Raw genomic sequence first — 55,991 nt, forward strand, 5'->3', positions numbered from 1 at the left:
CGGCGGCAGCTTCCCCTTCGTGTCGAGCCTCGACCATCTCGGCCCCTTCGCCCGGAGCGTCGAGGATCTGGCGCTCGCCTACGACGTGATGCAGGGGCCAGACTCGCGAGACCCTGCCTGCACGCCCGCGGAAATCGAACCCACGCTGCCCGAACTGGCCAAGGGCACGCGGGGACTGCGCGTCGCGGTGGCGGGGGGATGGTTCGCGCGCGGCGGCATGCCCGAGGCGTTCGAGGCGGTGACGCGGGTCGCCATCGCGCTGGACGCCACCCGCATGGTCGACGTCCCGGGCGCGGACAGGGCCCGCGCCTCGGCCTTCATCATCACGGCAAGCGAGGGTGCCGCGCTGCATCGAGAGCGGCTGATCCGGCGAGCGGGCGACTTCGACCCCGCCGTGCGCGACCGGCTGATCGCGGGATCGATGATCCCCGCCGCCTGGGTGACGCAGGCGCAGAAGTTCAGGCGCGTGTTCCGCGAGACGATGCTGCGCATCTTCGAGGAGACCGACATCCTGCTCGCGCCCGCCACGCCCTGCCGTGCCCCCCGGGCCGGGCAGGCCACCATGGTGCTCGACGGCGTCGAGATGCCGGTCCGGCCGAACCTCGGCATCTACACGCAGCCCATCTCCTTCGTCGGCCTGCCCGTGGTCGCCGTGCCGGTGTGGACAAGCGGCGAGCACCTGCCGATCGGCGTCCAGGTCATTGCCCCGCCATGGCGCGAGGACCTGGCGCTGCGCGTGGCGTATCAGCTGGAGCGCGAGGGGGTCTGCCGGGCGCCGGTGGCCGGATGAAGCCGCCCCACCTCTGTCATCCCCGGCGTGCCGCGGGACGGCACGGGAGTAAGCAGTCTGCCCCTACTTCGCACCGCCCCGGTCCAGCCGCTCTCGTAGCGCCCTGAGGAACGGGATGCCCTCATACTGGTCGGGCTGGACCACGTCCCAGGCGACGCCCGTCGGGCGGGCGTGGCGGGTGCGTGTTTCGAATGCCTCGCGCTCGGTAACGACCCAGTCGAGCGGGCTGTCATGGAGGAGCATCGGGATCTCGTCGTCGGCGACGACCTGCGACGAGTGGACCGTGGTCACGACCGGCGTCGCCGGCGTCACCGTCCCGACTTCGCGGAAGATGCCGAGCTCGAGGTCGGCGAAGCCGCCGCCCTTGCCGGTGCGCCCTCCGGCCCGGGTGGCCGCCACCGTGCCGACGACCACGAGGTCGATGGCCTCCATCTCCTCGAACTCGACCGGCTCGCCATGCTCGACGGCGCCCTGGGACGTGGCGGCCAGCTCGAATGTGATCCCGTTTGCGTCCAGCCGTTCCGGCACGAGCCGGACGAAGGGGAAGCTGCGTACGAGTTCCGGCACGGGTGCCAGCACGGTCTTGCCGTCATAGAGCGCGCGCAAGCGCACCGGGATCTGCGGCGGATCCGGATTGCACTTCACGACCCTCGCACGCTGCCAGACGTCGAGCCGGGACAGCAGCCGAGCCGCCTCGTCCGCGCCGGAGAAGTTGGGAATGCGGCTGTGGGCGGGGCCGACGGCCATTCCATCCCTCACCAGCCCGTTCCAGATGCGGGTGCGCAGCGCGTCCTTGTCCCCGTTGCGACCTGCCCATCGCGCACTGTCGGACATGCGTGCCCTCCCCTTTTCCCAACGGCGCCAATGAAGCAAGAAGCGAGCCTGCGGCACGCACCTTGCTGGATGTGCCGGAGGAGGACCCATGCAGATCAACGACCCCGACACGCTGGCCGAGATGGAGGCCGCCTTCCGCCGCTATGAGACGGCGCTCGTGACGAACGACGTGGAGACGCTCGACGCCCTGTTCTGGCCCTCCGAGCACACGCTGCGCTACGGCGCCGCCGAGAACCTCTACGGCTATTCGGAGATCGCCGCCTTTCGCGCGGCCCGCTCGCCTGCGGGGCTTGCGCGCACGCTGTCGCGGACGGTCATCACGACCTTCGGGCGCGACTTCGCCACGGCCAACACGCTGTTCCACCGCGAGACCATGCCCGGCAAGGTCGGACGTCAGAGCCAGAGCTGGGCCCGCATGCCCGAGGGCTGGCGGATCGTTGCCGCGCATGTGAGCGTCATCCAGGAGACGTGACGGACCGCGGGTCTTCAGACCCGCATTGGTGCGACCGAAAGCGCGTCTGAAGACGCGCGGTCCTGGTCATCCCCTGACCACGATGGACGGAGTGCCTGGATCCCGGTTCTTCGCTTCACTACGGCCGGGATGACACTGGAAGTTGCTTCTGTGGGGAAGAGCAACCTCAAGTCACATCTCACGCAAATCCCTGCCCGCATCACCTTGCGGCAGAATCGCTTTTGCCCATCCCGGCTTTCTTCAACTCGGCCCTTGCCACCACCCTCATGTGCACCTCGTCCGGGCCGTCGATGAAGCGCAGCGCGCGGCCCCACGTCCAGAGGTAGGCGAGCGGGGTGTCGTTGGTGAGGCCCATGGCGCCGAAGACCTGCATGGCGCGGTCCGTGACCCGCGTCTGCAGCTGGGCGGCGACGACCTTGATGGCCGAGACCTGGACGCGCGCGGCCTTGTTGCCCTCGCGGTCCATCAGCCAGGCGGCGTGAAGGCACAGCAGGCGGGCCTGGTCGATCTCCATGCGGCTGCGGGCGATGTCGTCCTGGATGTTGGCATAGTCGGCGAGCGGCCGGCCGAAGGCGACCCGCTCCTGCACGCGCTTCAGCATGAGCTCCAGCGCCAGCTCGCACTGGCCGATGGTGCGCATGCAGTGGTGGATGCGTCCTGGCCCCAGCCGTGCCTGGGCGATAGCAAAGCCGGCGCCCTCCTCTCCCAGCAGGTTGGAGACGGGCACGCGGACATCCTCGAACACGACCTCGCAATGCCCCTCGGGCGCGAGGTGGTTCATGATCGGCGTATTGCGGACGACGCGGAAGCCCGGCGTGTCCATCGGCACCAGGATGAAGCTCTGCCGGCGGTGCTTCGGCGCCTCAGGTGAATCGTCGGTCACGCCCAGGACGATCAGCACCTGCGCTCGCGGGTGCAGCGCGCCGGTGTTGAACCATTTCCGGCCGTTGATGACGTAGTGATCCCCCTCGCGGCGGATGGAGGTGCGCAGGTTCGTTGGATCCGACGACGCGACTTCCGGCTCGGTGATCGAGACGACCGAGCGGATGCGCCCCTCCATCAGGGGCGTCAGCCAGAGTTGCTTCTGCTCCGGCGTGCCGAAGAGGTGCAGCACCTCCATGTTGCCGGTATCTGGCGCGCTGCAGTTGAAGACCTCGGACGCCCAGGGGATCCGGCCCATGATTTCGGCGAGCGGCGCATACTCGACATTGCTCAGCCGGGTGCCCGGCTCGTCGTCGCGAAGGCCGGGCAGGAACAGATTCCACAGCCCGAGGGCGCGGGCTTTCTCCTTCAGGCCGTCGAGAAGGTCGAGCGGATAGCGGCCGGCCTCGACCTCGGCCTGGAACGCGGCATCTGCGGGCAGGACATGCTCGTCCATGAAGGCGAGGAGCGTCTGGCGCAGCTCCTGCACCTTCGGCGAATACGCGAAATCCATTCCGTCATCTCCCGTCAGCCCGCCGCATCCACCAGTTCCGCCGCCCGCCGGGCCAGCACCGCCGCAAGGCGGCCCACCTCGCCGGCGTTGTCCGACGCCGCGTTCCCCGCCCGCGCCCGGCCCGCGATGCCGGCGAAGATCGCGGCATTCCGGAAGAGGGCAAAGACAGCATGGAACGCTTCCGGCCGCTGCCCCTCCCCCACCGCGGCGAGATAGGCGTCGCGGAATGTCGCCTCGTCCGGCAGTCCGAGCGCCGCGAGGTCGAGCCCCAGCGTCCCGCCATATTCGTCCGGCCGCATGCGATAGGAGTAGGTGCAGAAATGGGCGAGGTCCGCCAGTGGCGCGCCCAGCGTCGAAAGCTCCCAGTCGAGCACCGCCACGACGCGCGGCTCGGCCGGGTGGAGCATGAGGTTGCCCATGCGGTAATCGCCATGGACGATGCGGGCCGGCCCCGTCTCCTGCGGGATGTTGGCCTCGAGCCAGGTCCAGACGCGGGCGATGTCGTCGTTGGGTGCGGCGTCGGCCAGTTCCCACTGCTTGCGCCAGCGCGCGACCTGGCGGGCGAAGTACCCCTCCGGACGGCCGAAATCCGCAAGGCCGATCGCGGCGGGGTCGATCCGGTGCAGTGCCGCGAGCGTGCGCGCCGCGTCGAGGGTGACGTCCTGCCGCTCGCGGGGCGTCAGTCCCGGCAGCGCGGCGTCGTGGAACACCCGGCCGTGCACGCGCTCCATCACGTAGAACGCCGTGCCTGCAAGCTCCTCTCCCTCATGCATGAGGAGCGGCTCCGGCACCGGGAAGCCGGCCCCGTGCAGCGCCTTCATCACCCGGTACTCACGGTCCACCGCATGGGCGGAGGGAAGCAGCGGACCCGGTGGCCGCTTGCGCAGCACGACCTCCTCCGCCCCGAAGGCGACGACGTAGGTGGGGTTGGACTGTCCCCCCGTGATCGGGTGCAGCTGCATCGTTGCCGCGGACAGGCCGAGTTCGCTCCGCAACGCCTCCTCGAGAGGACGGAGATCGAAGCCCGCGGGAAAGCCGGGAACGGAGCCGGGTGGGACGCTCATGGGTCATCTGAGCCCCGGCGCGCGCCGGGAACAAGAGGAAGCATCGCGGGCTCCTTGGCGCACCGGAGAGAGGAACCGCATGGCCAACCGACGCCGCGTCAGTTTTCAGCTGGCCGGCGTTGCAGCCGAATCGCTTTTCTTCACCCATCCGCGTCATCGCGAGGACGACTGCGACGAAGCAACAGGCCTGATGGATTGCTCCGCTTCGCTCGCTAAGACGGTGAGTGGAGCTCAGTCGTGATGGAAAACCTCTTCCATCTGGGCCCACCACTCGCCGGGCTTGCGCGTCTCCAGCGGGTTCTGCATGGGCCCGCAGATCTTCCACCAGTCCTGCGTCTTGGGATCGGCGGCGATAAGGGCGGAATCCGCCTCGAAATCGGTGCCGTGATATTCCCAGTAGGCGAACATCACGTTCTCCGGCTCCTTCAGGAAGATCGAGTAGTTGCGGATGTTGGCGCGCGAGATGGTCGCCAGCACCTCGGGCCACACGGCCGCGTGCAGGCGCTTGTATTCGGGGATGGCCTCCTTCTTCAGGCCGATGACGTGACCCATTCTCTGCATTGCTCGTCCTCCCGTTGCCGGCAGGGCCGGCACGATCTCGTTGTCCCGTCAGGCTAGCAGTGCCCGCAGCGATTTCGAACCGCCGTTCCGGAATACAGGCAAAAAAGCGGCGGGCCCGCTATCGCGCCCCAAACTGCCATCGTAGGTTGTGCCCGAGACCGTCAACATTCCCCGAGGTGCTTGATGCGCGTCAGGCTGGTCGCCGTCGTCGTCCTTGTCCTGCTGGCCCTTGGCGGGCTCTATTTGTTCCAGCAAAGGCGCGAACAGGCCATCAAGACGGCCCTGGCGAACCAGGCGCGCCCGCCGATTCCCGTCGAGGCCGTCGCCGCCGAGAAGACGGACGTGCCGCGCCGGCTGGACGGCATCGGCAGCCTCTACGCCATCGACCAGGTGACGATCGCCCCGCAGGTCCCCGGCCAGGTCGCCCAGATCTATTTCGAGAGCGGCGACACCGTCGAGAAGGGAGCCCGCCTCGTCCAGCTCAACGACGCCATCGAAAGGGCCGACCTCGCCAGCTTCAACGCGCAGGCGAAGCTCGCCGCCTCCACCCTGTCGCGGACGGCCTCGCTGGCGGCCCGTGACTTCGCGGCGCAGCAGACGGTCGACCAGAACCAGTCCGCGCTCGACCAGGCCAATGCCGGCATCGCCCGCGCCCAGGCGGTCATCGACCAGAAGATCATCAGCGCGCCCTTCGGCGGCGTGCTCGGCATCCGCCAGATCGATCCCGGCCAGTATGTCAGCGCGGGAACCACCATCGTCTCGCTCACCGACCTCGACCGGTTGCAGGTCGATTTCACACTGCCGGAGCAGCAGCGCTGGCAGATCCTCGTGGGCCAGGACCTGGAAATCCGGAGCGACGCCTACCCCGACAGGGTCTTCAAGGCGACGCTCAACGCCATCGAGCCTCAGATCAACCAGGATACCCGAACCGTGGACGTGCAGGGCCGCCTCGACAACAAGGACAGGCAGCTGACGCCCGGCATGTTCGTACGGGTCTCCGTCATCCTCCCTCCCGTGAAGGACACGGTGGTCGTGCCCCAGACCGCCATCGACGCCAGCCTCTACGGCGACAGCGTCTACCTGCTGAAGCCCGGCAAGGAGGGCCGGTACACGGTCGAGCAGGCAGCGGTCAAAACCGGCGTGCGCTTCGGCGACAAGGTCGAGGTTCGCTCGGGGCTGAAGGAGGGCGACCTGGTCGTCTCCTCCGGGCAGGTGCGGATCGATCCGGGAGCCGAGGTGACGATCCTCAAGGACCGCCTGCTGAAGACGCCCGCCACGCCTCCCCTGAACTGAGGCCGCCGCGATGCGCTTCACCGACATCTTCGTCAAGCGGCCGATCCTCGCCCTCGTCATCAACGCGCTGGTGCTCCTGATCGGGCTGCGTGCGCTCTACGGGCTGCCGGTGCGCCAGTACCCTGCCCTGTCCACCACGGTCATCACGGTGTCGACGAGCTATCCCGGCGCCACCGCCGAGCTGATGCAAGGCTTCATCACGCAGCCGCTGCAGCAGGCGGTCGCGACGGCGGAGGGCGTCGACTACATCACTTCGAGCTCGACGCTCGGACAGAGCACCATCACCGCCAACATCCGTCTGAACTACGACCCCAACGCCGCGATGACCGACGTCATGGCGAAGGTGCAGCAGGTCCGCTACCTGATGCCGGAAGGCGCCAACGACCCGGTGATCACGAAGTCGACGGGCTCGGAGACGGCGGTCCTCTACATCGGCTTCTCCAGCCCGGACCTCTCGCTTTCCGCCATCTCGGACTACCTCACCCGCGTCGTCCAGCCGCTGCTGGTCACCGTCGAAGGCGTATCGGCAGCCGACGTCGTGGGTGCGCAGAGCTTCGCCATGCGCGTCTGGCTGGATCCCGCCCGCATGGCGGGACTCGACGTCACGGCGGCCGAGGTCGCAGCGGCGCTCAAGGCGAACAATTACCAGACCGCGCCCGGACAGCAGAAAGGCTACTTCACCGCGACGAACCTCAGCGCCAACACCGACCTCTCGGACGTCGAGGGTTTCGAGAACCTCGTCGTTCGCGCCAAGGACGGCGCCCTGGTGCGGCTCAGGGATGTCGCCGACGTGCAGCTTGGGCCGCAGAGCTCGGACCAGATCGTCGCCATCAACGGCCTCAACGCCGTCTTCGTCGCCATCCAGGTGACGCCGACAGCCAACCCGCTCACGACCGTCCAGGGCGTGAAGGACCGCCTGCCCGCGCTGTCGCGCACGCTACCCCCGGGCGTGAAGATGGACGTGGTCTACGACGCCACGCTGTTCATCTCGGCCTCGATCGAGGACGTGGTGAAAACCCTGGCCGAGGCGGCCCTCGTCGTGGTCGTGGTGATCTTCCTCTTCCTGGGCTCGCTCAGGGCGGTGCTGATCCCGCTCGTCACCATTCCGCTGTCGCTGATCGGCGTCGGCGTCTTCATGGTGATGTTCGGCTTCAGCATCAACCTGCTCACCCTGCTAGCGATGGTGCTCGCCATCGGGTTGGTGGTCGACGACGCCATCGTCGTGGTCGAGAACGTCGTTCGCCACATCGAGGAGGGCAAGACGCCGTTGCAGGCGGCCCTCATCGGCGCCCGCGAGATTGCCGGGCCGGTGATCGTGATGACCATCACGCTCGCCGCCGTCTACGCGCCGATCGGCTTCATGGGCGGGCTCACCGGCTCGCTTTTCCGCGAGTTTGCGCTGACGCTTGCCGGGTCGGTCGTCATCTCGGGCTTCGTCGCGCTGACCCTCTCGCCGATGATGTGCGCGGGCATTCTCTCCCGGTCCATGCTGGAGGGCCGCTTCGCGCAGGCGGTGAACCGGACCCTGACGCGCGTCGAGACCGGGTATGAGCGCTGGCTGGGCGGCTCGCTGAATGAGCGGCCGGTGACGCTCGTCTTCGCCATGGGCGTGCTACTGGCGCTGGGCTTCATGTACGTCAACACGACCTCCGAGCTCGCTCCCCAGGAAGACCAGGGGATCGTCTTCGGCGTGGTGAAAGGCCCTCCCTACGCCAACATCGACTATATGGACGCCTACCGGAAGGCCATCGACGAGGCCCTGGTGCTGGACGAGACACACACGCGGTTCATCATCATCGGCCAGCCGACCGTCAACCAGGGCTTCGTCGGCGACGTGCTCAAGCCGTGGGACGAGCGCAAGCGGACGGCGGACGTGATCCAGCCCGAGCTCCAGGGCAGGCTGGGCGGGATCCCGGGCCTGCAGATCTTCATGTTCTCTCCTCCGGCGCTGCCGGGCTCCACCGGCGGCCTCCCGGTGCAAATGGCGGTCTATTCGACGTCGGGATATCCGGTCGTCTACCAGGTCATGGAGAAGGTGAAGAAGGCCGCGCGCGACAGCGGCATGTTCGTCGTCGTCGACAGCGACCTCGCCTTCGACACCGCCGTCCTCTCCATCGACATCGACCGGTCGAAAGCCAACGAGCTCGGCGTCACCATGCAGAGCGTCGGCGACACGCTGGCCCTGCTGCTCGGGGGGAACTACGTCAACCGCTTCAACCTGGAGGGGCGCTCCTACCAGGTGATCCCGCAGACCCCACGCGGCGCGAGGCTGAACCCAGAGGACATCCTGCAGTTCTACGTGCGGACGGCGAGCGGCAAGCAGATCCCGCTCTCCACGATCGCCAAGGTGCACCGCACCACCGACCCCAACGCGCTGAGCCAGTACAACCAGCTGAACTCCGCCACCTTCCAGGCCGTACCCGCGCCGGGCGTCAGCATGGGCGATGCCGTGGCGTTCCTGAACGGCGTCGCGGACAAGGAGCTTCCGGCGGGATTCAGCAGCACCTACCTCGGCGATTCCCGGCAGTATGTGCAGGAGGGCAACCGCCTTGCTTACACGTTCGGCTTCGCCCTGATCGTCATCTTTCTCGTTCTCGCCGCCCAGTTCGAGAGCCTGCGCGATCCGTTCGTCATCCTGATCAGCGTGCCCATGGCCATTTCGGGCGCGATGGTGCCCCTGTTCCTCGGCGTGGCGACGCTGAACATCTACTCGCAGGTCGGGCTGGTGACGCTCATCGGCCTCATCTCGAAGCACGGGATCCTGATGGTCTCCTTCGCCAACGAGCTTCAGGCCGCCGAGGGGCTGGATCGGGTGGCTGCGATCCGCAAGGCCGCGCGGATCAGGCTGAGGCCCATCCTGATGACGACGGCCGCCATGGTCGTGGGCCTCATTCCGATGGTCCTTGCGACAGGAGCCGGGGCGGGCAGCCGCTTCGCGATCGGCATCGTCATCGTCTTCGGCCTGCTGGTCGGCACGCTTTTCACGCTGTTCGTCTTGCCGGCCGTGTACACGCTTCTCGCCGCCGACCACCGGACCGCCGCATCGGCCGAGCGTGACAAGGAGATCGCAGCCGTATCCTGAGCGGCGGCTGCGCCTTTCCGCCGCGGTCGGGATCGATCGCAGCTCGCGCGTTCCACGGAACCTCGCGCCCCATCCGCCGTTGCCGTTCCACCTCGGGCGTAGCGGGTGGTTCATGCAGAACGCGGTCGACGATGGCGCGGACTGGCGCACTGAGCTGGAGCGCGGCGCGGACGAAGCGCCATGCCGCGTCGATGTCCTCAGAGCCAGGCAGCCCGGGCGCGGGCGCGACGCCACGACACCCGTCGATATTCCCGCCGAGGGCTGGAAGGATGTCGCCTGGCGCATGGTGCTAGCCTTCTCCTCCAACCGCATCATCGCCATGTCCGGCGGCGTGGCATTCTTCGCGCTGCTGGCGATTTTTCCCGCCATCGCGACCGTCGTGTCGCTCTACGGCCTGTTCGCAAACGCCCAGATCGTGCTCGAGCACCTCGACCTGCTGTCCGGCATTCTGCCGGCGGGTATTCTCCAGATGGTGCGCGATCAGGTCCTTCTGGTCGCGGGCAAGAGCAACAACTCGCTCGGCCTCGCCTTCCTCACCGGTTTCGGCATCGCGCTGTGGAGCGCGAACTCGGGCGTGAGCGCGCTCTTCGACGCGCTGAACGTCATCTACGGGGAGAAGGAAAAGCGCAGCTTCGTGAAGTTCTACGCGACGACGCTGGTCGTCACGTTCGGGGCCGTCGTGTTCGTTGTGCTGGCCCTGGCGGCCGTCGTCTTACTTCCCATCGTGTTGAGCTTCATGGGCCTCAACACGCCGGCGGAGAAGATCTTGATGGTGGCACGCTGGCCGGTGCTTCTCGTCTTCGTCGCTGCGGCCCTGTCCACCATTTACCGGCTCGGCCCGAGCCGCCGGGAGGCCAAGTGGCACTGGGTGACACTGGGCAGCGCCGCCGCGGCCCTGCTCTGGGTGGGAGCCTCGATGCTCTTCTCCTGGTATGTCACCGCCTTCGACAGCTACAACCGCATTTACGGCTCGCTCGGCGCGGCGGTTGGCTTCATGACGTGGACCTGGATCTCGGCCATGATCGTGCTGCTCGGCGCGCTGCTGAACGCCGAACTGGAGCACCAGACGGCGCACGACACCACCGACGGCCCGCCCAAGCCGCTGGGCCATCGCGGCGCGACCATGGCCGACCATGTCGGGGCGGCCGCCGACGAACTGTAGGATCCTGAGCCTTTCCGCCGGGCCGGCTTGCGGGGTAGCCGCCTGGACCGCGGCCAGATTCGCGCTCATTCCGGTCGTGAGGGGCACGCCGGCGGGAAGATGATCGCCGCTTGCCTTTGCTTCGGCTTTCCCGTCACCTGAGCCGACGCCGACCGAGGCCCCCGTGAGCGACGCCGCCGTCCGTTCTCCTCATCCTGCGCCGCCCTGGACGCCGCCTCTCGCGGAGCCGGTTCCGCGCGACCTCTGCACGGATTGCGGGATCTCCCGCACGCCGGAGGCAAGGCGTTGCGGCAAGGCGTGCCAGTTTATCCGGCCGGACTACCCGGCCATGGAGAGCAGGGTGCACGGCCGCACCCGCGATCCCGGGCGGCCGGACGAGATGCATTTCGGCCCGTTCCGCCGGATGGTCAGGGCCTCGCTCGCCCCCGCCCTGCCGGACGCGCAGTGGACCGGCATCGCGACCCGCATCGGCGAGCGGCTGCTCGAAACAGGCGCGGTCGACGCGGTGCTGACCATGGCTCCCGACCCGGAGGACCGCTGGCGTCCCGTGCCGGTCCTCGTCACCCGGCCTCAGGACATGGCGGGGTGCCGGGGCATGCGGATGGGCTATGCGCCCCTGCTTGCGCTGCTGGAACCCGCCAAGGCCGCAGGCTACCGCCGCCTCGCGGTCATCGGCATCCCCTGCCAGGTCTATGCGCTGCGCGCGCTGGAGGAGGAGCTGGGCTTCGACCGGCTCTACGTCGTCGGCACGCCCTGCTCCGACAACACCACGACGGAGCGCTTCCACGAATTCCTGGCGCTGCTCGCCGAGGACCCCGACAGCATCACCTATCTCGAGTTCCGCGCCGACTTCCACGTCGAGCTGCGCTTTGCCGATGGCCGGCACAAGGACATTTCGTTCCTGCAACTGCCCATCTCGAAGCTGCCGCCGGACTTCTTTCCCCTCACCTGCCGCACCTGCGTCGACTACACCAACGTTCTCGCCGACATCACCGTCGGCTACATGGGCGGCGAGGGCCAGCAATGGCTTCTGGTGCGCAACGAACGCGGCGAGGAGCTCCTGAACCTGCTCGGGGACGAGGTGCGCCTCAGCGAGCCGGGCTCTGGCGGCAAGCGTCAGGGCCCGGTGAAGGGGTTCCTCGCCAATGTCGAGCGGGCCGCCGGCGGCCTGCCCCTGCGCCGCATGCCGGAGTTCCTGCGGCCGATCGTCGGCTGGCTCATGCCGCGGATCGGTCCGCGCGGACTGGAATTCGCCCGCGCCCGGGTCGAGATGAAGGCGGTCGAGACCATCGTGCACCTGCGCCGCGAGCGGAAGCGGCGCATGAAGAGCATGATCCCGGCCCATGTCTGGGCGCTGGCTAAGCCCTACGGCCTTGCGCCGTCGGCAGAAGAGCACGCCTCGCCCGGCAGTGGACAGGACACGGCGCCGCTTTGACCTGCGCAGCCCCGGCGGGCTAGACACCCGGCCCGGCTGTCGGCCGGAATCGGGGGCACGGAGGCGTTATGAAGGTCTCGATCGAGCAGCGCATCGCCGGCGAGCTGAACTGCGCCGAGCGGCAGGTCAAGGCGGCCGTGGATCTTCTCGACGGGGGCGCCACCGTCCCCTTCGTCGCCCGCTACCGCAAGGAGGCGACGGGCGGGCTGGATGATGCCCAGCTGCGCCTCCTGGAGGAGCGGCTGCGCTACCTCCGCGAGCTGGAGGACCGGCGCAAGGCGATCCTCGACTCCGTGCGGGAGCAGGGAAAGCTGACCCCGGCGCTGGAGGCGCAGATCACCGAGGCCGACAACAAGGCCCGGCTGGAAGACATCTACCTTCCCTTCAAGCCCAAGCGCCGCACGAAGGCGCAGATCGCGCGGGAAGCCGGGCTTGAGCCGCTCGCGGAAAGGCTGCTGTCCGACCCGCGCCTCGACCCCTCCGCCGAAGCCGCCGGCTTCGTGAACGCGGAAAAGGGCGTGGCCACCGCGGCCGAAGCTCTAGACGGCGCCAAGGCCATCCTCGTCGAGCGCTTGTCCGAGGATGCCACGCTGATCGGCCGCCTGCGCGAGGATGTCTGGAAGGCGGGAAAGATCGTCTCCGCCGTTCGCGACGGCAAGCAGGCCGAGGGCGCCAAGTTCTCGGACTATTTCGACTTCTCCGAGCCGCTGGCGAAGCTGCCGTCGCACCGCATCCTCGCGCTCTTCCGGGGTGAGAAGGAGGAGGTTCTCGACGTCCGCATCGACACCGGGGAGCCAGGGGCTTCCGCCGGGACGCGGGTGCCGGGGCCCTACGAGCTCGCGATCGCCCACCGCTTCCAGATCGCCGACCGGGGCAGGCCCGCCGATTCCTGGCTTCTGGAGGTGGTGCGCTGGGCATGGCGCACGCGCATCCAGACCCATATCGGCCTCGATCTGCGCATGCGGCTCTGGCAGCACGCCGAAGACGAAGCGGTCCGCATTTTCGCCGGCAACCTCCGCGACCTGCTGCTGGCTGCCCCCGCCGGGACACGGCCCACCATGGGGCTCGACCCCGGCTTCCGGACGGGCGTGAAGGTCGCCGTCGTGGATGCGACGGGGAAGGTGGTCGACACCGGGGTGATCTATCCGCACGAACCGCAGCGGCGTTGGGACGAGGCGGTCGCCGCGCTGGCGGCGATGGCGGCCCGCCACAAGGTCGAGCTGATCGCCATCGGCAACGGCACGGCGTCGCGCGAGACGGACAAACTCGCGGCGGAGCTGATGACCCGGCACCCTGCTCTGAAGCTGACGCGCATTGTCGTGTCCGAGGCGGGAGCCTCGGTCTACTCCGCCTCGGCCTATGCCTCGCAGGAACTGCCCGGCCTCGACGTGTCCCTGCGCGGGGCGGTGTCCATCGCGCGGCGGCTTCAGGATCCGTTGGCCGAGCTCGTGAAGATCGACCCGCGCTCGATCGGCGTCGGCCAGTACCAGCACGATATCAGCGAGACCAAGCTGTCGCGCTCGCTCGACGCCGTGGTGGAGGACTGCGTGAACGGGGTGGGAGTCGACCTCAATACCGCGTCGGCGCCGCTGCTGGCCCGCGTCTCGGGCGTCGGCGAGACGCTGGCGCAGAACATCGTCGTCCACCGCGACGAGAATGGCCCGTTTCGCACGCGCGCAGCTCTGAAGAAGGTGCCGCGGCTCGGTCCGAAGGCTTTCGAGCAATGCGCGGGCTTTCTTCGAATCCCCGACGGAGACGACCCGCTCGACCGCTCCGGCGTCCACCCGGAAGCCTACCCCGTCGTGCGCCGCATCGTAGCCGCCGCCCGGACGGATCTGCGCCGCCTGATGGGCAACACGGACGTGCTGCGCGGCCTTTCGCCGAAGGACTTCGTCGACCAGAGCTTCGGCCTGCCGACGGTCACCGACATACTGAAGGAGCTGGAGAAGCCCGGCCGCGACCCCCGGCCGGCCTTCAAGACGGCGACCTTCATGGACGGCGTGGAGAAGATCTCGGATCTCCGTCCCGGCATGGTGCTGGAAGGGGTCGTCACCAACGTCGCGGCCTTTGGGGCCTTCGTCGATGTCGGCGTTCACCAGGACGGGCTGGTGCACATCTCGGCCATGTCGCGGACCTTCGTGAAGGATCCACGCGACGTTGCGAAGCCCGGCGACATCGTGAAGGTGAAGGTGCTGGAGGTGGACGTGCCGCGAAAGCGCATCGCCCTCACCATGCGCCTGGACGACGAGGCTGGCCAGGCGCGGCCCGTTGGACGCCCTCCGGAAGCCCGGCCCCAGTCCGCGAAGCCTGCACAGCCCGCCCGGCCGCAGCCGAGGGATGCAAAGCCTGCGGGAAACAATCCGTTCGCGGACGCTTTCCGAAAGGCCGGGATGACCGACAAGCGGAACCGCTAAGTGCCATCCCGGGCGCGACACAGCGCGTAGCAGTGCAGCGCAGACCCGGGATCCAGGATCACAACGGTCGGAGAGCCTGGATCCAGGCTCTCCGCTTCGCTAGGGCCGGGACGACAGCGAAACCGAATTGCGTCCGCCTAGGCCATCCCGAGCGCCTGCATGTAGAGCTCGAGGATCGCCTCTTCCTCTTGGCGCTCCGCGTGGTCCTTCTTGCGGATCTTCAGGATTGTGCGCACGGCCTTCACGTCGAAGCCGCGGCCCTTGAGTTCAGCCATCACGTCCTTGATGTCGCCGGCGATCGCCGCCTTCTCTTCCTCGAGACGCTCGATGCGCTCGATGAACTGTTTCAGCTCCTCGGCGGCGACGCCGCTGGACGCTGCGTCGGCGGTGGAAGGCAGGGCTTGGGCGCTCATGGGCTGATCCTCGTCTGGAGACCGCACGACCGGCCGGCCGCCGGACGAATCCGGGCAGCGGTGTGACCCGTTCGCGGGCCGGGGTCAAGCCACGCGAGCCAGCTCCGGCGCGAGCTGTGGAAGACCTGTGATCACCGTCAGGCGCCGCCCTGCGACGGCGCCTTGTCGTCGAAGGCAAGGCGGTGCCGGCTCGTCGTCCGGGTAGGATGCCGCTGGGCTACGTGCTGGGCCGGGTCGGCCAGCAAAGGCCGCAGGATGCGGGCCAGCCTCTCGCCCCAGGCCTGCGCATCGCCGTCGGCCGCGATCAGGTCCTGGCGCACCTCGATGAGTGCGTTGGAGAGGCCGAGCACCGTGGCGTGCCGGTACACCGTGTCACCCGCGAGCGCGCCGTCATAAGGCTCGTTGTCGCCGACCACGAGATCTCCCTCCGCCTCCAGAGCGCGGATTAGCGGCCGGGGCAGGCGGGGATCACTGTCCCACAGCACGGCGACGTGCCAGGGCCTGGGCACACCCTTCCAGAACGGCGTGAAGGAGTGGATGGAGACGAGAACCGGCGGAACGCCGCTCGCGAGCCCTGCGGCGACCGCTTCCCCCACCGCTCGGTCATATGGCCGGTAGAAGCGGGCCAGGCGGCGTTCCACCTCCGCGTAGTCGGCCCGGGCATTGCCGGGCACGACCGCGCCGTCGGAGAGCTTCATCACCAGCGTGGGATCGTCCTGGCCCCGGTTGGGGTCGACGACGAGGCGGGAGAAGGTGCTGAGGACGGCGGGCGCGCCGAGCGCGCGGGCGAGGGTCCGCGTCACCCCGGCGGCTCCGATGTCATAGGCGATGTGCCGCTCCAGCTGCGCGGCGGGCAGGCCCAGGGAGGCCAGATCGTCCGGAATGGCGTTGGAGGCGTGGTCGCAGATGACGATGACCCCGCATGCGGGGTCGCCCTCCACCCGTTCGACCGGCGCCTCGGGCCAGGCGATCGACGCGGGGGAAGGATTTTGCGGCATGGGAGGAATGCAGTCCGGGGAGCCGGGAGAGGATGACGGCGCGCGCGCCATGTCCTAGAGCATGCCACGCGAAGGGTGACTTGCCACAGCTTCGCGCGCAGGTCGACTGCGCTCCTCCGTTCCGGTCCAGCCCGCCGCATGAGCGTCGACGCCACCTCCCCCGCCAAAGGCGTGCGCCGCGCCGATACGTTGGCTCTCGTCGCGCTTCTTGCGGGCGCCTTCGCGATGGGCATATCGCCCATTCTCGTGAAGATCGCGTCGCATGACGGCGTCGGCCCGTTCGCCTCGGCCTTCTGGCGCTGCATCCTCGGCCTGCCCGTGCTCTTCGTCTGGGCGCGGCTGGAGGATCGCGGCCGGGCCGGCGGGCCCCGGCCCACCTTCACCAAGGCGGCCCTCATCTCGGGCCTGCTCTTCGGCGGCGACCTGCTCTTCTGGCACATCTCCATCGTGAACACGACGGTGGCCAACGCCACCTTCTTCGCGACGACAGCGCCGATCTGGGTCGTGCTCGTCTCCTGGCTTCAGTATCGCAAGAAGATCCGTGCTGCCGTCATCGCTGGGCTCGGCCTGTGCGTGCTGGGCGGCTTCGCGCTGGTCGGCAATTCGATGCAGGTCGACCCGTCCCGCATTCGGGGCGACCTCTACGGGCTGGTCACGGCTGTCTTCTTCGGTTTGTTCTTCTTTGCGGTCGGGAATGCGCGCAAGTTCGCGGGAGCCGGCCGGGTGACGCTCGGCATGTCGGTCGTCGCAGCCGTCATCGTGCTGACCGCGGCGCTGATCGCGGGCGACCGTTTCCTTCCCGCGACGTCGTCCGGCCTCGCCGCCCTGGTCGGCATCGGCGTCATCTCACATGCGGGCGGCCAGGGCCTGCTCGCGGTCGCGCTGGGACGGCTCCCGACCATCTTCTCGTCGCTTGTGATCTTCCTCGAATCGATCGCGGCCGCGGTCATCGCCTGGCTGGTTCTGGGTGAGGCACTGACGCTGGTGCAGGCCTTGGGCGGCGCTCTGATCCTCGCCGGTGTGTGGGTGGCGAGGCCGCGGCAGCAGGACGACTGAAGGCGCGCTCAGGGAAAACACCTGTGCCGCGTCCGCCACGCGCGCCCGGGATCCGGTTCGCGTCGCCGCCTCCGGTTGACAGTGCCGCCGCGTTCTCGCCATATCGCGCCGTTTTGCGGCGGCGGAAGCGTGTCCGGGCCGCTCATTGCTTGCGGAACCATGCGAAAGCCCCTGCCCCCGCTGCTAGCTCTCGCCGGTGCCGCCCTGCTCTCCCTTCCGGGGGTGGCCCGGGCGGATTTGCGCCTGTGCAACCTCACGTCGAGCCGGGTCAGCGTTGCGCTCGGCTACCGTGACGCTCAGGGCTGGATGTCCGAGGGCTGGTGGAATTTGCGCCCCAGCGAGTGCGAGACCATGCTGAAGGGCGCCCTGGCGGCGCGCTTCTATTACGTCTACGCCGTCGACGGCCAGGGTGGCGGCGAGTGGGGCGGAAAAACCTTCATGTGCACGAGGGACAAGGAGTTCACGATCCGCGGGATCGAGGATTGCTTCGCCCGCGGATTCGACCGCTCCGGCTTCTTCGAGGTCGACACCGGAGAGCAGAAGAGCTGGACAGTCCAATTGACCGACAATGCCCGCCCGGCCCCGCGCACCCCGTGATGGCCAGCCGTTTTCCCCGTTTGTCCGAGAGGTCACCATGAGACGCCACCGCCGTGTGAAGATCCTGGCGACCCTCGGGCCGGCTTCGTCCGACCGCGAAACGATCGCGAAGCTGTTTCAGGCCGGCGCGGATGTCTTCCGCATCAATATGTCTCATTCGACCCACGATTCGATGCGCGAGCGGATCGCCACGATCCGCGACGTCGAGCGGGAGTTCGGTCGCCCCATCGGCATTCTGTGCGACCTGCAGGGGCCGAAGCTCCGCGTCGGCGAATTCAAGGACGGGCCGGTGCTGCTCGAGAAGGGCGCGACCTTCGTCCTTGATTCGAACAAGGCACCGGGCGACGGGACCCGCGTGCAGCTCCCCCATCCCGAAATTCTGCAGAACCTGGAGCCCGGTCACGACATTCTGATCGACGACGGCAAGGTGCGCCTGACCGTGCTCGAAGCGAGCCCCAAGCGGGCCGTCACGAAGGTCGTGGTCGCCGGCAAGATCTCGAACCGCAAGGGCGTGAGCCTGCCCCACACCACGATCCCGGTCTCGGCGATGACGCCGAAGGATCGTTCGGACCTCGAGGCCGCGCTGGAAGCTGGAATCGACTGGGTCGCGCTGTCCTTCGTTCAGCGCCCCGAGGATGTGGCCGAGGTGCGCAAGACCGCCCGCGGGCGCGCCCTCGTCATGTCCAAGATCGAGAAGCCGCAGGCGATCGCCCGGCTCGACGAGATTCTGGAGATTTCCGATGCGCTGATGGTGGCGCGTGGCGACCTCGGCGTGGAGATGCCGCTGGAGAAGGTGCCCGGCCTGCAGAAGCGCATCACGCGCGCGGCCCGCCGCCTCGGCAAACCGGTCGTGGTCGCCACGCAGATGCTGGAATCGATGATCACCTCGCCGGTGCCGACGCGTGCCGAGGTGTCGGACGTTGCGACGGCGGTGTTCGAGGGCGCGGACGCCGTCATGCTGTCGGCCGAGTCGGCGTCAGGGCAGTACCCCCTGGAAGCGGTGACGACGATGAACCGCATCGCCGAGGAGGTGGAGGGCGACCCGCTCTTCCGCACGATCATCAATGCCCAGCGCGCGACGCCGGAGGCTACTGGAGCGGACGCCATCGCCGTCGCCGCCCGCGACGTCGCCGAGACGCTGGACCTGAAGGCCATCGTGGCGTGGACGGCATCGGGCGCCACCGGCCTGCGCATCGCCCGTGAGCGGCCGCAGCCGCCGATCCTCGCGCTCACCCCCAATGTCCTGACCGCCCGCCGCCTCGCCCTCGCCTGGGGCGTGCACGCCGTCGTGACGGACGATGCCCGCGACGTGGACGACATGGCCGACCGCGCCTGCCGCACCACTGCGCTCGAAGGTTTCGCGCGCCCCGGCCAGCGGGTCATCATCGTCGCCGGCGTTCCCTTCGGCACGCCGGGCGCCACCAACATGGTCCGTATCGCCTTCGTGGGACCGGAGGGGCAGCAGCCCTAAGGGGCATGGCCGCGTCAGTGACGTCTTTGCGAGGAGCGCGGCGACGAGCCGGCTCTCGCTTCACCCGGCCTTGCTGACCGCCGAGATTGCGTCTTTGTCTCCGGCGGCTCGCGCTGCGGCGATGACGGCCTCGATCTCGTCGAGCACCACGTCCCGCGCCGCGTGATGGGGCATGTGCCCTCCCCCCGGCAGCAGCACGAGCCTGGCGCCCGGGACCTGCCGTGCAAAGGCGCGCGCGTGCAGGTCCGGGGAGACGGTCGTGTCCGACAGGCCGTGGATCACCGACACGGGAGCGGTGATCTCGCCATACCGGTGCTGCTGGTCGCGTACACCGTGGATCAACTCGACCACGTCCTGGGCATTGGCGAGGAATTCGGCCGGCCGGAGCACGAGCCGGGCGCCGGAGCGTTCGGCGTAGTCGTCCGGCGCGGGATCGGGCGCGAACACCGAGCGGACGGCGCCGTCCAGCATCACTGACCCCACCGGCACGGCGACGGCCCGGTTGAAGAGCCAGCCAGCCCAGGATGACGCGGCCGGCGTGTAGTACCACGTCACGCCGCCAGGCCATTCATGGGTCACTGCCCCGAGCAGGACGAGGCCGCGCACGAGCGCGGGATCGTCGAGCGCCATGCGGGTGGCAACGGCACCGGCAAGTGAATGCGCGACGACGACGGCCCGCTCAACCCCCAGCTGTCGCAGCCCCTCCCGGATCAGCTGCGACTGGCGGGCCGCCGAGGCGGACTCCCGTCCCCCGGGCCGGTCGCTCCAGCCATGCCCCGGCCGGTCGAAGGAGAGCACGCGCCACGTTTCGGCGAGGGTCGAGCCGAGCGTGTTCGCCAGTTCCCGCGCATTCGCCGACGCGCCATGCAGCAGGACGATCGCGGGCGCGCCCGGCTCCGGCCCGTTTGGCGGCGCCAAATCGATGACGTGGAGCCGCCCACCCGCGACTGAAACGAACCGGCCCTGTGGCGGAAACTGCCGCGCTGCCTTGCGGGCCATGATGGCCGTGAGCCCGTATCCCGCCGCGAGAAGGATGGCGAGGATGGCGGCGATCAGGATGAGGGTCGACATGGCCGAAGGGGACCGCGGGGCTTCAGATGTCCCGGCCCTCGTATTCGGGGGCCATTTTCTCGACGGCCTCCTTGACCTCGGACAGCCAGGGATTGATGCCGAGGGCCTTCTTGTAAGCTTCGTAGGCGTGCTTGTCGTCGCCGGTGGCGGAGAAGATCGCGCCCATTCCCGCCAGGGCGGAGAAGTGGCGAGGCTCCAGCGAAAGCACCTCGCGCAGATCAGCCATCGACCGCGTGTAGTCGCCCATCATGAAGAACACCGTGGCCCGCTTGTTCCAGGCCTCGGCCCAGCCGGGCTGCAGCGCGATCACCCGGTCGAGGAGTTCGATGGCGAGCGGCTGGTCGTCGGACTGGAGGGCCTCGAGAGCCCGGGTGAGCAGAAGGTCGGCGGTGTCGCTGCCCGAACGCATCCAGCGCCGCTCGATGATACCGGCCACGCCCTTTGCCTCGTCCTCGTCCTTCGCGGCCGACAGGCGGGCGAAGAGATCGTCCAGGGTCGGCGGGCCCTTGCGGGGCGCCTCGGCCTGTTCGTCCTGCTGGGACTGGGCCGGCGGCGCAGGCGGGTCGTCCGGCGCGGAGAAGGCCGGCACCGTGCCGGCGTGCGCAGCGAGGAGCCCGAGGGCGGCGAGGACCGGTGTTGAGAGCCTCATCCAATGGATAGTAGGGCGGCGCCACCGGCTTGCCAAACCCGGTACGCTACACGACGCGGTGACCACGTGACGCAGCCGGTGACCCCGCCAACGAAAAGGGCGCCTTGCGGCGCCCTCCAAAGGCTTCGCCCTTGCGAGCGAATGTCAGCCCTGCCGCGCCTTGTAGCGCTTCTGGGTCTTGTTGATGATATAGACGCGGCCCTTGCGCCGGACGATCTGGTTGTCCCGGTGGCGGTCGCGCAGCGACTTGAGCGAGTTGCGGATCTTCATCGGACGGTCCCGTCTGTTCAAACGTCGCCGGAAGTCCGGCTGCGCAAAAAAGGTTCGTGGCGGCACGTCAAAAACGGCCGCCGCCCGGCCAGCCTTCTAGGTGTGTCCCGGCGAAAAGGCAAGCCGAAAGAGCGAGCGGAAGACGTTCATCACGGCTCGCGCATCCCGCGGCGGAAGGCGTCTCCGAGCGGCTGGGTCAGATACTCGGCCACGGTGCGTTCACCGGTGGCGACAATGACCTCGGCCGGCATGCCGGGCACGAGGCGGTCGCGGATCTCGGCCGGGAAGGACGAGGCGCGGGCCGACACCGTCACTGTATAATAGGACTGCCGCGAGACGGGGTCCTGGATCACGTCCGCGGAGACGCTTCGCACCTCGCCGAGAGCGAGCGGCGTCGTGCGCGCCTTGAAAGCGGGCAGGCGCACCTCTGCGGCGAGGCCGGGATGGACGTGCGTGACGTCGATGGGCTGCAGGTGCGCCTCGACCACGAGCGTGTCGTCCTCCGGCACGATTTCCATCAGCACGTCGCCCGGCCGGACGACGGCTCCGATGGTGTGGACCTTCAGCCCGACGATACGCCCGGCGCGCGGGGCGCGGATTTCCCCGCGCCTGACGATGTCCGTCGCGACGGCGATGCGGTCACGGAGCTCGGCGATCGTGCCCCTCACAGTGGCGAGCCGGGCCGACGCCTCTTCCGCCGTCTTGCGGGAAATGCCTTCGATCTGCAGCCGGGATTCGGCGATTACCCGCTCCTGGCGCTCGCGGTCGGCCAGCAGCGAGCCGATGCGCCCGTCCTGGTCGAGCTTGGCGCGCTCCAGCTGCCTGATGCGGCTGCCGACGATGAGCCCGCGCTCTGCCAGCGGCGACAGCCGGGTCATCTCGTCCTCGTAGCTGCGGCTCTGCCCCTGCCCGGCAACGATCTGCGCGGCGAACCCCGCCATGCTGCGCTGGGCCTGCTCGATGCGCTCCTCCAGCACCGCACGCTCGTTGGCGCGGGCGGCGCGGCGCTCGCGGAACTGGCGTTCCTGGTCCTCGCGGGCCCGGGCCGCGTCGGGGGACACGCTTTCAAGCGACGGCGGGAAGACGATCCGTTCGGCTCCCGCGAGTTCGGCGGTGAGCCGGGCCTCCTCGGCGAGGGCTGCTGCCAGCTGGCTGCCGGCCACGGCCGCATTGGCGCGGGCGGAGGTGGCGTCGAGACGGACCAGAACGTCGCCGAGCTTCACGCTGGAATCGCCGGAGACCAGGATCTCGGAGACAATGCCGCCTTCGAGATGCTGGACCTGCTTGCGCTCGCTTTCGACGACGACCTGACCGGTCGCCACGATCGCACTGTCGAGTCGGGCAAACGCCGCCCAGCCGCCGAAAACCCCGAAGGTGACGATGATGACCGCGATACCGGCCGTCATCGGCCGCCGCCAGTCGCCGCGATTGGCCATGCCGTGCTTGCTCATGCTGCACCCATCCGGCCCTGTACCTGCGCGGACATCTGGCCGGGGACCTGTACCCGCGGAAGCGACTGCCCCGTGGTGGCCTGCGCCTGGGCCAGCGTGCGGGCGGCGGTCTGCACGTTCGGGCCGAGGATCAGGGGCAGCAGAAGGTCGCGCGGACCGATGCGGGCGACCATGCCGTCCTGCATCACCATGATCTTGTCGGCCACGGCGAGGAGGCCGGGCCGGTGCGTCACGAGAACCGCCGTCCGGCCCTTCTCCTTCAGCCGGCGCAGCGACTCGACGAGGGCCGCATCGCCTTCCCCGTCCAGATTGGCATTCGGTTCGTCGAGCACCACGACGGCCGGTTCTCCGTAGAGGGCCCGGGCGAGGCCGATGCGCTGGCGCTGCCCGCCTGACAGGCTCGACCCGTCCTCGCCGACCTGAGTCTGATATCCGTCCGGAAGATGCTGGATCATGCCGTGGGCGGATGCCGCCTCGGCGGCCGCGAGGATGCCGGTGTCGTCTACCGGCCCGAAGCGGGCGATGTTTTCCGCGACAGTGCCGGCGAACAGCTCGACGTCCTGGGGCAGGTAGCCGATGCCGGCGCCAACGTCGTCGGGGTCGTAGTGGCGCAGATCGTTGCCGTCGTAGCGGACGCAGCCCGTCACCGCCGGCCAGGCGCCGACCAGCGCACGCAAGAGCGAAGACTTGCCCGAGCCCGTGGGACCGACGACGGCCAGCACCTCGCCGGGCGAAAGCGAGAGCGTCACGCGCTTCAGGACCGGACGACGGGATCCGGGGGCGAGGACCGTGACGTCCTCCATCTCGACCGCGCCCGCGGGCTTCGGCAGCTTGAGCAGCGGCTTGTCCTCGGCCGCGTCGAGCGCGGAGGAGAGGCGGCTCCAGGCGCTGCGGGCCGAGGTGAGGGACCGCCACTGCGCAAGCGCCTGTTCCACGGGCGCAAGGGCGCGGCCCATGATCAGCGAGGCGGCGAACATGGCGCCGCCGCTGAGTTCCTGGCGGATGACGAGCCAGGCTCCGACGGCGAGGATGCCGACCTGCAGCGCGCTGCGCAGGAACTTCGACAGGGCCAGGATCAGCCCGCCCCGGCCGTTGACCGAGACCGATCGGGCCACGATCTCCGCGTGATCGCGCTCCCAGGCCCCGCGGATGGCGCCTGCCATGCCGAGGCCCCGGATGGCGTCGGCGTTGCGAAGGGCGGCCGCCATGCGCTCGTAGGCGGCGATCGTGCCGGTCGACTCCTGCAGCAGGGCGCGGCGGGTGAGGCGCTCGTTCCAAAAGGCAAGGGAGAAGAGGAGCACCGCTCCGCCGAGCGCGACCCATCCGATCAGCGGGTGGAGAAGGAAGCAGACCGCCAGGAACACCGGCGCCCATGGCGCATCCAGAAGGGTCGGGAGCGCCGGGCCGGACACGAACTCACGGAGAGTGTCGACATCACGCAGGAGCTGGGCGTGCCGCCCTCCCCTCTCCCGCGCGGAGCCCGCCAGGGCCGCGTCGAAGGCCGGGCCGCCCAGCACCGAATCGAAGCGCAGCCCCATCTGCACCAGCACCATGGAGCGCAGCTTCTCCAGCAGGGCATAGGAGAAGAGCAGCCCGGCCGCGATGGCCGCCAGCATCAGCAGTGTCGTGCCGTTTCGCGAGGTCAGCACACGGTCATAGACCTGCAGCATGAAGGCCGGCGAAACGAAGACCAGCAGATTGATGAAGAAGGAGAAGACCCCGACGCCCCAGAGTGCTGGTGAAATGGCGGAAACGGCGCTCTTCAGCGGATGGCGGGGCTGCATGTCTTCGGAACTCTCACTTGCCCCGAAACACTGCCCTTCCGACATGAAGAAGCCGTTATCCCGAATCGTTGAGGTCGACGGCGCTCTGTGATTCCGTTGGTGATTCCGGTGGATCAGGTCCGACCGAATACCTGTCCGCAGAGCAAGGCTCGACCTGAACAATCAACTGGTGGACGGCAGCCCCTGGCGAGGAGCGTTACGCGGCTTTGTGACAGCATATGCGGGGTCCAAACCCATCGCGTTGCTCTCGCCCGATCCCGATGTTCAATGTAATACGCTCTCATTAACAATGCTGGGCAAACTGACCTGCCCACTACGTAGGCATCTCGGCGGAGATGCGCCGATTCGGTGCGCAAGGGCCTGATCATCGATGCCGCCGATGCGAGCATGTGCGCTGGCACACACGGGCGCCTGACACGGAACAGCCGGAAAATTGCCGCAAGCCGCCTTGTTCTGGGACAGGTCAGCGCGTAATCGCAGAGCTCACGATCGTTGGTACGCTTTGAAAATATCCTTCTTAGGCAGGGCCTTACGACAATCGATCGGCAGCCGGCGACCTTCTTGGGAGCTGCTCGTCGCCGGTCTGTTGCAATTTAGCCATATTGGCGCAAATGCGGGCGACATCACGCCCTAGGTTTGATCAACTTTATCCAAGTTAACCATTCCAAATTTGAAGCGACTACCGTCATCCTACGTTAACTCGTGGCGACCCGCCGTCGAACGTTAACGGGCAGAGCTGCTCCCCCTTGTTGCGTAGCGGCAGTTCAGTCTCAGCACACAACGCACGCCGTTCTCGGACGGGGTGCACCGCACTTCCAGAGGGCCACGCTAGGCGAGGTCGTCAACTTCGGTTGACTCCGCCTGCGCAGCTCGACGGCGGCATAGAGGAGTGGATACGGATATGTCTAAGAAGCTCAATCTTCTCGCAGCTGCGGCTGTTCTTTCCCTGTCATTCGGCATCAGCGCTGCGAAGGCCGACGAAATGGGCGGCGAGTCGCTCGGATGGGGCTGGTATTACGGCCACTACGACAAGAGCAAGGCCAAGGTGAGCGTCGATACCCACGCCAACGGAAACGTGTGGTCGGGCAAGAAGGGCGCCGCGACGGGCGTCAGCGACAGCAACGTCAGCGGTAATGCCAACGCCGGGACGAACAACGTCTCGACCCGTCTCAGCACCGACGCAATGTCGGGCGTCATGTTCGACTCGTCGTCGGGCTATGGCGACTACGCGGGTGGCGACACCGACTCCAGCTCGTGGGGCGAGTCCAAGGCGTCGAACTACAACAACGCCACCGGCTACGACTCCAACAAGGCCAAGTCCTACGGCAACAGCAACACCAACTCGTGGGGCAATTCCACCGGCAATGGCTCTGGCATGGCCGGTTCTCAAACCTCCACGACCGGTACGGCCTCGGCCAGCCCTGGCAGCACCTCCGCTACGGCTGGCGCTGGCTCCGGCTCCATGAGCGGCGTCTCCTCGTCGGGCGGCGGCACCGCGTCGGCTGGCTCGAACGGCAACGCGAACTCCGGCTCCTCCGCGTCGTCGCGGAGCAGCGGCGGCGGCGCTTCCTGATCGGCTTGCGTGAACTGGGATCGCCGGCGCTCCTGCGCCGGCGATCCTTCACCGCCTCACAAGACACGAGCATGCGCGGACGGTCGCCTCAGGACCGGGCCGGTGGTCTTGGATGTCTGGCGAAGATGGGCGTCGTGAAGCGCAAGGAAGGTTCGTGATGAACAGGAATACGCACATCGCTGTGGCGGCGGCCATCGCAGCCTTAGCCTGCCTCGGCACGGCAAGCGGAACATCGGCGCAGACCGTACCAGGGGTCGGTACCCAGCTGCCAAAGATCACACCGGGCCCGGCCCTCAAGTCTTCCGCTCCCCAGATCGCAGGCGCGGTAGGCCTGGGAATGGGTGTCGGCATGGGAATGACGGGGTCGACCGGAGCCTTGGCCGGCGGCGGCGGCCTCGGCTACTCGATGAGCATGACGGGTCCCGACGGCAAGCCGGCCGCAACGGCCGGCGCCGGGGACTATTCCGGGGCAGCAGGAATGAGCCTCGGCTTCCAGCCCGGTCTTGTCGGGCTCGCGTCAGGCGGCAGCATCGGAGCGGGCGGCGCGATTGCGGCCAATGGCGGGACTGCCACGGCCAACGGAGCGGGCGCAGGCGGCGGGTCGGCCAGTGCGGACGATGGTTCCGGGGCGTCCTCGGCGTACGGCAACGGTACTGGCGGAGGTACAACGTCGACAGCCGGAGCGACCGCGTCCGGTATCGGCGCCGGCAGCGCAGGAGCCTCGGGCGTGTTCGGGGGCGGCACCGTGTCAGCCCCGGCGACCGGCTTCAACGCTGCCAGTCTGAACAGCAGCTTCAACCAGATGGCCGCGGGCTTCAACGGCATGTCGGTATCCGGCCCGCAGAGCGCCAACGCGTCCCAGTCGAGCTCCACCAGAAAATAATCGTCGCGACGAACTCCGGGCCGAGGCCCGGGCTTCCCGGCATTGGAGAGTTGCTATGAACTTCAAGATCACAGTGGGGCTGGGCGCACTCCTCCTGTCGAGCGCCCTCGCGATGGGATCCGCATCGGCCCTGGGTTCGGGACAGAAGTGCACGGACAAGGTGACGGGAAAGCTGAACCCGTCCTGCTTCGTGACAAACGCGATCGACGAGTTCGCCGACGTGACCGGCGAATCCTCGGGTCTGAACACCTCCGGCGGAAGCTCCAGCTCCACGAACGTGGGCAGCAGCGGCGGCGGCAGCGCAACCGACGGTAATTCGAGCAATGGCGGCGGTGGCGGTGGCGGTAGCGGCTCCAACGTGGGCGTCGCGGGAAGCGGCTCCAACTATTCGTCGGCTGGCGTGAGTTCGGCTACGTCGACCTCTGCAACGTCGTCTGGCCCGGCATCGGCCGGGGGCGGCGCCGACAGCGGCGGCTCGGCATCGGCGACAGCGAACGGAAGCGGCGTCAACGCCACGGCCGGCCACGGGACGACCTCCGGGGCCAATGCGTCCAGCCAGCCGGGCGGCAGCGCCTCGGGCTTTGGCTCAGGCGGTGGTAACTCTCGGTCGACGGCCTCGGCGCAGCGCTGACCGGGACGGGTCTGCACTCCAAAACGACAGCCCGGCGTTCGCGCCGGGCTTTTTCGTTTGCCGGGATGGGTTGGGTATCGTCCGGCGTGACGGATGGACCTTCCGGCCCAATCCGCTCCAGTCAGCCGGTCAGTTGTTCAGCGCGGCGGAACCCGGCACCTTGCCGCGGCGCGTCGTGGCGACCGTGCTGGGCGCGGGCCTGTCCGACAGTGCGGTCCAGAGCTTGGGATTGGCGGGGTTCTGCCGGGCAAGGTACGTGTAGTCCGTGTCCGACCACAGCGCGACCGTCCAGCGCTTGTTGTCGAGGATGTAGTCGCCCTGATCCGTCACGACCGTGAGCACGGCATGTCCCTCGCCGCGGCGGGTGAGAACCGCCGTGATCAGGAGCCGCGAGGACGGCCAGCCTTTCTGGATCAGCGCGGCACGCTTGGCGATGGCGAAGTCCTCGCAATCGCCCTTTCCGTCGCGCGGCATCGTCCAGTAGTCCTCGACGCCGTAATGCGCCAAATCGGACACCTCGCGGACGGACCTGTTCACCGAGGAGTTCACCTCTACCAGTTCCTGCAGACGCTGCTCGTTCATGACGAAGTTGCGGGCGCGGACCTGCGTGCATTCCTTCGGGTTTTCCGCGCAGAACCTGTAGAACGCGGCTGGAGCGGGCGAGGTGCCTCCCGTACCGAGCGAAACCGGCTGTACCTGAACCTGCGCCAGCGCGGCGCCGGGCGCGGATGCCAATGCGGCTGCGATCAGGGCATGGCGCAGGCTGGGGCGCATGGTGCCGTCCTTGGCTAAGTTTGAGGCGCGTTGGGAACACGCGCCCGGTGAATCGAGTTGAGCCAACCTTGGCTAACAAAATATGAACGGCCGCGGCAGGATTGCGGCGGCCGTGCAGTCGAACAGTGAGTCCTCTGCCTCACTGCGCCTGACCCGGCATCCGCGGCACGCATGCCGGGTCCTCCGAGGCATTGCAACGATTCAGCAACCACCGGAACGGGTCGACGGTGCTCGCCACCTTGCGCTGGTAGCCCGCCTCGATCGGGCGGTTCCCGGTGCTGAAGACCTTCTTGGTCCCGCACTCGAACTGGTTGCTCTTCTTGCCGGCCTCCGGCCAGAGCATGCAGAGCTTCACGTGCACCGCATAGTCGCAGTCATTGACCAGGTACTGGTCAAGGGCGCCCTGGCCGGGCTCCTCGCGCAGCCTGACGCACGACGCGGCACGGGGGCCAGGAGCCGCCTCGGCAGGGGCAGCATTTGCCTGCTGCTGGACCGGAGCGGCCTGCGGCGCAGCGGGAGCCGCCTCAGGGGCGGAGGAAATGGCCGACGGAAGGAAATTCCAGCCTGATCCCGTCCGCGGCGCAGGCTGCGGCGCCGCTGGCGGTGGTGGCGGAGCCTCGGGAATCACCCCACGCCCGGCCGTCTGGACACGGTCCGGCTCGGCCCCGAAGCGGCCAAAGGAGGCCATGGCATCGTTGGTGGTGCGGATGACTGTCGACCAGTCGCCGGGCTTGTTGTTGAAGCCGAGGCACTTGCCGCGCTGCATGACGGTCGCGAGGTCGACGACACGGCCGGCCCTGCGGATAGCCTCGTCCGTGACCTGCCGGCGCACGTCCTGCGGCAGACCCCCGCTCTGGCGGGCCTGGTTGACCCTCGCCTCGGCTTCGGTGAAGCCGCGGAGGGCCGCCCGGAACTCGGCGCGCTGGCCATTGCAGGCCGGCGCCTCGGCCAGCGCGCCCGTGGCGGCCAGGCAAGCGAAGGCGGCGACGACGACTGGCTTCATGGATACGCTCCCTGGTCGGCGCCTTCGGCATGCGACCGGGCGCTCTCACGGGTGGGAGATTAACTTCGGGCCCGGGACATGTCCCCGCAAAATTCGCGCTAAGGTTGAAATGTGTGGAGAGCGTTGTCGGCTTGTCACGCCTGGGCCGGCCGGTGACCGCGTTTAGTTTCAAAGTGTTGACTCAACTTGTTCATCGTTCTCTTCCGTCCTCTCGACCATTCTCTGCCGGCTCTCATGATGACGTCGCAATCCGGCTGAATATGATTGCTCTTGTTGACTGTATGAACCGCGTCCTAGCTTGACGCGTTGAAGGGAAGCGTGAAGTGGCGTTGAAGTGCGGTTGCGTTCTGGCGGGCATGGCGGCCCTGCTTGCCTCGACGGCGCTGACGTCCCGAACGGCGCTGGCGGCGTGTTCGCCTGGCACGCCTGGAGACGGGGCCGCCGTCTTCTGCAGCGGTGCGTCGACCGGGGTCGGCACGGGAGCCGAGAACGACGTCTCGGTCACCATTCGGCCCGGCGCCACGGTATCCCGGACGCCTGTTTTCGCGGTAATCGACCTCGCGGATCGCGCGCTGATCCAGAATGGCGGGACGATCGCTGCAACGACGGGTCAGTCCGCGATCCTCGCCGGATTCGATTCAACGGTCGTCAACAGCGGCACCATCGTTGCTCCCGATGGCATCGGTGTCTTCGCCGATGCTGGCAGCAACGTCATCAACAGCGGCTCGATCACCGCCGGCCCGACCTGGTCGGGTGTCACATTCCTCGGCGGCGGCACCTCGCTGAATAACTCCGGCACCATCACGGGCGGAGCCACGGGCGTTACAAGCCTGGGCGGCACCATTGACAATTCCGGTACCATCAGGGCGACGGACGGCCCCTCTGCCGGCATCGGCGTGCTGGCGACCGCGGCGACGACAATCCGCAACTCCGGCCTGATCGAAGGGGGAGACGCCGGCGCCGGCATCGCCGGCGGGAGCGGCAACCTCATCATCAACGAGGGTGTCATCCGCGCCCGGAATGGCGGCAACTCGCTATTCCTGCTCGCAGGCGGCAACGCCGTCGACAATGCCGGAACGCTGGACGGGACGCTCGTGGTCACTGGCGCCGGCAATGTCGTGGTCAATAGCGGTGTCATCACCATCACCGATCCGCTGGGGAGCGCCGAGAACCACCAGATCCAGGGCGACTTCACCCAGACATCCTCCGGCAGGCTGGTTGTCCGGAGCAACGCGGACGGGTCGGTGCACGACACCGTGGACGTCTCCGGCCTGGCGCGTCTCGGCGGTACGTTCGCGGTTTCCCTGCAGCGCGGCTATTACGGCGGTCCGCCTGTCTCGCTCGGCCCGGTGCTGACCGCGGGAGCGGTAGAGGGCCGCTTCGACAGCGCCGTGACCAACTCGCAGTTCATCAGGCCGGTCCTGTCGGGATCGAGCGGCACGCTCAGCGCGACATTGGTACGCACACCGTTCGACCGTCAGGCGGCAGGCGGCAGAAACGGCCAGTCTGTCGGCACGGTGCTCGAGCGGAACTACCGGCCCGGACTCACCGACAAGCTGTCAGCCTTCTACTGGGACGTTCTCACCTCCTCCTCGGCAAAGCCGCTGAACGCCCTGACAGGCCAGGGAATCGTCGATGGGCAGCAGGTGGCGCTCGACGGCAATGCGCGGTTCCTGGCGAGCTCGGTGTCGATCGCGCGGGCGTGGATCGAGAACGGCCGGTTTGCTGCCCCGCAGGGTGAGACCATGGCGTATGCCGCCGAGACGGCCGCGGCCGCTGGCCTCACGCCCATCCCACCCACCGGGGCCATCTCGGAGCAACCCTGGAGGGTGTGGGCGAGCGTGTACGGCGCGGGCACGTCGCTGCAGGGCGGCGCGGGCCAGGGAACGTCGCCGGTCAACTCGTCGCTCGGCGGGCTCGCTGGCGGCTTCTCCTACGCCTTCGGCGACAGCATTCTTGCAGGCGTGTCCGCCGGGGCAGGACGCAGCTCGTGGAAGGTGTCGGAACTCGCGACGGACGGTTCGCTCGACAGTGCTCACGCCGGCGCGTTCGTCGCGGGCCGCTGGGGCGATTTCTACGCCATCGCCGCCATGGCCTACGGCCATGTCGATGGCGACGTCGACCGGACGGTGCTGGGCATCGGCTCGGCCCAGGCCTTCACGAGCGGCCTGTCCGGCCATGTGCTGTCCGGACGGCTCGAGGCCGGATGGCGGTTCGCTGCGGGTGGCTACGGCGTGACGCCTTTCGTCGCGATCGAGCCTGCCCGTGTCGACCTTGGGAATACGGCCGAGGCGCCTGCGGGTGTCTCGGGCGACCTGGCCCTGACAATGTCATCGATGAATTCCACCAGCGTCCCGGTGACGGCAGGCGTTCGCGTCGACACGGCCATCGACCTCGGCGAAGGCACGCTGCTGGCACCCTATGCGAGCCTCGCCTGGGTGCACGAGACTTCGCCATCCAGGCGGGGCCTCGCCACGCTGTTGCTGTTTCCAGGCCAACCGTTCGGCGTCGCGGGGGCCACCGCCCCGCAGGACTCGGCGCGTCTTGGAGCCGGCTTCCAGCTCGCGGTTGGGCCACGCCTGACGCTTGCGGCGGACGTCGACGCCATGATGTCCGACCAGGGCAGCAGTTTCGCGGGCTCCGGCCAGCTCAGGGTGCGCTGGTAGGGACGAGCTGCCCAAGGTTGTACCACTTTCGCGTCTCAAGCTAGGCTTTCGGTGTTATGCATAATAAAAAGGAAGCCTAGCGATTTAATTTAAAACTTATATTGATTACGACCTTCAGTTGAGTGGAGGTCGCCTGTGCTCGTCTCGGCCCGTCTCACGCTCCTTCTGGTGCCCTCCCTCGCGGTGCTTCTGGTTGCCACGGGTGCCAGCGCGCAGAGTGCATCGGGGCGCGCCGGCGGCGGTTCCCCGGGGGGCGGGGTCTCGATATCCCGGAGCCCTGGCAATATGGGCGTGAGCGGCTCGTGGTCCTCCAACGGCGCCTCTATGGCCGCGGGCGTCAACAATGTGGGCGTCGGCGCGGGCGACACGGGCACGTCCTCCGCCCCGGGGTCGGCAACAGCCGCGACCGGGTTCGGCTCGGGCTCGGCGGAGTCTTCCGGCGCCGCTGGCGCTGGAGCCGGCGGCGGCGGCACGGGGTCAGCGACCGCCTATGAGGGTGAGTTGCTCCCAGGGGCAAATGCCGGCGCCACCAGCTGGGCCTGGGCGGCGGCAGGCTCGCGCGGCGGCCACGCCATCGCGACCGGGGTCGGCATCGGAGCAAGCCGGGCGGAGGCCTCGGGCCTGTCCCGCGGCTATGTCTCCGGCGCCCGCGTCACGGCGGAGGCCGGTCCCGGCGGCGCAAGCATCACCTACGGCGTCCCCGCCGCTACGGCGCCGGCCGTGACGCTCGGCCCCACGGGATCGATCGGCCGGTCGGACGTCGACGGCACGACCACCGTAACCGTTGCCGGTCCGGCGCGGGCCATTTCCTCCGTCGACGGATCGGCGAAGGGTTCGGGCGCGACGGCCAAGCGTTCCACGCGTTCCGCGTCGCAGGCGACAGCCTCCGCCTCTGCGGGAGCGCGTTCGGGCGCCGGCGGCTCTGCCGCAGCACAGGGCATCAGCGAGGCGGTGGGGCTCGGGTCCGCCCGGGAGTGATATCACCAGCCGATCCGGCAGGATTGTTTGTGACAGTTGGACGACCATAGGGTGCCGCACCGATTGGAGTGCACATCCGCGCATGGCCGGACCCGAAGTCGAAATCAAGCTCACCCTTCCCGTCGAACACGTTGTCCGGTTGACGCAGTCGCCCGCGCTTTTCCCGGCCCAGGCAAGCCGGCGGAAAAAGCGGCTGCTCTCAACCTACTACGACACACCTGACAACCTGCTGAGCCAGCACGGCCTGCACCTTCGCGTGCGCGAGTCCGGCGGCTCCTGGATCCAGACTGTGAAAAGCACGCGCGCGGGTCTGGCGCGCGGAGAATGGGAGCGCGCCATCGGCTCCCCGTCTCCCGTCACGCAGATGGGGGACGGCAGCCCGGCGGACCGGCTCCTGGAAAGAAAGAAGGTGCTCGGTTCGCTGGCGCCGGCCTTCCGGGTCGACGTGCAGCGCACGATCTGGGACCTCAAACTGGCCCGCGCCGATGTGGAAGTTGCGCTGGACGAAGGCACGATCTTCGCCGGGGAAGACCGCGAGGCCCTGTGCGAGATCGAGCTCGAGTTGAAGGATGGTGACGGGCGCACCCTGTTCGACCTGGCCCGCGCCCTGCGCACCAGCGCGCCGGTGCGCCTGACGCTGCTCAGCAAGGGAAGGCGCGGCTACAGGCTGCGCGCCGGGAAATCGGCGCTTCCGGAAAAGGCCGCCCTGCCACCCCTTCAGATGCAAGGCCCCGCCGCCGAAGGCGCACGAAGCGTCCTCATGGCGTGTGTGGCGTCCCTGCTGCTCAACCTTTCACTTCTCGCCGCGACCCCCGGCATGGAGCTCGTCCATCAAACCCGTGTCGCACTGCGCCGGGTTCGCGCCGCCCTGACCCTGTTCGGGGCGGTGCTCGGCGACGAGCGGTCGCACGCGCTCAGGCGCGATCTCGGCAGCCTGTCCGACCGGCTCGGCGCGGCCCGGGACCTCGACGTATTTCTCGCGTCCGGGCTCGACGGGGTAGACGAGGCTGTCCGCGAGACGGTCCGTGCCCATGCCTCGGAGCGGCGAGAGCAGGCCTATGCCGCACTGGCGACCGATCTTTCGTCGGACGCACACTTCGAGGTGACGCTGTCCCTTCTGGAACTGGCGGAAACCGGCGATGGGGAGGCAGCGGTCTCGCTGGAGGCTTTTCTCGCCCGTACGATGGACAGACGCTTCCGCAAGCTCGTCAAGGCGTCCCGCGGGCTCCAGAAGCTGTCCGAGCACGAGCGCCACCTCGTCCGGATCCGGGCAAAAAAGCTGCGCTACATGATCGAGTTCGTCGAAGGGGAAGCGCCTGGCAAGGGCTTTCGCTGTCTCCGCGATACGCTGGAGGAACTGCAGGAGACGCTCGGCAAGCTCAACGACGCGGTCGTCGCGCGCGTCTTCGCCATGGATGCTCTGTCAGAGGCGGGCGTGGGCGATCCCGAATCCCGCCTCTCCGCTCCTCCGCATGCCAGGAAGCGTGACCACAAGACACTCGACCAGGCACGCGATGCCCGCCGCCGGCTCGCGCGCCTGAAGCCCTTCTGGTCCGGCTGGAAGGGCGGCTAGCCGAGCGCGACGATGAGGCCCTCATTCGGGCGAAGGCGCATGTTCCGCGCGTCGCCCGTGCGATCGAGCTCGGTGGAGAGGACGATGTCAGCGGCCACTGCGTCATCCGGCACCGGCACGCCGCACTCCTCCCCGCCCATGTTGAGAGCCACGAGCACGCGCCGGCCTTCATGGCGCCGTTCATAGGCGAGCACGTCCGGCCCGGCCTCGACCAGCTTCAGGTCGCCCACGGAAAGCGCCTTGTCCGTCCGGCGGCTTGCGATCAGCCCGCGGTAAAGCGACAGGATCGAGCGCGGGTCCTCGGCCAGCGCCTCGACGTTCGCCGTGGCGTGGCCGGCATGAAGGGGCAGCCAGGGTTGCGCTTCCGAGAAGCCGGCTCCCGGCGACATGTCCCACGCCATGGGGGTGCGCTCGGGATCGCGACCGAAGCCGAGCCCCGGCTCGTTCTTCTCCCACGGGTCCTGAACTGCCTCCGGCGGGATCTCGACAGCGCCGATCCCGATCTCGTCGCCGTAGTAGAGCGTCGGCGTGCCTCGCAGCGTGAGCAGCAGCATGGCGGCGACGCGCGCCTGCGCCTCCCCCACCCGGGCGGCGATGCGAGGCTGGTCGTGGTTTCCGAGCACCCAGTTTGGCCAGCCGCCACGCGGCAGCAGCCGCTCGTATTCTGCGATAAGCCCGCCGATGGTCCGCGCGTTCCAGGCGGCATGGATGAGCTGGAAATTGAAGGGCAGGTGCGCCCCACCGAGATCGTCCCCGTAATAGGAGACCAGCCTCTCCAGCGGCAGGTAGATCTCGCCGATCAGCACGCGATCGTCGAACTCCTCCAGCACCCGCCGCATCTCCGCGATGTAGCGATGCACCTCGGGCTGGTCAGCGGAGTGAACCTGAAGGAAGCGGTTGATCTCGGGCTGGCCCGGCGCCCAGCCGGGGTTCGGCGGGTTGTCTGGGAGAGACATGTCCTTGGCCAGGTGCCAGATGACATCGACCCGGAAACCGTCGACGCCGCGCTTCATCCAAAAGCGCAGCACGTCGTGCATTGCGGCGCGGACCTCAGGATTGCTCCAGTTGAGATCGGGCTGCTCGGGGAGGAAGGCGTGGTGGTAGTACTGCCCGGTCGCCTCGTCGAGCGTCCAGGCGGGCCCGCCGAAATTGGAGACCCAGTTGTTGGGTGGGCCGCCGCCGGGTCCGGGATCGCGCCAGATGTACCAGTCGCGGCGGGGATTATCGCGGGAGCTGCGGCTTTCCCGGAACCAGGCGTGCTCCGACGAGCTGTGGTTCGGGACGAAATCCAGCACCAGCTTCAGGCCGCGCTCATGTGTGGCCGAGACCAGCCTGTCGAAATCCTGGAGCGTTCCGAAGCGCGGATCGATATCGCAGTAGTCGGCGACGTCGTAGCCGAAGTCGGCCATCGGCGAAGGATAGATCGGCGAGATCCAGAGGGCGTCGACGCCGAGCCCGACAAGATGATCCAGCCGGCTCTCGATCCCGGGCAAATCGCCAATCCCGTCGCCGTTGGAGTCCTGAAAGGAGCGCGGGTAAATCTGGTAGATGACACCACGTTTCCACCAGGTGTTCTCCGGCATCTTGCTCTCTCCGGTTCACGTCGGGCACAGCCTCGACCGACCACGCGCTGACGCGCATGCTGCACCGCAGCGTAACCCCGATGCGGCAGGAGGGTTCCAGATCGCTTGCGGCGATCCGATCCAGGAACCAGCGATCCCGCCGCGGTGTTGCGCAGGCACCGGCAGGTGCGCCGGGCCTATCCTTCAGACAGCCAGCAGGGAGTGATCATGGGCGAAGCTCCGGATCAGCGTGCAGCACGGGCGAGGCGTTACCCCGTCGGAGCAGAATGCATGGAGGGCGGTGTCTCGTTCCGTGTCTGGGCCCCGGGCCACGAGACCGTGTCCGTCGCAATCGAAGGGGGGGCGACTGTCCGGATGGACCCCGACGGGCGCGGCTACTTCCATGCTTTCGTCGCTGGCATCGGCGCGGGCACGCTGTACCGTTTCGAGCTGTCGGGGCAGCAGCAGCCCCTGCCCGACCCTGCCTCACGGTTCCAGCCCGAAGGAGTCCACGGTCCGTCGGAGGTGGTTGATCATCGCACCTACGAATGGGCGGACACGGCCTGGCCCGGCATCCGCCTGGAAGGTCAGGTGCTTTACGAGTTTCACGTCGGCACCTTCACGCCGGAAGGCACCTGGGAGGCGGCCGCCCGCAAGCTGCCGCTGCTCAAGGAAATCGGCATCACGACGCTCGAGATGATGCCCGTCAACGAGTTCGCCGGACGGTTCGGCTGGGGATATGACGGCGTCGACCTGTTCGCGCCGACACGGCTCTACGGCAGGCCGGACGACCTGCGCCGGTTTGTCGACGAGGCGCATCGCCTCGGCCTGGGGGTCATCCTGGACGTCGTCTACAACCATTTCGGGCCGGCCGGGAACTACCTGAAGGCGTTCTCGGACGACTACTTCACCGACCGGCACGCCAATGAATGGGGCGAGGCGCTGAACTACGACGACGCCAACGCCCATGGGCTGCGCGACTTCGTCATCGCCAACGCCGCATACTGGATCGATGAATTCCACTTCGACGGGCTACGCCTCGACGCGACGCAGGCCATCGTCGACGACAGCCCGGTTCATGTCGCCGCCGAACTGACACGCGCTGCGCGGGACGCGGCGGGGACCCGCTCCATTGTCGTGGTCGGTGAGAACGAGCCCGAGAACAGCAATTTCCTGCGTCCGGTTGAACGGGGCGGCTGGGGGCTGGACGCCTTGTGGAACGATGATTTCCATCACTCCGCCATCGTGGCCGCGACCGGGCGTGCGGAAGCCTACTACAGCGACTATCGCGGCGAGCCGCAGGAGTTCATCTCCTCCGCGAAGCACGGATTCCTGTTCCAGGGCCAGGCCTACGCCCACCAGGGGCACCGCCGCGGATCACCGGGGCTCGACCTTGCTCCCGCTGCCTTCGTCACCTTTCTCGAGAACCACGATCAGGTCGCCAATACCGGGCGCGGCGAGCGCCTCTCCCGTCTTACGACGCCCGGCCGGCTGCGGGCTCTCACCACCTACCTGCTGCTCGCGCCGGGAACGCCGATGCTGTTCCAGGGCCAGGAATGGGGAGCCAGCGAGCCGTTCGTCTTCTTCGCCGATCACGAACCGGAACTCGCGGCGCTCGTGAAGAGTGGCCGCCACGCCTTCATGGGGCAGTTTGCGAGCCTCGCCGATCCCGCCATGCGCGATCAGCTCGACGTCCCGCACGAGGAAGCGAACTGGCGCAAATGCGTGCTGGATTGGGGGACGCGGGAGCGCAACGCGACAATGCTCGCCTTCCACCGCGACCTCCTGACCCTGCGGCGAGAGGATCCGGTTCTGTCCAGTCAACGCCGCGGCGGGATCGACGGGGCCGTCGTGGGACCGGAAGCCTTCGTGCTGCGCTGGTTCGGCGAGGCCGAGGGGGATGACCGGCTGCTGATCGTCAATTTCGGCCGCGACCTGCAGCGCGCGAGCATCGCCGACCCTTTGGTCGCGCCGCCCGCGGGTGCCGGCTGGCGGCTTGCCCTCTCCAGCGAGGATCCGGCCTATGGCGGAACAGGGACGCCGCCGATCGAAAGCTCGACGGGGTGGCGCCTGCCGGGCCACAGCGCAGTCCTGATGCGCGCGGAAGCGGTGACCGGCTGAGCGCCGGCTCGCCTTAGAAGATGCGGGCGGTGCTGCGCTGGCGTGGCTTGCGCGGCTGGCGCTTGAGGAGGCTCAGGCGCAGGACATCGACGGCGCCGGAGTTGGACGCCGTCCTCAGCGACACCTTGGGGAAACGCAGCGCGTCACCGTCCCGGTGCATCATCTTGAGCCTGATATGCCGCTGGGCGGCCTCGGCCATGCAGCGCTCGCCGTCAAGCGCCGTCACCCTGTCGACGTAACACACGACTTCGCCATCGGCCGAAACTGCCACCGCGTCCTGGGGACGCTCTTCCGTCGGCTCGAATACACGGACCTTCTCCAGCCCGATCGAATACGTTCTCAACGCAACACCTCCGTATCCATCGGCCCGACTTGACCCGGCCGAAGCCGGGTTGCGGACTCTCTGACCCGCCCGGCCGATTTTCCTCCGGTCGTTCAACGGGTTCAGGAGATATAGAGGCTTAACGGACACAGAGTCGAATCATAAAATTAACATCAATATTGTTAAGCATAAGGTCGCCCGGCCAGTGCTGTCAGAGACTTGCCGTCTGTCCGACAGCTATCGGACAGAACAACCGGGTTTACGGCGTCCGCTTTCGCACGCCAGCCTTGGGCTCCTTGGCCGGCAGCAACCGGGCCAGCAGGTCTGCAAGGCGGTCCGCCTGCTTCTCGGAAAGGTGCGCCGTCTGCCGGCCGAGCGAGGCGGAGTAGACCGGCCAGGCCTTCTCGCGCACGGCGCGACCTTCCTCGGTGATCTCGACGATCTGCCGCCTGCGGTCGGTCGGGTGTGCGACCCGGCGGACGAGGTTGCTCGCTTCGAGCCGGTCGAGCAGGCGTGAGAGGTTGTACTGCTCGATCACCAGCCGGCGCTCGATGGCCCCAGGCGCGGCTCGGCCGTCCGCGCGGCGGGAGAGGTCGAAAAGGATCTCACACCATGCGAGTTGCGGCAGCCCGGCCGCCTTCAGGTCGGCCTCGATCTGCCGGGCGACGTGCCGGCGCGCGCGCGCCAGGCGCGAGCCGATCCTCGCCGCGATCTGTGCCGGATCCGTCATGGCCCCAATCCTCCCCCTTTCATGCTGGCACGGCAGGGCCCCCGCTGCCAATTCGGGAGGCGCTCCCAGCGTTTGCAGGCCTGTGGGTGCCTGAAAAGCACGCTTCCGCCCGGGCCTCGTGGCTGCTTAACTCGGCCGCCGCCGTCGGGCGGGTCCGAGCAGGAGCACAAGTGAGCGCGATGCCGCAGAGTTTCCACGCCCCCGAAACGGTCGAGGACGCAATCGGTCGTCTCGCCGTCCCGGGGGCCGTGCCGCTGGCCGGTGCCACTTGGACGATGCGGGGCCCCCTGCGCGACGAAGCCCTGTCGGGCCCGTACGTCGCCGTCGGGCGCATTCCCGAGCTCCGGGCCATCGTGGTGGGCGACAGCGATATCACCATCGGCGCCTGCGCGACCCACGCCGACATCGCGGCGGCCCTGGCCGGCGTGCCGGAATGCCGGGGCCTCGTGCAGGCGGCGAAGGGTGCCGCCAACCCTGCGATCCGGCAGGTGGCGACGATCGGCGGCAATCTCTGTTGCGTGGCGTTCGCGGCGCAGGACTTCATTCCCGCTTTGCTGGCCCTGGACGCAGAAGTGGAGGTCCGCACTGCGGCGGGCTCCACGCGGATGCCACTCGACGCGTTCCTGGCGCGGCGCCCCGCCATGCCGCAGGGCTGGCTTCTGACGCGCATCGTCGTGAAGCGTCGTCCGCTGCGCGCCGCCCATGCCCGGCTGCCGTTGCGCAAGGCGGGCGATTACCCGGTCGCCATCGTCAGCGTGGCCGTTTCGCTGGACGACGGCGCGCATCTCGGCGACGTCCGCGTCGCCGTCGGGTCGGTCGAGCCGGTTGCGCGGCGCTGGACAGCCCTGGAGGCAGCGCTGGCTGGACGGCTCCTCGATCCCGATGGAGCCGCCGAGCTCGCCGCTGCCCATTCCGGTGTGTTCGAGGGCCGCGACTGGGTCGAGGCGCCGGGCTGGTACAGGGTGCAGGTACTGCCGGGACTCGTGCGCCGAGCTTTCGAGGATCTGCGGGAGGCCGGGCGCTGACATGACGCTGTCCCTCACCATCAACGGCGAGACGGTCACCACCGCCCGCGATCCGATGACGCCGCTCTCCACCGTGCTGCGCGAGGATCTGGCCCTGACCGGCGCCAAGCTCGTCTGCGGCGAAGGCTTCTGCGGCGCCTGTACCGTCCTTCTCGACGGCAGGCCGGTGATGTCCTGCCTGGTCCCGGCGGGGCTCGCGGCGGGATCCGCGATCGTCACCATCGAGGGAATCTCGGATGGCGGGCAGATGTCGCCAGTCCAGCGGGTGCTGGAGGAGCACGACGTGGTCCAGTGCGGCATGTGCTTCCCCGGCATGGTGATCACCCTCACCGCCTTTCTCGACTCCAACCCCGCGCCCAGCCGGGACGAGATGAAGGCGGCACTGGCCGGGAACATCTGCCGGTGCACCGGCTACGAGCGCATCATCGATGCAGCGATGACGCTGGCGCACAGCGCCCAGGTCTGAGGAGGCCGCCATGTCAGACGCTTCGACGGCCGTGATGGACTATCCTCGTCGCGATGCGGGCGACAAGCTGAAGGGACGCACCGCCTATACGGTCGACCGGGGCCGCCACGGCATGCTCCACGCCGCCGTGCTGCGCGCCACGGTCGCGTCGGCCCGCATCGTGCGGCTCGACGTATCGGCGGCGCGCGCCATGCCCGGCGTGAGGGCCATCGCGACCGGAGCCGACGCGCCGCACCTTCATGGCATCGGCATCGCCGACCATCCGCTTTTCGCCCTCGAAGTGATCCGCTTCCACGGCGAGCCACTGGCCGCCGTTGCCGCCGACACGCCTGAACAGGCGCAGGAAGCGCTCAAGGCCATCGTGGTGGAGACCGAGCCTCTCCCGGTCGTCGTGACCATGGAAGACGCGCTGGCGCCCGGCGCGCCGCTGGTGCACCCCGACTGGAAGACCTACGAGGTGATGGTGCCGGGAGCGAGCCGGGGCGGCAACGTCGCCTGGGAGGCCACCGTCGTGCGCGGCGATGCCGCGTCGGCCTTCGCGCGTGACGACGTCACCGTGGTCGAGAGCAGCTTCCGCATCGGGCGGCAGAACCACCTGTCCTTCGAACCACGCGCGGCGATCGCCTCGTGGGAGGACGGCCGCTTCCACATCGAGACCTCGACGCAGGTTCCCTGGACGATCCGCAACACCACCGCGCGCATCCTCGGCGTCCCCGCGTCCGATGTCCGGGTGACGGTTCCGGCCGTGGGCGGGGGCTTCGGCCTGAAGTTCGACACGGCCATCGAGCCCTTCGCGGCGATCCTCGCCCGCAAGGCGGGCCGGCCGGTGAAACTCGTCAATTCGCGCCGGGAGGAGATGCAGACCTGCCTCTGCCGCGAGAATGCCGAGATCCGCATGCGCTCCGCTGTCACGCGGGACGGCGAGATCGTCGGGCGCGAGGCCGTCGTGCTGATGGATTGCGGCGCCTATGGCGGCGAGCAGATCTTCCTCACCACCATGACCGCGCACACGCTGATGGGGAATTACCGCCTCGGCTCGGTGCGGCTGGTGACGCGGGCGGTCTATACCAACACGGCGCCGAACGGGGCCTTCCGCGCCTGCAACGGCACCTACAACACCTTCGCCCTGGAACGGCACACCGACGAGATCTGTGCCGCCATCGGCATGGATCCGCTGGAGTTCCGTCGCCGCAACGTGCTGGCCGATGGCGACCTCGGCGCCACCGGGCAGGTGTTCGAGGGCGACGTGCTTGGGCCGATGCTCGACGTCATGGCCGAAAAGCGGAAGACCCGGCCGGAGAAGCGCGCCGAGGCCGGGCGCAGGCTCTATGGCCGGGCGGCGACGGTGGGAACGTGGTTCGTCTTCGTCGGGCCTTCCGCAGCCACGGTGAACCTCAATGCCGATGGAAGCGCGACGGTGGTGACCTCGGGCGTCGAGATCGGTTCGGGGACGATGATGCAGGCCCTGCCGCAGATCGTCGCCGCCGAGCTCGGGCTGCGGCCGCAGGACATCATCGTCCGCGCTGCCGACACCGATGCCGCCGGCTACGACGTGGGCGTCGGCGGCGGACGCACGACGGTGTCGCTGGGCGCGGCGGGGCGAACCGCCGCCATCGAGCTGCGCGGCAAGCTCCTCGCCGTCGCCTCCGAAATGCTGCAGACGCCGCCGGAGCGGCTGGTGCTGCGGGAGGGCCGGGTCGAGATCGCGGGGGTGAAGGGCTCGGGCGTGACCGTCGCGGCTGCGGCCGCGCGGGCGCAGGCGAAGGTCGGTCCGCTCGCGGGCACCGGGTCGTTCACCGGGCCGGGCGTGGCGGCCCAACCGGGCTGCGCGCGCGGGCACTTCATCGAGGCGATCGATATCCCGATCTTCGCGGTCCACGACTGCGAGGTTGCGGTGGACCCGGAGACGGGGCACGTCGAGGTGCTCGGCTACACGGTCGTGCAGGATGTGGGCCTCGCGCTGAACCCGCGCGCCATCGCCAGCCAGATCCAGGGCGGCGTGGTCCAGGGCCTCGGTTATGCCCTGCACGAGGAAATCACCATCGACGGCGAGGGCCGGATCCGCCAGACGGGCCTGGAAACCTACCGCGTCCCACTGGCGCAGGACGTGGTGCCGGTCGAGATCCACCTGCACGAGGGCGCGCCCTCCATCGGCCCGCTTGGCACGAAGGGGGCCGGCGAGGTGCCCATCCTCAACGTCGCGGCGACTGTCGCCTGCGCGGTCGCCAACGCGACGGGCAAGCCGGTGGACCAGATCCCGCTGACCCCTCCCCGCGTCCTGGGGTACATGCTCGGCCGGGAGGAGCCGGTGTCGCTGCCGCATGTGTCGACGGACTGGAGCGCCAATCTCCTCGATCCCAAGGCGCTGGCTACACCGCCCCGCGCGCTGGACTGACAGGCGGGCTGTCGACATGTCCGAAGCTGCCGCGCGACTGTCCTTCCACGAGCAGGCCGAGGCCTGCCGCAAGCTCGGCTCGCCATTCACCGCACTCCTTTCGGAGGCGCTGGAGCGCGTGCTCGATCCCGCCACCCGCACCGGAGCCATGGTTCTGGCCTGGCCGGGCGACCCGTCCCCGCGCGGCGACGTGCTGGCCCTGAGGCTGGCAGGGGCGCTGCACGCGCTCGTGCTCTCCGGCGAGGCCCCGGCGCTTGCGAGCTTCTACCCACCGGCCCCATGTCCCGGCCTCGACGACCTCGCCGACGCATGTGCCGGGGCGATCCGTGCCCAAGACGCATTCGTCACGGAGTTCATCGGCAAGCCGCCCCAGACCAACGAGGTCGGCCGATCCGGCGTGCTCTACCCCGGTCTCGTCGTCGTCGCCCGTGAGACGGGCCTGCCGCTCGCACTCTACGAGATCGGCGCCAGCGCCGGGCTGAACCTGCTGGCGGACCGGTTCGGATACGATCTCGGCGGCACCTCGCGCGGTGCTGCGGGTTCACCGGTGCAGCTGCGCCCGGGCTGGGAAGGTGCGGGTCCGTCCGGTCCGGACCCCGCGATCAAGGCAAGGCATGGCTGCGATCTCAGCCCTGTCGATATCCGCGACGAGGGCGAGCGGCTGCGCCTGCGCTCCTACGTCTGGGCCGACCAGTCCGAAAGGCTGGCGAGGCTGGACGCAGCCATCGCTCTCGCTCTGCCGGACCCGCCTGCCCTGGATGCCAGGGATGCGGCTGACTGGGTGGAAGCCGTCTTCTCGGATACCGCCGAGGACGGGATGGCGCGAGTGCTGATGCATTCGATCGCCTTCCAGTACATGCCGGCGGCATGCCAGGAGCGGATCACGGCGGCGATGCGGGCGGCAGGAGCCCGCGCCACGTCGCGCACACCGCTCGCCTGGCTCTCCTTCGAGCAGGGTGGCGGGAGCGCCGAGCTGGTCCTGACATTGTGGCCCGGGGGTGAGCCCCGCCGGCTGGCGCTTGCCGACCCGCATGTCAGGCAAGTGCGATGGCTGGCGGGGTGACGACATGCCGGAACCGCTGTCGATCGGCGGCAGCATGCGGATGGCCATGCTAAACAGCCGCGGCGGCGCCTCGCCGCCCAGCCCGCACAGGAGCTTCCCGTGACCGACGACGTCCTGATCGGCCTCGACTACGGCACGGAATCGGCGCGCGGCGTGCTCGTGAACGTCCGCACGGGCGCGGTCGAGAACACGGCAACCCACGCCTACCGTCATGGCGTGATGGCCGATGCGCTGCCAGGCGGCCCTGCCCTTCCCGCCTTCTGGGCGCTCCAGGACGCAGACGACTATCTCGAGGCGGCGCGTGCGATCCTCGGCGCTCTCGGGCGAGGCCGGACGGTGCGCGGCATCGGCATCGGCTTCACGGCCTCCTCGCCGCTGCCCGTGCTGGCCGACGGGACGCCCCTGTCGCGGCTCCACCGCGGCGAGCCGCACGCCTATGTGAAGCTGTGGAAACACGGGGCGGCACAGCCATGGGCCGACCGCATCACGGAACGCGGGGGCGACTTCCTCGCCAATGTCGGTGGCAGGCTGTCGGCCAACAGCCTTCTCGCCCGCGCGGCCGAACTGGAAGAGGAGGCGCCGGACCTCTGGCGCGAGGCGGCTCGCTTCATCGAGGCGGCCGACTGGCTGGTCTGGCAGCTGACCGGCCGGGAGGCGCGCAGCGGCGCGCTGGCCGCCTACAAGGCCTGCTACCGTCCGGGCGTCGGTTACCCCGCCGGAGTCGTTGCGGGCCTCGATGCCAAGATGCTCGAACCCATCCGCGTCGGCAGCGCCGCCGGGCGCCTCACCGAGGCGTGGCGGGAGGAAATGGGGATAGGCGGTGAGGCCGTGGTGGCCGTTCCCGTCATCGACTCGCACATGGTGATGCCCGGTGCGGGCGCCGTGGAGCCCGGCACCCTTCTGGGCGCGCTCGGGACATCGGCGGTGTTCCTGCTGCTGGACGACACGGAGCGGTCCCTCCCGGCAGGGATTGAGGGCGTGGCGCGCGACGGGGTCATCCCCGGCTACTGGTGCTACGAGGCCGGACAGGCAGGCTTCGGCGACATCCTCGCCTGGTTTGCCCGCACCTTTCCGCGTGGCGAGACGCTGGCCGCGAGCCTCGCGGCCTATAACGACGCCGCAGCCCGGCTCCGGCCCGGCGAGGGGCGCGTGGTCGCCCTCGACTGGTTGAACGGCAACCGCGTCCCGCATGGCGATGCGCTGCTGACCGGGCTGTTCGCCGGGATGACGGGGTCGACTACGGCAGCCCAGATGTACCGGGCGCTGATGGAGGCGCTGTGCTTCGGTGCCCGGTCCATCGCCGACCACCTGCTCGCCGGCGGCGCGCCCGTGGATCGCGTGGTGCTGACGAGCGGCCTTTCCCTCGCCAATCCCTTCCTGGTGCAGATGATGGCCGACGTGCTCGGCCGCGAGGTGACCGTGCCGCAGGAAGAGCAGCTCACGGCCGTCGGCGGCGCCATCCACGCAGCGGTCGCCTCGGGTGTGGCCGCGGACTACTCGGAGGGCGCACGCCGCTTCGGCGCACGCACCTTCCGCACCTATAGCCCCGACGCAACGCACCGCCGGGCCTATGACGCGCTTTACGGCACGTATCGGGAGCTTGCCGGAGATCCGACGCTCCGGTCGGCCATGCACCGGCTCGCGAGCCTCTCGCCCTGAGCTGGCAGGCTTTCCTCAGGCACCGACGGTCTCGCCGTCCTTCTCCGGCATGCCCAGCAGGTCGGAAATCCATCGGCTGGAGTCGTGCTGCGCGCAAAAGGTGAGGAGCGCGATCGTCACGGGCACGCCGATAAAGGCGCCGAAGACTCCCCAGAGGTAGGTCCAGAAGAACACCGCGAACAGCACGACGGTCGGTGCGATGGCCAGGGCGTTGCCGGACACGCGGGGCTCGATGTAGCTGCCCACGACGAACTGTATGGCGTTCAGGCAAAGGAAGACCGCCAGGGCCGCCTGCCACGTGTCGAACTGCGCGATGGCGAAGAGCGTGGGGAACACGGTCGCGATCAGCGGGCCGAGGAACGGGATGTAGTTGAGCGCGAAGGCGATCACGCCCCATTCGGCCGCGAACTGCAGCCCCGCGGCCCACGCGAACAGCCAGACCAGCAGGCCGGTCAGAACGCTCATCTGGGTGCGCACCAGCATGTAGCGGCGGATCTTGGCCGCGGTCAGCACCGTTCCGTCATAGAGGACGCGACCGAACTCCCGGCTGCGCAGCGTCTTCACCTTGCGGGCGAAGTCCTCGACTTCCATGAGACCCAGCAAGACATAGACGAGCACGACCAGCCAGAAGCTCATGGTCGCGTTGACCCGCCCGGTAACGCCCTGGAGCGTCCGCAGCATCCACCCGACGTTGAAGTGCTCGGACCACACCCCGGCGACCGCGATGCCGTGGCCTTCCAGCCAGCCCACAACCTGGTCGTAGATCGCCTGCATCCGCCCGGCATCGCTGATTAGCCAGCGCCCGACCCGGCCGAAACCCCAGGCGATGAGAGAGCCGAAGGCGATGGCGACGACGATCAGCACAACCATGCTGACCGCGAGTGCCAGCATCCTGGGCATCACCGCCTGCAGGCCCCGCTGCAGCGGCCAGGCGAGCGCGAGGATGAAGAGGGCCAGTGCCACCGGGGCGAAGACGCTGCTGGCGACCGATACCGCAGCGAAACTCAGGATGGCAGCGACCACGCAGACGGCAGTGCGGACGACCAGGTCTGGCGATGAGGCGGGCGGCATCGGCTCTCCCGGGGAAACGCGACGCGATCCCCGGCCCGGTCAGCCCGGGAAATCGAGGCAGCACAAGCCATGGTTGTAAAGCGCGCAGTCGAAGCTGGAAACCTGTCCGCTGCGCCTGTCCGCCACGAAAGCGCAGTCAGTACCAGGCGTCCGGCGCCTCGCCCTTCCTGCGGGCGATGAAGTCCTGCAGCGCCTCGTCGATGGCCTCGTCCAGCGGGGGCGGCTGGTAGCTCGCGAGGCGCTTCTTCCAGAGGCGGTTGGCCCGCTTCGCCGCGTCTTCCGAGCCCGCGGCCTCCCACTTCTCGAAGGGTTCGTTGTCAGCCGTCTCGCTGTCCCAGAAGGCCGTCTGGTAGTTGGCCATGGTGTGGCTGCAGCCGAAGAAGTGATTGCCCGGCCCGACCTCGGCGAAGGCGTCCACGGCGAGCTGGTTGTCGTCGATCTTCACCCCGTCGAGATAGGTGTGCAGCGCGCCACAGAGATCCGTGTCGAGGACGAACTTCTCGTAGGACATCGAGAGCAGGCCATCGAGAAAACCAGCGGAATGCAGGATGAAGTTTGCCCCGCACTGCACGGCGGCCAGCATGGACATCGTCCCCTCGGTCATGGCGTGGGCGTCGGGCAGCTTGGACGTCGTGAAGTTGCCGGAGCAGCGCAGCGGCAACTTCAGCCGGCGGGCGAGCTGGCCGACCACCATGGACCCGATGGCCGGCTCCGGCGTCCCGAAGGTCGGCGAGCCCGAGCGCAGCGACATCGACGAGAGGAAGTTGCCGAAGATGACCGGTGCGCCCGGTCTCTCCAGCTGTGTCAGGGCGCAGCCGGCCATGGTCTCGGCCAGGGACTGGGCGATCGCCCCGGCATTCGTCACCGGCCCCATGGCGCCGCCCAGGATGAACGGCACGACCACGCCCGCCTGGTTGGCGCGGGCATAGGCCCGCAAGGCCTTCGTCATCGTGCCGTCCCAGACGAGGGGCGAGTTGACGTTGACGTTGCCGAGGATGACGCAGTTGCGGTCGGTGAACTCGTCGCCGAAGACGATGCGCGCCATGGCGATGGAATCCTCTGCCCGGCTTTCGGCCGTGACCGAGCCCATGAACCCGCGGTCGGAATAGCGGATGTGGCTGTAGACCATGTCGAGGTGCCGCTTGTTCACCGGCAGGTCGACGGGTTCGCAGATCGTCCCGCCGGAATGGTGCAGCCAGGGCGAGGACTGGGCGAGCTTGATGAAGTTCTGGAAGTCGTCGATCGTGCCGTAGCGACGTCCCCTGTCGAGGTCCATGACGAAGGGCGAGCCGTAGGCGGGCGAGAACACGACGCTGCCGCCGCCGATCTGGACGGACCTCGCCGGGTTGCGGGCGTGCTGGGTGAACTCGGCGGGAGCCGTCTCCAGGATCTCGCGCAGCATGCCGGGCTCGAAGCGGACCCTCAGGCCGTCGACCGCCGCACCGGCCCGCCGCCAGTGCTCGATCGCGATAGGGTCATCGCGGAACTCGATGCCGGTTTCCGCCAGGATCCGGTCCGCTGCCGTCTCGATCCTGATCAGGTTTTCCTCGGACAGGATGTCGTAGGGCGGGATGTTGCGAACGATGTACGGGCGCCCGATCGCGCTCGCGTGCTGGCTGCGGGCCTCACGCTGGGCCGCGCGGCCGCCCCGCTCGCGCCTGCGCCCGGCCGGCTCCCTGACGTGCTCTTCCGCGCTCATGTCCGACCCTCCCGACGGCGTACGCGTCACCTTAGCGCCGGCACGCGAGGCAGCGGGTCGAAAAACGCCCTTTGCTTGCCTGCCTCGTCACTCCCCTCCCCGGCTTCTCCCCGCGAGCGCCTTGCGCGTGGGCCCGGCGGCGCCCGAAGCAAGCTGATCGCGGAGGAGAACAGCCAGGGGCGGCCCCGGCTTCGCGATCGGCGTCTTGATCACGATGTAGCTGAAGTACTTCGCGATCCCGATGTTGCGGGCCAGCAGCCCTTCGGTGCAGGCTTGGTAGTGCGCGATGCTGCGCGTCATGAAGCGGAGCAGGTAGTCGTAGCCGCCGCTGATTAGGTGGCACTCTGTGATCTCCTGGACATCACGGATGCTGGATTCGAATTTCACGAAATCGTCCAGCCGGTGATCCACCAGAGTCACCTCGGTGAACACCGTCACGGCGTCCATCAAGCGGGCAAGGTCGATGCGGGCATTGTATCCCGCGATATATCCCGCCTGTTCCAGCCGCTTGACCCGCTGCAGGCAGGGACTGGGGGACAGGCCCACTCTCTCGGAAAGCTGCAGGTTGGTGAGCGACCCGTCCTGGCTGAGATGGACCAGGATGTTGAGATCGATCCGGTCCAGCCTCGGCAACCCCGCCATGGCCTTCCAACCCCTGCAGCATGACGTGCTGCGAACGCAGCATGGGATGCCGTAGCGCGGCGCAAACTCGGCTGCAAGTGCGCGAAGCGTCAGCGTGCTTCGGCATCCGATTCTGTCGGCAACAGGCACACTGCCCGGCAGGGAGGGACAGCCGGAGAACCGGCGCCTTCCGGAGGAGACGACCATGCGCCTGACCGACTTCAACACCCTCACCTTCGATTGCTACGGCACTCTCATCGACTGGGAGTCGGGAATGGTGGAGGCGCTGAAGCCTCTGACGGGCCGGGTCGGTCGCCCGCTGTCGCGCGACGAGATCCTGCAGGCCCATGCTCGTCACGAGTCGAGCCAGCAGCTCTACACGCCCGCCAAGCGCTACCAGGACCTGCTCGCGGTGGTCTACAAGCGCCTGGCCGAAGAGTGGGGCGTTGCGGCCTCGCACGAGGAGTGCGCAGCCTATGGCCGCTCGATCGGCGACTGGCCGGCCTTCGCCGACTCCGCCGGCGCGCTGCAATACCTGAAGAAATACTACAAGCTCGTCATCCTCTCCAACGTCGACAACGAGTCCTTCAGCCACAGCAACAAGAAGCTGCAGGTCGAGTTCGACGCCATCTACACTGCCGAGGACATTGGCTCCTACAAGCCGAGCCCCCGCAACTTCGAATACATGCTGGAGAAGATCGGCGGGCTGGGCGTTTCGCGGGAGAAGATCCTGCACACGGCCGAGAGCCTGTTCCACGACCACAGGCCCGCAAACGAGCATGGCCTCGCCAATTGCTGGATCTTCCGCCGCTACGCACAGGAGGGCTTCGGCGCGACGATGAACCCCGGCACCATGCCGACCTTCGACTTCCGCTTCGACAGCATGGCCGACCTTGTGAAGGCTCACCAGGAGGACCTCGCCCGCGGCTGAGCAGGCGTGGCGGGTGCCTCGCTGGCGCGACTGACAAGCTGTCCAGGCGCTTATTTCGTAGGGGGCCGCACAGGACACCCCCGCAGGGCGTGAAGCATGTTAAGCTTCAGTCTTGCGGAGACGATCCCGATGCTGGCCAAGCCCGAGCCTGCCTGCCTCCTGATCGGCGACATTTCCGGCTACACGGGATTTCTGGCGGCCGTCGAACTGGACCACGCCCAGGACATCATCTCCGACCTGATGGCCACTGTCGTGAAGGCAGTCCGGCCGCCATTCAAGATCGCCAAGTTCGAGGGTGACGCGGTCTTCGTCCACGCGCCGCTGGACAGGATTGACGGCTCGCAGTTGCAGGACGTCGTTGAGGCCGCCTACTTCGCCTTCCGGCGCCGCCTGCGCACGGTGCGGCAGGCGACCACCTGCACCTGCGAGGCCTGCCGCCGCATGCAGGATCTGGATCTGAAGTTCGTCTGCCATTGCGGCGAGCTGGTCAGGCACAGGATGGGCGGTCGCGAGGAGCTCGCAGGCCGTGACGTCATCGTCGTCCACCGGTTGCTGAAGAACGGCGCCTCGGCCCTCGTGGGCGGCCATCCCTACGCGCTGTACTCGCAGGCCTGCATCGATGCGATGGGTATCAACCCGGGGTCGCAGGGGCTGATCGAGGACAGCGAGGACATCGACATCATCGGACCCATGACGTGCTGGGTGCGCGATCTCGAACTGGCCTGGACAGCCGAAAACGGCAGGCGCAGCCAGGAGGTGTCGCGCGAGGCCTCGGCCTACATCCTCGCGTTTGACTTTGCTGCACCGCGCAACGTTGTGTGGGACCATTTCCTCATGCCAGGCCTTCGCCCCACGTGGCGGGCGGCGGACGAGGTCCGCGAAACTGTCACGGCCGGGCGAAGGGGAGCGGGCACGACGAACCACTGCATGCACGGCGAGCGCGCGATCATCGAAGAGGTCGTCGAGTGGCGGCCGTTCGAGTCCGCGACGTTCACGACCCTCCTGCCTGCCCCACAGGCTCCGAAAATCCCCATGTCCTATGCCTTCAGTGACCTCGACGGCGGCGGAACACGAGTGGAAATCCGGGTCGCGAAACCAAAGCCCAAGGACCGCGACTTCGTCGACCACGCGGCGGCGCATTTCACGCAGACGATCACGCGCGAGGTCGCGGTGCTGAAGGGCATGATCGAGAGTGCGGCCGATGCGGCCTCAGACGAGCCGCCGATCCCGGCTGCCCGCGTGCGCAGCGAGGGGCCGCCCGCTGAGGGCTGACGGCGGGCGGGAACTCAGTGCCCGGGTGATGCGCCGTCCCCGAGCGTCGACCTGATCGCCTTTGCCAGTCGCCGGGTGCCCTCATGCAGGCGATCGGCGGGGTTGAGCGTGAAGTTGATCCGGATGGAGCGGCGATCCGTTCCGGCCGGGTCGAATACGCTGCTGGGGGTGATGCAGACACCGTGCGACAGCGCCTGCCGCAGCAGGCGGTCGGTGTCGAGACGCTCGTCCCGCGCTGTTGCCCAGACGAACATGCCGCCGGACGGAACATCCCACTCGAGAAGGTTCGAAAGGTGCTGCTGCATGGCGTCCAGCAGTGCATCCCGCCGCTCGCGATAGACCGAGAGGATCTGCGGCAGCACCCTGTCCGTCAGTCCCTCCTCGAACGCCCGCACCAGCATCATCTGGCACAGGCCGCTCGTGCACATGTCCGAGCCCTGCTTGGCCGTCGTCAGGGCGCGGATCATCTCCGGCGCGGCGATGACCCAGCCGAGCCGGAAGCCGGGCGCGAGTTCCTTCGACAAGGTGCCGAGATAGACCACGGGGCCGTCATAAGGCCCGCTGTGCCCCGCGCCGGACAACTCCAGCATCCGCGGCAACGGCGCCGTGTCGAAGTAGAGCGTCCCGTAGGGATCGTCCTCGACGAGCCAGGTTCCGGAGGTCTCGGCGGCATCGATAAGGGCGCGCCGCTCCGCCAGGCCGACCAGCCGCCCCGTCGGGTTGGAGAAGTTGGGGACGGTGTAGGCGAACTGCGCGCCCGCGAACGCGGCACCGAGGTCCAGGTCGTTGCTGCCGAACCGCATCGGCCGGTAGGTCGGGCGGCGCGGACGCCAGGCATCCAGCGCTCCCAGATACGCCGGCGACTGTGCCGCGATGACGCCGCCCTCTTCCAGCAGGGCCTTGCCGAGAAGGTCCAGGGCCTGCATGCCGCCCGTCGTCACCAGCACGTTCTCGCGCGTGAGAACGAGCCCGTTGGTGCTGAAGCGCCGGGCGATCGCGTCCCGCAAGGCGGGGAGTCCCTCGATCGGGCTGTAGGCGAGCGCGGCGTGGGGATCCCTGCGGATGACGTCCGCCGCGAGATGGGCGAGGTCCTCGACCGGCCACGTGGATGGCTCAGGGAGGCCGCCGGCCATGTTGATCAGGTCCGGGATCTGTCCCGCCGACAGGAAGGTCTGCGTGACGTCGTTGGTGTCGTCGAGCCACGAAGCGAAGGCGGGTCGTGCCATCGTACGAATCTCCCCAGGCCAAAATCGTATGCGTCACCGCCAGCCTATTCATGAGCCCTATCGCGGTCAGGCGCGAGTCCGCCTGTTGCGCCGGTTCGGCCGGTCGGCAGCACGGTCGATCGGGGGGTCTTCCGCGTTGCACCGGAATGCGGACCCGGTTCGGGCTCTGGCGCACTCGCCGGATCTCCGGCAGCTTCCCCCGCAGGCCGATCGCGGCCGTCCTGACGGACAGGTCGACAAGATATGAACACGAGCGGGTCGATGGTGAAATTGGTGCGCTGGGCGATCGCGGTCGTGGCGGCGATCGCGATCGGCTTCGCCGTGGCGAACCTCCGCGAATGGATCAGCGGCCTCGCCGTCGAGACGACAGATGCGGACGGCACCCCGATGACGGTGTTCCGCCTGCCGTCGGCTCCGCCAGGGCCGGTGGTGGTCGTCGCCCACGGCTTCGCCGGCTCGCAGCAGTTGATGCGCCCCTTTGCGGTTGCGCTGGCCAGGAACGGCTATGTGGCCGTGACCTTCGACTTCGCGGGCCACGGCCGCAACCCCAAGCCGCTGACCGGAAACATCACCCAGGCGGACGGCGCGACGCGAACCCTGGTCGACGAGACGGGCCGCGTCGCCGCAAAGGCGCGCGGACTGGGCGACGGACGCCTCGCGGTCCTCGGCCACTCCATGGCCACCGACATCATCATCCGCTTCGCCCAGAGCGCGCCTGATGTCGCTGCCACCGTGGCGGTGTCGATGTTCTCGCCCGCCGTCAACGCGACCTCGCCCAGGAACCTGCTCGTCATCGTCGGCGAATGGGAGGGCGGCCTCAAGCGGGAGGCGCTGCGGGTTGCCGGCCTGACGTCTGCACCAGCTCCCGCAGAACCCGGCATCACCTATGGCGACATGGCTGCAGGTACGGCCCGCCGTGTCGCGATCAGTCCGGGAACCGAGCATGTCAGCGTGCTCTACAGCACGACCAGCCTGCGCGAGGCGGTGGAGTGGCTCGACGCAGCGTTCGGCCGGACCGGACATGGTTTGTCAGCCATCGAGAGCCCCGGTCCCTCGATCCTGCTCCTCCTTGCAGGGGTCGTGATCCTTGCCTACCCGCTGTCGCGCCTGCTCCCTGTCGCAACGCGGAGGCCGGCGGGCGCTGGCCTGCCCTGGCGCCGCATCTGGCTGCCCATGCTGCTGCCCGCGTTGGCCACGCCGCTACTGCTCAGAGTCGTGCCGACACATTTCCTGCCGGTGCTGGTCGGCGACTACCTGGCGGTCCACTTCGCGGCCTATGGCCTGATCGCCTTCGCATGCCTGGCCTGGGTGGGAGCCCCGCGGCCAGGCTGGCGCGCCCTCGCCAACGGCAAGCTGCTGGCGGGCGCAGCGGCGATGGTCGCCTACTTCCTGGCCGCGTTCGTCTGGCCCATCGACACCTACATGACCTCGTTCGTGCCGGGTGGTCCCCGGCTGGCTCTCGTTCTCGCCATGCTGGCGGGCACTTTGCTCTACTTCCTGAGCGACGAGTGGCTCACCAGAGGCCAAGGGGCCGCGCGGTGGGCCTTCGCGGTGTCGAAGCTCGCCTTCATAGCGTCCCTGGGAATTGCCTTGGGCCTCGACTTCGGAAGGCTGTTCTTCCTGCTCATCATCGTGCCCGTGATCATCCTGTTTTTTCTCGTCTTTGGACTGTTCAGCACCTGGGCCTACAGGAGGACGGGCCACCCCTTCGTCGGCGGGATTGCCAATGCGGTGGCGTTCGCCTGGTCGATAGCGGTCACGTTCCCGCTTCTGGCGGGGTGAAGCGGCTGCCCCGGCGGATGCCTCGTCTCTTGCACCGGAAGGAGCCTGCCGGGACGTCACGCCTCGCCCAGCCTTGACCGCAACGTTGCGTTTTCTTCGGCCAGGCGGTCACGCTCGGCCTCGAGCCGCGCGAGTGCGGTAGCGGCCAGCGTGGCGTCGACCTTCCGCGGGATGTGCTGGGGACAGTTGATGTCCCAGGCGTCCACCGTGAACAGGACGGCCTGTTCGGGTCGGGCCTCGTAATCCACCGGCATCAGGCGCGCAATCAGTTCGGGATCCTGGACGACCCTGGCCGTTCCCCAGATCTTCACCCGGCGGCGATGCGCGTAATCGATCAGGAACAGGAACGCCCGGTCGTTGTCGGCGAGATTGCCCGTGGTTACGTACTGGCGATTGCCCGAGAAGTCGGCAAAGCCGATCGTGTGCTCGTCGACCACGCGGATGAACCCCGGCGGGCCGCCCCGGTGCTGTGCATAGGGCTGGCCCTGCGCATTTGCGGTGGCCAGAAAAGCCGTGTCGACCTCGCCCAGGAAGGCCACGAGATCCGGCGTGATCTGAGTCCTGAATCCGCCACGCGCTTCCATGCGGGCATAGGCGGAGCGTGAGCCTCGCTCCTGCTGGATCGCCTTGACCCGCGGGGTGAAGGCGACGTCGCTCGAGGGATGGACTGACATGACGCGGCTCCGGGGTTGGGGTTTCTCTGCGGAGGAATGTGCACCCTTTCTGTCCGCACGATAATCTGGCAGTTTTGCAGGAGATAATTTCTTCTCACGGGATAATGCATGGATCGGCTCCTGGCTCTCCGAACCTTCGCCGCAGTGGCTCGCCTGCGCAGTTTCTCCGCCGCAGCACGCCAGCTCCGCCTGTCCGCGACGGCGGCCAGCCGCGCGGTCGCCCTGCTCGAGGCCGAGCTAGGCACCGCTCTGCTCCTGCGAACCACGCGCTCGGTGAGCCTGACCAGGGAGGGCGAGGCCTATCTCGACGCGTGCCAGTCGGCCCTCGAACAGCTCGATGCCGCCGCAAGGACCCTCCGCGGCGAAGGTGCGGAGCCGCGCGGCCGGCTGGTGATCGCGGCGCCAGTGGTCTTCGGGAGGCTGCATATGCTGCCCGTCGTCCAGCGGCTGCTGCGAGAACACGGCCAGCTATCTGTGCACCTCCAGCTGGCCGACCGGATCGTCGCTCTGGCCGAGGAAGGGATCGACGCCGCCCTGCGCATCGGCGATCTCGCCGACAGCGCCCTCACCCAGACGAAGGTGGCGGAGGTCCGGCGCGTGCTGGTGGCCAGCCCGGCCTATCTCGACCAAAGCGGCACGCCCGCGGCCGTGGCCGACCTCTCGGGGCATGACCTCATCGCCTTCGACAGTTTCACCGCGCAGGGCGAGTGGCGGTTCGGGGAAGGCGGGCATGGCGCCGTCCGCGTCGAACCGCGTCTCCTCGTGAACGACGTGGAAACGGCCATAGAGGCCGCGGCCTCCGGCCTCGGGATCACACGCGTCCTGTCCTACCAGGTCCAGGCCCGGATCGCCGAGGGACGGCTCGTCCGGATTCTCAGGGAGACCGAGCCTCCGCCCATTCCCGTCAGCATCGTCTTTGCGGCCAATCGCCGGGGCTCGCCCAACGTGCGGGCGTTTATCGAGGCGGCCGGGGAGCATCTCCGGTCCAT

The 55,991-nt window shown here is 68.4% G+C and carries 48 protein-coding genes (2 of these 48 only partly in view); 27 read left to right on the forward strand and 21 right to left on the reverse strand.

Going from position 1 to position 55,991, the window contains the following annotated elements; genetic code table 11:
* Positions 1 to 790, forward strand: the 3' portion of a protein-coding gene (locus AC5JCN_RS11280; protein WP_495755156.1) for an AtzE family amidohydrolase. It extends 611 nt beyond the left edge of the window; 790 of the gene's 1,401 nt are visible here — the last part of the coding sequence; the start codon falls outside the window, past its left edge; its stop codon occupies positions 788 to 790.
* A gap of 63 nt (positions 791 to 853) precedes the next feature.
* On the opposite strand, the gene AC5JCN_RS11285 is transcribed toward AC5JCN_RS11280, so the two are convergent.
* Positions 854 to 1,624, reverse strand: coding sequence for a 5-formyltetrahydrofolate cyclo-ligase (locus AC5JCN_RS11285; RefSeq protein WP_495755157.1), 771 nt, complete (start codon positions 1,622 to 1,624; stop codon positions 854 to 856).
* A gap of 88 nt (positions 1,625 to 1,712) precedes the next feature.
* On the opposite strand from AC5JCN_RS11285, the gene hpxZ reads away from it, so the two are divergent.
* Positions 1,713 to 2,096, forward strand: coding sequence for an oxalurate catabolism protein HpxZ (hpxZ, locus tag AC5JCN_RS11290; protein ID WP_495755158.1), 384 nt, complete (start codon positions 1,713 to 1,715; stop codon positions 2,094 to 2,096).
* A gap of 199 nt (positions 2,097 to 2,295) precedes the next feature.
* Here hpxZ and AC5JCN_RS11295 read toward each other — a convergent pair whose 3' ends face one another.
* Both AC5JCN_RS11295 and AC5JCN_RS11300 read right to left on the reverse strand, forming a co-directional pair.
* Positions 2,296 to 3,531 carry an acyl-CoA dehydrogenase family protein gene (locus AC5JCN_RS11295; RefSeq protein ID WP_495755159.1) on the reverse strand — a complete coding sequence of 412 codons (1,236 nt, stop codon included), beginning with the start codon at positions 3,529 to 3,531 and terminating at the stop codon, positions 2,296 to 2,298.
* A gap of 14 nt (positions 3,532 to 3,545) precedes the next feature.
* On the reverse strand, positions 3,546 to 4,595 hold the full coding sequence (locus AC5JCN_RS11300; protein WP_495755160.1) for a phosphotransferase family protein: 1,050 nt from the start codon (positions 4,593 to 4,595) through the stop codon (positions 3,546 to 3,548).
* 79 nt (positions 4,596 to 4,674) lie between these two features.
* Between AC5JCN_RS11300 and AC5JCN_RS11305 the strand changes: the two genes are divergently transcribed.
* A complete protein-coding gene (locus tag AC5JCN_RS11305; protein ID WP_495755161.1) occupies positions 4,675 to 4,836 on the forward strand; it encodes a hypothetical protein in 162 nt (53 codons plus the stop codon).
* Here AC5JCN_RS11305 and AC5JCN_RS11310 read toward each other — a convergent pair.
* Positions 4,827 to 5,156, reverse strand: coding sequence for an L-rhamnose mutarotase (locus AC5JCN_RS11310; RefSeq protein WP_495755162.1), 330 nt, complete (start codon positions 5,154 to 5,156; stop codon positions 4,827 to 4,829). The two genes, AC5JCN_RS11305 and AC5JCN_RS11310, sit on opposite strands and share 10 nt — an antisense overlap.
* Before the next feature lie 183 nt (positions 5,157 to 5,339).
* On the opposite strand from AC5JCN_RS11310, the gene AC5JCN_RS11315 reads away from it, so the two are divergent.
* The 5 genes from AC5JCN_RS11315 to AC5JCN_RS11335 all read left to right on the forward strand — a co-directional run bounded on the left by AC5JCN_RS11315 (position 5,340) and on the right by AC5JCN_RS11335 (position 14,542).
* The gene (locus tag AC5JCN_RS11315; RefSeq protein ID WP_495755163.1) at positions 5,340 to 6,449 is read left to right on the forward strand and encodes an efflux RND transporter periplasmic adaptor subunit; all 1,110 of its coding nucleotides are present in this window, start codon (positions 5,340 to 5,342) and stop codon (positions 6,447 to 6,449) included.
* Positions 6,450 to 6,459: 10 nt separating this feature from the next.
* Entirely contained in the window at positions 6,460 to 9,531 is a 3,072-nt protein-coding gene (locus tag AC5JCN_RS11320) for a multidrug efflux RND transporter permease subunit (RefSeq protein WP_495755164.1), read from the forward strand.
* Positions 9,532 to 9,643: 112 nt separating this feature from the next.
* Entirely contained in the window at positions 9,644 to 10,693 is a 1,050-nt protein-coding gene (locus AC5JCN_RS11325; protein ID WP_495755165.1) for a YihY/virulence factor BrkB family protein, read from the forward strand.
* A 163-nt stretch (positions 10,694 to 10,856) separates the two neighbouring features.
* Entirely contained in the window at positions 10,857 to 12,128 is a 1,272-nt protein-coding gene (locus AC5JCN_RS11330; RefSeq protein ID WP_495755166.1) for a Coenzyme F420 hydrogenase/dehydrogenase, beta subunit C-terminal domain, read from the forward strand.
* Between the two features lie 68 nt (positions 12,129 to 12,196).
* The gene (locus tag AC5JCN_RS11335) at positions 12,197 to 14,542 is read left to right on the forward strand and encodes a Tex family protein (RefSeq protein ID WP_495755167.1); all 2,346 of its coding nucleotides are present in this window, start codon (positions 12,197 to 12,199) and stop codon (positions 14,540 to 14,542) included.
* A gap of 137 nt (positions 14,543 to 14,679) precedes the next feature.
* Here the strand turns inward: AC5JCN_RS11335 and AC5JCN_RS11340 are convergent, their stop codons facing one another.
* Together AC5JCN_RS11340 and AC5JCN_RS11345 are read right to left on the reverse strand one after the other, a co-directional pair.
* Positions 14,680 to 14,955: a DUF2312 domain-containing protein gene (locus AC5JCN_RS11340; protein WP_495755168.1), complete on the reverse strand. Its 276-nt coding sequence runs from the start codon at positions 14,953 to 14,955 to the stop codon at positions 14,680 to 14,682.
* 137 nt (positions 14,956 to 15,092) lie between these two features.
* A complete protein-coding gene (locus tag AC5JCN_RS11345; protein WP_495755169.1) occupies positions 15,093 to 15,953 on the reverse strand; it encodes an N-formylglutamate amidohydrolase in 861 nt (286 codons plus the stop codon).
* A gap of 138 nt (positions 15,954 to 16,091) precedes the next feature.
* Between AC5JCN_RS11345 and AC5JCN_RS11350 the strand changes: the two genes are divergently transcribed.
* The 3 genes from AC5JCN_RS11350 to pyk all read left to right on the forward strand — a co-directional run bounded on the left by AC5JCN_RS11350 (position 16,092) and on the right by pyk (position 19,077).
* Positions 16,092 to 17,009: a DMT family transporter gene (locus AC5JCN_RS11350; RefSeq protein WP_495755170.1), complete on the forward strand. Its 918-nt coding sequence runs from the start codon at positions 16,092 to 16,094 to the stop codon at positions 17,007 to 17,009.
* 159 nt (positions 17,010 to 17,168) lie between these two features.
* Complete coding sequence (locus tag AC5JCN_RS11355; RefSeq protein ID WP_495755171.1) at positions 17,169 to 17,606, forward strand: DUF1036 domain-containing protein; 438 nt, start codon at positions 17,169 to 17,171, stop codon at positions 17,604 to 17,606.
* A 37-nt stretch (positions 17,607 to 17,643) separates the two neighbouring features.
* The gene (gene pyk, locus AC5JCN_RS11360) at positions 17,644 to 19,077 is read left to right on the forward strand and encodes a pyruvate kinase (protein ID WP_495755172.1); all 1,434 of its coding nucleotides are present in this window, start codon (positions 17,644 to 17,646) and stop codon (positions 19,075 to 19,077) included.
* Between the two features lie 60 nt (positions 19,078 to 19,137).
* Here the strand turns inward: pyk and AC5JCN_RS11365 are convergent, their stop codons facing one another.
* The 5 genes from AC5JCN_RS11365 to AC5JCN_RS11385 all read right to left on the reverse strand — a co-directional run bounded on the left by AC5JCN_RS11365 (position 19,138) and on the right by AC5JCN_RS11385 (position 24,302).
* A complete protein-coding gene (locus AC5JCN_RS11365) occupies positions 19,138 to 20,148 on the reverse strand; it encodes an alpha/beta fold hydrolase (protein ID WP_495755173.1) in 1,011 nt (336 codons plus the stop codon).
* 22 nt (positions 20,149 to 20,170) lie between these two features.
* Positions 20,171 to 20,797, reverse strand: a complete 627-nt coding sequence (locus tag AC5JCN_RS11370) for a tetratricopeptide repeat protein (protein WP_495755174.1) — start codon at positions 20,795 to 20,797, stop codon at positions 20,171 to 20,173.
* Between the two features lie 144 nt (positions 20,798 to 20,941).
* Positions 20,942 to 21,067: a type B 50S ribosomal protein L36 gene (gene ykgO, locus AC5JCN_RS11375; protein ID WP_495755175.1), complete on the reverse strand. Its 126-nt coding sequence runs from the start codon at positions 21,065 to 21,067 to the stop codon at positions 20,942 to 20,944.
* A 149-nt stretch (positions 21,068 to 21,216) separates the two neighbouring features.
* Positions 21,217 to 22,518, reverse strand: coding sequence for an HlyD family type I secretion periplasmic adaptor subunit (locus AC5JCN_RS11380; RefSeq protein ID WP_495755176.1), 1,302 nt, complete (start codon positions 22,516 to 22,518; stop codon positions 21,217 to 21,219).
* Positions 22,515 to 24,302 (reverse strand): type I secretion system permease/ATPase, encoded by a 1,788-nt coding sequence (locus AC5JCN_RS11385; protein WP_495755177.1) that lies wholly within the window; start codon positions 24,300 to 24,302, stop codon positions 22,515 to 22,517. Before AC5JCN_RS11385 ends, AC5JCN_RS11380 begins: the two co-directional genes overlap by 4 nt.
* Before the next feature lie 901 nt (positions 24,303 to 25,203).
* Between AC5JCN_RS11385 and AC5JCN_RS11390 the strand changes: the two genes are divergently transcribed.
* The 3 genes from AC5JCN_RS11390 to AC5JCN_RS11400 all read left to right on the forward strand — a co-directional run bounded on the left by AC5JCN_RS11390 (position 25,204) and on the right by AC5JCN_RS11400 (position 27,389).
* A complete protein-coding gene (locus AC5JCN_RS11390) occupies positions 25,204 to 25,875 on the forward strand; it encodes a hypothetical protein (RefSeq protein WP_495755178.1) in 672 nt (223 codons plus the stop codon).
* Between the two features lie 157 nt (positions 25,876 to 26,032).
* Positions 26,033 to 26,758 (forward strand): hypothetical protein, encoded by a 726-nt coding sequence (locus tag AC5JCN_RS11395; RefSeq protein WP_495755179.1) that lies wholly within the window; start codon positions 26,033 to 26,035, stop codon positions 26,756 to 26,758.
* A 55-nt stretch (positions 26,759 to 26,813) separates the two neighbouring features.
* A complete protein-coding gene (locus AC5JCN_RS11400) occupies positions 26,814 to 27,389 on the forward strand; it encodes a hypothetical protein (protein WP_495755180.1) in 576 nt (191 codons plus the stop codon).
* Positions 27,390 to 27,518: 129 nt separating this feature from the next.
* On the opposite strand, the gene AC5JCN_RS11405 is transcribed toward AC5JCN_RS11400, so the two are convergent.
* Together AC5JCN_RS11405 and AC5JCN_RS11410 are read right to left on the reverse strand one after the other, a co-directional pair.
* Positions 27,519 to 28,163 carry a transglutaminase-like cysteine peptidase gene (locus tag AC5JCN_RS11405; protein WP_495755181.1) on the reverse strand — a complete coding sequence of 215 codons (645 nt, stop codon included), beginning with the start codon at positions 28,161 to 28,163 and terminating at the stop codon, positions 27,519 to 27,521.
* A gap of 139 nt (positions 28,164 to 28,302) precedes the next feature.
* Positions 28,303 to 29,166, reverse strand: a complete 864-nt coding sequence (locus AC5JCN_RS11410; protein WP_495755182.1) for a hypothetical protein — start codon at positions 29,164 to 29,166, stop codon at positions 28,303 to 28,305.
* Between the two features lie 323 nt (positions 29,167 to 29,489).
* On the opposite strand from AC5JCN_RS11410, the gene AC5JCN_RS11415 reads away from it, so the two are divergent.
* The 3 genes from AC5JCN_RS11415 (at position 29,490) to AC5JCN_RS11425 (ending at position 34,383) form a co-directional block, all read left to right on the forward strand.
* Positions 29,490 to 31,832, forward strand: coding sequence for an autotransporter family protein (locus AC5JCN_RS11415; protein WP_495755183.1), 2,343 nt, complete (start codon positions 29,490 to 29,492; stop codon positions 31,830 to 31,832).
* Between the two features lie 285 nt (positions 31,833 to 32,117).
* Positions 32,118 to 32,810, forward strand: a complete 693-nt coding sequence (locus AC5JCN_RS11420) for a hypothetical protein (protein WP_495755184.1) — start codon at positions 32,118 to 32,120, stop codon at positions 32,808 to 32,810.
* Positions 32,811 to 32,892: 82 nt separating this feature from the next.
* Positions 32,893 to 34,383 carry a CYTH and CHAD domain-containing protein gene (locus AC5JCN_RS11425; protein WP_495755185.1) on the forward strand — a complete coding sequence of 497 codons (1,491 nt, stop codon included), beginning with the start codon at positions 32,893 to 32,895 and terminating at the stop codon, positions 34,381 to 34,383.
* On the opposite strand, the gene AC5JCN_RS11430 is transcribed toward AC5JCN_RS11425, so the two are convergent.
* Complete coding sequence (locus AC5JCN_RS11430) at positions 34,380 to 35,966, reverse strand: alpha-amylase family glycosyl hydrolase (protein ID WP_495755186.1); 1,587 nt, start codon at positions 35,964 to 35,966, stop codon at positions 34,380 to 34,382. The two genes, AC5JCN_RS11425 and AC5JCN_RS11430, sit on opposite strands and share 4 nt — an antisense overlap.
* Positions 35,967 to 36,236: 270 nt before the next feature.
* On the opposite strand from AC5JCN_RS11430, the gene treZ reads away from it, so the two are divergent.
* Positions 36,237 to 38,066 carry a malto-oligosyltrehalose trehalohydrolase gene (gene treZ, locus AC5JCN_RS11435; protein WP_495755187.1) on the forward strand — a complete coding sequence of 610 codons (1,830 nt, stop codon included), beginning with the start codon at positions 36,237 to 36,239 and terminating at the stop codon, positions 38,064 to 38,066.
* A 13-nt stretch (positions 38,067 to 38,079) separates the two neighbouring features.
* On the opposite strand, the gene AC5JCN_RS11440 is transcribed toward treZ, so the two are convergent.
* Positions 38,080 to 38,409 (reverse strand): hypothetical protein, encoded by a 330-nt coding sequence (locus AC5JCN_RS11440; RefSeq protein ID WP_495755188.1) that lies wholly within the window; start codon positions 38,407 to 38,409, stop codon positions 38,080 to 38,082.
* A gap of 238 nt (positions 38,410 to 38,647) precedes the next feature.
* Positions 38,648 to 39,118: a MarR family winged helix-turn-helix transcriptional regulator gene (locus AC5JCN_RS11445; protein ID WP_495755189.1), complete on the reverse strand. Its 471-nt coding sequence runs from the start codon at positions 39,116 to 39,118 to the stop codon at positions 38,648 to 38,650.
* A gap of 179 nt (positions 39,119 to 39,297) precedes the next feature.
* Between AC5JCN_RS11445 and AC5JCN_RS11450 the strand changes: the two genes are divergently transcribed.
* The 5 genes from AC5JCN_RS11450 (at position 39,298) to AC5JCN_RS11470 (ending at position 45,726) form a co-directional block, all read left to right on the forward strand.
* Complete coding sequence (locus tag AC5JCN_RS11450; protein ID WP_495755504.1) at positions 39,298 to 40,143, forward strand: FAD binding domain-containing protein; 846 nt, start codon at positions 39,298 to 39,300, stop codon at positions 40,141 to 40,143.
* Position 40,144: 1 nt separating this feature from the next.
* The gene (locus tag AC5JCN_RS11455; RefSeq protein WP_495755190.1) at positions 40,145 to 40,609 is read left to right on the forward strand and encodes a (2Fe-2S)-binding protein; all 465 of its coding nucleotides are present in this window, start codon (positions 40,145 to 40,147) and stop codon (positions 40,607 to 40,609) included.
* A 10-nt stretch (positions 40,610 to 40,619) separates the two neighbouring features.
* Complete coding sequence (locus AC5JCN_RS11460) at positions 40,620 to 43,004, forward strand: xanthine dehydrogenase family protein molybdopterin-binding subunit (RefSeq protein ID WP_495755191.1); 2,385 nt, start codon at positions 40,620 to 40,622, stop codon at positions 43,002 to 43,004.
* A gap of 16 nt (positions 43,005 to 43,020) precedes the next feature.
* Positions 43,021 to 44,067: a DUF2332 domain-containing protein gene (locus AC5JCN_RS11465; protein ID WP_495755192.1), complete on the forward strand. Its 1,047-nt coding sequence runs from the start codon at positions 43,021 to 43,023 to the stop codon at positions 44,065 to 44,067.
* Between the two features lie 99 nt (positions 44,068 to 44,166).
* Positions 44,167 to 45,726, forward strand: a complete 1,560-nt coding sequence (locus AC5JCN_RS11470) for an FGGY-family carbohydrate kinase (RefSeq protein WP_495755193.1) — start codon at positions 44,167 to 44,169, stop codon at positions 45,724 to 45,726.
* A 15-nt stretch (positions 45,727 to 45,741) separates the two neighbouring features.
* Here the strand turns inward: AC5JCN_RS11470 and AC5JCN_RS11475 are convergent, their stop codons facing one another.
* From AC5JCN_RS11475 to AC5JCN_RS11485, 3 genes are all read right to left on the reverse strand, one after another.
* Positions 45,742 to 46,797, reverse strand: a complete 1,056-nt coding sequence (locus AC5JCN_RS11475) for an AI-2E family transporter (RefSeq protein WP_495755194.1) — start codon at positions 46,795 to 46,797, stop codon at positions 45,742 to 45,744.
* 136 nt (positions 46,798 to 46,933) lie between these two features.
* Positions 46,934 to 48,496: a trimethylamine methyltransferase family protein gene (locus AC5JCN_RS11480; protein ID WP_495755195.1), complete on the reverse strand. Its 1,563-nt coding sequence runs from the start codon at positions 48,494 to 48,496 to the stop codon at positions 46,934 to 46,936.
* Between the two features lie 87 nt (positions 48,497 to 48,583).
* Positions 48,584 to 49,138: an Lrp/AsnC family transcriptional regulator gene (locus AC5JCN_RS11485; RefSeq protein WP_495755196.1), complete on the reverse strand. Its 555-nt coding sequence runs from the start codon at positions 49,136 to 49,138 to the stop codon at positions 48,584 to 48,586.
* A gap of 184 nt (positions 49,139 to 49,322) precedes the next feature.
* Here AC5JCN_RS11485 and AC5JCN_RS11490 point away from each other — a divergent pair, with 184 nt between their 5' ends.
* Both AC5JCN_RS11490 and AC5JCN_RS11495 read left to right on the forward strand, forming a co-directional pair.
* Complete coding sequence (locus AC5JCN_RS11490) at positions 49,323 to 50,048, forward strand: haloacid dehalogenase type II (protein WP_495755197.1); 726 nt, start codon at positions 49,323 to 49,325, stop codon at positions 50,046 to 50,048.
* A gap of 129 nt (positions 50,049 to 50,177) precedes the next feature.
* Positions 50,178 to 51,320 carry a DUF2652 domain-containing protein gene (locus tag AC5JCN_RS11495; protein WP_495755198.1) on the forward strand — a complete coding sequence of 381 codons (1,143 nt, stop codon included), beginning with the start codon at positions 50,178 to 50,180 and terminating at the stop codon, positions 51,318 to 51,320.
* Between the two features lie 14 nt (positions 51,321 to 51,334).
* Here AC5JCN_RS11495 and AC5JCN_RS11500 read toward each other — a convergent pair whose 3' ends face one another.
* Positions 51,335 to 52,546, reverse strand: a complete 1,212-nt coding sequence (locus AC5JCN_RS11500; RefSeq protein WP_495755199.1) for an aminotransferase-like domain-containing protein — start codon at positions 52,544 to 52,546, stop codon at positions 51,335 to 51,337.
* 261 nt (positions 52,547 to 52,807) lie between these two features.
* Between AC5JCN_RS11500 and AC5JCN_RS11505 the strand changes: the two genes are divergently transcribed.
* Positions 52,808 to 54,328: an alpha/beta hydrolase gene (locus AC5JCN_RS11505; protein WP_495755200.1), complete on the forward strand. Its 1,521-nt coding sequence runs from the start codon at positions 52,808 to 52,810 to the stop codon at positions 54,326 to 54,328.
* 56 nt (positions 54,329 to 54,384) lie between these two features.
* On the opposite strand, the gene AC5JCN_RS11510 is transcribed toward AC5JCN_RS11505, so the two are convergent.
* Positions 54,385 to 55,002, reverse strand: coding sequence for a pyridoxamine 5'-phosphate oxidase family protein (locus AC5JCN_RS11510; RefSeq protein WP_495755201.1), 618 nt, complete (start codon positions 55,000 to 55,002; stop codon positions 54,385 to 54,387).
* Positions 55,003 to 55,110: 108 nt separating this feature from the next.
* Here AC5JCN_RS11510 and AC5JCN_RS11515 point away from each other — a divergent pair, with 108 nt between their 5' ends.
* Positions 55,111 to 55,991, forward strand: partial view of a LysR family transcriptional regulator gene (locus AC5JCN_RS11515; RefSeq protein WP_495755202.1) — the 5' portion only. Its footprint extends 13 nt past the window's final position; 881 of the gene's 894 nt are visible here — the first part of the coding sequence; its start codon is at positions 55,111 to 55,113; the stop codon falls past the right edge of the window.

The sequence above is a fragment of the Alsobacter sp. genome (genome assembly GCF_059501845.1).

Excerpts from the sequence above, each read along its gene's own strand:
- AC5JCN_RS11480 (WP_495755195.1), bottom strand. The coding sequence starts at position 48,496 with ATGAGCGCGGAAGAGCACGTCAGGGAGCCGGCCGGGCGCAGGCGCGAG.
- pyk (WP_495755172.1), top strand. The coding sequence starts at position 17,644 with ATGAGACGCCACCGCCGTGTGAAGATCCTGGCGACCCTCGGGCCGGCT.
- AC5JCN_RS11385 (WP_495755177.1), bottom strand. The coding sequence starts at position 24,302 with ATGCAGCCCCGCCATCCGCTGAAGAGCGCCGTTTCCGCCATTTCACCA.
- AC5JCN_RS11350 (WP_495755170.1), top strand. The coding sequence starts at position 16,092 with ATGAGCGTCGACGCCACCTCCCCCGCCAAAGGCGTGCGCCGCGCCGAT.
- AC5JCN_RS11300 (WP_495755160.1), bottom strand. The coding sequence starts at position 4,595 with ATGAGCGTCCCACCCGGCTCCGTTCCCGGCTTTCCCGCGGGCTTCGAT.
- AC5JCN_RS11400 (WP_495755180.1), top strand. The coding sequence starts at position 26,814 with ATGAACTTCAAGATCACAGTGGGGCTGGGCGCACTCCTCCTGTCGAGC.
- AC5JCN_RS11475 (WP_495755194.1), bottom strand. The coding sequence starts at position 46,797 with ATGCCGCCCGCCTCATCGCCAGACCTGGTCGTCCGCACTGCCGTCTGC.
- treZ (WP_495755187.1), top strand. The coding sequence starts at position 36,237 with ATGGAGGGCGGTGTCTCGTTCCGTGTCTGGGCCCCGGGCCACGAGACC.
- AC5JCN_RS11285 (WP_495755157.1), bottom strand. The coding sequence starts at position 1,624 with ATGTCCGACAGTGCGCGATGGGCAGGTCGCAACGGGGACAAGGACGCG.
- AC5JCN_RS11430 (WP_495755186.1), bottom strand. The coding sequence starts at position 35,966 with ATGCCGGAGAACACCTGGTGGAAACGTGGTGTCATCTACCAGATTTAC.
- AC5JCN_RS11295 (WP_495755159.1), bottom strand. The coding sequence starts at position 3,531 with ATGGATTTCGCGTATTCGCCGAAGGTGCAGGAGCTGCGCCAGACGCTC.
- AC5JCN_RS11365 (WP_495755173.1), bottom strand. The coding sequence starts at position 20,148 with ATGTCGACCCTCATCCTGATCGCCGCCATCCTCGCCATCCTTCTCGCG.
- AC5JCN_RS11465 (WP_495755192.1), top strand. The coding sequence starts at position 43,021 with ATGTCCGAAGCTGCCGCGCGACTGTCCTTCCACGAGCAGGCCGAGGCC.
- AC5JCN_RS11485 (WP_495755196.1), bottom strand. The coding sequence starts at position 49,138 with ATGGCGGGGTTGCCGAGGCTGGACCGGATCGATCTCAACATCCTGGTC.
- AC5JCN_RS11510 (WP_495755201.1), bottom strand. The coding sequence starts at position 55,002 with ATGTCAGTCCATCCCTCGAGCGACGTCGCCTTCACCCCGCGGGTCAAG.
- AC5JCN_RS11460 (WP_495755191.1), top strand. The coding sequence starts at position 40,620 with ATGTCAGACGCTTCGACGGCCGTGATGGACTATCCTCGTCGCGATGCG.
- AC5JCN_RS11395 (WP_495755179.1), top strand. The coding sequence starts at position 26,033 with ATGAACAGGAATACGCACATCGCTGTGGCGGCGGCCATCGCAGCCTTA.
- AC5JCN_RS11340 (WP_495755168.1), bottom strand. The coding sequence starts at position 14,955 with ATGAGCGCCCAAGCCCTGCCTTCCACCGCCGACGCAGCGTCCAGCGGC.
- AC5JCN_RS11410 (WP_495755182.1), bottom strand. The coding sequence starts at position 29,166 with ATGAAGCCAGTCGTCGTCGCCGCCTTCGCTTGCCTGGCCGCCACGGGC.
- AC5JCN_RS11390 (WP_495755178.1), top strand. The coding sequence starts at position 25,204 with ATGTCTAAGAAGCTCAATCTTCTCGCAGCTGCGGCTGTTCTTTCCCTG.
- ykgO (WP_495755175.1), bottom strand. The coding sequence starts at position 21,067 with ATGAAGATCCGCAACTCGCTCAAGTCGCTGCGCGACCGCCACCGGGAC.
- AC5JCN_RS11405 (WP_495755181.1), bottom strand. The coding sequence starts at position 28,163 with ATGCGCCCCAGCCTGCGCCATGCCCTGATCGCAGCCGCATTGGCATCC.
- AC5JCN_RS11445 (WP_495755189.1), bottom strand. The coding sequence starts at position 39,118 with ATGACGGATCCGGCACAGATCGCGGCGAGGATCGGCTCGCGCCTGGCG.
- AC5JCN_RS11355 (WP_495755171.1), top strand. The coding sequence starts at position 17,169 with ATGCGAAAGCCCCTGCCCCCGCTGCTAGCTCTCGCCGGTGCCGCCCTG.
- AC5JCN_RS11345 (WP_495755169.1), bottom strand. The coding sequence starts at position 15,953 with ATGCCGCAAAATCCTTCCCCCGCGTCGATCGCCTGGCCCGAGGCGCCG.
- AC5JCN_RS11305 (WP_495755161.1), top strand. The coding sequence starts at position 4,675 with ATGGCCAACCGACGCCGCGTCAGTTTTCAGCTGGCCGGCGTTGCAGCC.
- AC5JCN_RS11425 (WP_495755185.1), top strand. The coding sequence starts at position 32,893 with ATGGCCGGACCCGAAGTCGAAATCAAGCTCACCCTTCCCGTCGAACAC.
- hpxZ (WP_495755158.1), top strand. The coding sequence starts at position 1,713 with ATGCAGATCAACGACCCCGACACGCTGGCCGAGATGGAGGCCGCCTTC.
- AC5JCN_RS11315 (WP_495755163.1), top strand. The coding sequence starts at position 5,340 with ATGCGCGTCAGGCTGGTCGCCGTCGTCGTCCTTGTCCTGCTGGCCCTT.
- AC5JCN_RS11420 (WP_495755184.1), top strand. The coding sequence starts at position 32,118 with ATGGGCGTGAGCGGCTCGTGGTCCTCCAACGGCGCCTCTATGGCCGCG.
- AC5JCN_RS11335 (WP_495755167.1), top strand. The coding sequence starts at position 12,197 with ATGAAGGTCTCGATCGAGCAGCGCATCGCCGGCGAGCTGAACTGCGCC.
- AC5JCN_RS11450 (WP_495755504.1), top strand. The coding sequence starts at position 39,298 with ATGCCGCAGAGTTTCCACGCCCCCGAAACGGTCGAGGACGCAATCGGT.
- AC5JCN_RS11495 (WP_495755198.1), top strand. The coding sequence starts at position 50,178 with ATGCTGGCCAAGCCCGAGCCTGCCTGCCTCCTGATCGGCGACATTTCC.
- AC5JCN_RS11380 (WP_495755176.1), bottom strand. The coding sequence starts at position 22,518 with ATGAGCAAGCACGGCATGGCCAATCGCGGCGACTGGCGGCGGCCGATG.
- AC5JCN_RS11455 (WP_495755190.1), top strand. The coding sequence starts at position 40,145 with ATGACGCTGTCCCTCACCATCAACGGCGAGACGGTCACCACCGCCCGC.
- AC5JCN_RS11310 (WP_495755162.1), bottom strand. The coding sequence starts at position 5,156 with ATGCAGAGAATGGGTCACGTCATCGGCCTGAAGAAGGAGGCCATCCCC.
- AC5JCN_RS11500 (WP_495755199.1), bottom strand. The coding sequence starts at position 52,546 with ATGGCACGACCCGCCTTCGCTTCGTGGCTCGACGACACCAACGACGTC.
- AC5JCN_RS11320 (WP_495755164.1), top strand. The coding sequence starts at position 6,460 with ATGCGCTTCACCGACATCTTCGTCAAGCGGCCGATCCTCGCCCTCGTC.
- AC5JCN_RS11505 (WP_495755200.1), top strand. The coding sequence starts at position 52,808 with ATGGTGAAATTGGTGCGCTGGGCGATCGCGGTCGTGGCGGCGATCGCG.
- AC5JCN_RS11370 (WP_495755174.1), bottom strand. The coding sequence starts at position 20,797 with ATGAGGCTCTCAACACCGGTCCTCGCCGCCCTCGGGCTCCTCGCTGCG.
- AC5JCN_RS11325 (WP_495755165.1), top strand. The coding sequence starts at position 9,644 with ATGCAGAACGCGGTCGACGATGGCGCGGACTGGCGCACTGAGCTGGAG.
- AC5JCN_RS11490 (WP_495755197.1), top strand. The coding sequence starts at position 49,323 with ATGCGCCTGACCGACTTCAACACCCTCACCTTCGATTGCTACGGCACT.